Origin of the sequence: Weissella hellenica (assembly GCF_005405545.1) — a bacterium.
Classification (GTDB): domain Bacteria; phylum Bacillota; class Bacilli; order Lactobacillales; family Lactobacillaceae; genus Weissella; species Weissella hellenica.
In genome coordinates this window covers 1-40,510 of record NZ_BJEG01000015.1, presented here as the reverse complement: position 1 = coordinate 40,510, position 40,510 = coordinate 1, and the positions used below count along the sequence as shown (strand labels likewise).

The following is a 40,510-nucleotide window of genomic DNA, read 5'->3' as shown; positions in this document are numbered from 1 at the left end:
AACCTCAAATTACATCAGTTGGTTTAATTCCGACAGAATTAGAACGAGTGTTTAGAAAAAGATGTGCCATTTATTGATATAGGAACATCAGGTTGGTAAGCATTTATTGATATTATAAAAAATTTGGCTGCTTTTTTGTATTCAGAATATCTCGCCAGTGATCATATAACTGATTAACCGTTACGCCCGAATAATCTATGAGATAGTCCCATTCTTCACTCTTTAGCTTGTCAATTACAGCTTGTTAAAATTTATATTCCGCCATTTAACTATTATTCTTTTCTTTTTTTGTTGTAACTATTTACCAAAACGCCACCACTTTTCTTGATTGATTTAAGTAAAGCGTGTTGGCTTGCCTTTTTTATCATGAATAAAGGTTATGCTTGTTACAAGGCCATTTAAATGATGTTATAAAAACTAATGGACAATAAATTTGCGTTAAAAGAATTGAATTATATATAATTGATTGAGGGGGATCAGAGTATGAAAATATCAGAATATTGTTGCAATAATCTTGTACAAAAAATAACATCCAAATTGGGAATTAGATTCAAAAATTATTTCTAAATAATTTTAATTACTTAATTATTTTAGATCCTGATTTGTGATTCGATCACACAATTAAATTATTGAATAGCAAGGTGAATAATGAAACATTTTAGTAATATTATTATTGGATTTGGAAAAGCGGGTAAAACACTTGCAGGAACACTTGCAAAGCACGGTGAAGAAGTATTAATTATTGAAAAAGATCCCAACATGTATGGTGGAACTTGTATCAATGTTGCTTGTTTACCAACTAAAAACATGATTATTAATGCCCACCGGGGTATAGAATATGAAGTCGCTTTAAAAAAGAAAAATGCCCTAACAGCAATGCTACGTAATAAAAATTACCATAAAGTGGCTGATTTACAAGAAGCCACTGTTTTAACAGCTACTGCTGAATTTTTGGATGACCATACGGTACGAGTATCTGATAACTCAGGGCAGGAAACTTTAATTGCAGATCGTATTTTTATTAATACAGGAGCAACGCCAATTTGGCCTAATATTGATGGATTGCTTGCTAGTAAACATGTTTATTCGTCCACAGACTTACTTGTAAAAGATAAACAATTAAAGGAATTAGTTATTCTTGGTAGTGGACCGATTGGCTTGGAATTTGCATCAATGTATGCACAATTTGGTAGCCATGTGACCATCATTGATAAATCATCTAAGATTTTAGGACACTTTGAGCCTGAAATTGCCGAACAAGCTAAAAATGATTTAGAGGAGGATGGTGTATCCTTTTTGTTAGAAAGCAACTTAACTGGTGTAAATGATACATTAAATGGTGTTACATTAACTATAAGCACACCAAAAGGGATTAAAAATATACAGGCCGATGGGTTATTAGTTGCTACGGGACGTAAAGCTAATGTGACCGATTTGCACCTAGAAAGAACTAGTATTAAAACAGGTAGTCACGGTGAAATTTTAGTCAATGATATACTAGAAACAGATGCTAAAGATGTCTATGCTTTAGGTGATGTTACCGGCGGGCCACAATTCACGTATATTTCGTTAGATGATTGGCGTATTATGGCTAATCATCTATATGGCGATAAGACACGAAGTCGTTTAAATCGACCAGTATTTGCGAATACTATTTTTCTAAATCCGGCTATTAGTAGTGTCGGAAAAACAGAGGCACAGCTGAATGAGGCAGGCATTGATTATAAAGTACTGAAGATGCCAGCAGCTAGTGTTCCTAAGACACAAGTAATTGGTAATCCAAGAGGTAACTATAAAGCATTAATAGATCCACAGACACATCAAATTTTGGGTACAACTATTTATGCTGAGGAATCATTTGAGACGATTAATATTATTAGTCTAGCGATGCAAAATCATCTTTCAGCTGAGACTTTGCGCGATCAAATATACACGCATCCAACAATGACGGAAGCATTAAATGATTTGTTTGATCAAATTTAATAAATCATTTATAACAAATTAAAACAAAAATACTCAAGGTCTTATCTAAATGCCTAACTTTTTTATGGCACTTCAGTATACCCTAGTGTTTTTTTGTTTTGGTACATGATACATTGCACCAATGGGTCACGCCGTGACATGGCAATTTATCATTGTATGATCACCTTCAGTGAGAGCATGTCATGCAGAACGCTATCCTCTGGGGCAAGCTGGTGTGAGATTAACCACATAAAATACAACGAAAAAAGATGATCTTATACTTAAAAAATGGACAATTTATAGATAACGATTAATTAGGAGGAAAACGGTATGGCAAACCATAATCATCATAGTCATGTAGATTGTATACGTTTAGTGCCGATTTTCAATCATCTCAATGATGAACAAATGCATCTAATTGCTCAATCAGCGCATGAAGTACAATACGTAAAGAATGAGCTATTATTTAGGTTTGGTGATAAAGATGACACATTATATATCATAAACAATGGACGTGTACGTATTTATAGCCTAAGCGAGTCTGGTCGTGAGCAAACTATACGCATCCTACATCCTGGTGATTTTATGGGGGAAGTTGCTATTTTACAGACTGAAAGTTATCATTCGAATTATGCTGAAGCAATATCGGAAACAAGTATTTGTAGGATTCATAAAAAGAATTTAGATCAATATTTAGATCGCTATCCAGAAATCATGCGACGAATATTATCGGATATTACAAAACGGCTACAGTTATCAGAAAAACAGACTGTGCAAGTCAGTACTGAACCTGTTGAAGCCCGAATTATTGATTTTCTATCAGAAAATGTTGAAGATGAAAAAAACCATACTTATGTGACTTTACCCATGTCAAAAAAAGATTTGGCTACTTACCTGGGGACAACTCCAGAAACAATAAGCCGTAAGTTCTCATCATTGGAAGAGAGAGGTCTAATTAAACGGCATACCCAAAAATGTGTTGAGATATTTGATTTAGATGCATTATTATTTGTATCAAGTTAAGTCGATTTATACTTAAAAATAAGGATATCATTTTAAATGATGAACATGGCAGTACACAGTTCATCGTCACTAACCTAAGTCTTCCACAAAAATACATCGTCCGTGTTTACCGCAAGCGCGCATGTGGATCTCAGTAATTGCATCAAACTTGATGCGGTTGATGAAGAGTATTGCGTTGGACGACCAGCAACAATCGTGGACAATCAATACCTTTCGAGACCGTTTGTTAAAAATCGGTGGACGTGTGTCACTAAGCACGCCCGCAAGGTGATTTTGACGTTAGATAGCCGCATCCAAGAACAATTCGATGGTCTGTTCTGGCGATCTTGGGAATGACTAAATGCTTTGTGGCAATAAAACAACGAAGTAGATTTTCAAAAAAATAGCAAAATCTGGCTGGTTTTAGTGTTCCTATTTTTCTCAAAAAACGCTCAATCGAAAAAACACCCTGAAACTGTGCCAAGGTACTGGCAGTTTCAAGGTGTTTTATCGTATTTTACTGATTTAGCTGTGGTTAAAAATTTAGTGCATGAATAATCCGGGTTTTATTTGTTTCGTTTTTGAAACATTTTTAATCCGATGTGAAATTACCGATAATTGGTCACTTTTTTCTTATATATTGGTTTTATCACCACTGAGAGAAACTGGAGAAAATAAATGAAAAAACACGTTTCAGCCATCGTCTACGGTGGCTTAGATGGCATTATCACGACGTTCGCAGTCGTTGCTGGATCGGTCGGTGGTAACGTTTCAAACATCGTTATCATCATTTTGGGATTCTCAAACTTATTAGCCAATGGCTTTTCAATGGGGGCCGGTGCCTACCTGTCAGCAACATCGGATAACAATCAATCAAAAAGTAAAGCATTGGCAGCTGGTATCGCGACATTCATTTCGTTTAACGTCTTCGGTTTAATTCCACTAGGTGCCTACTTAATTACAAATGCGCTCATTCACGACAAAGCCATCGCCTTTCCAATCGCCTTTGTCATCGTCGGTGTCTCTTTGGCGTTGCTAGGCTGGGTGAAGGCCAACCTGTCAGAGCAGAAAGTAAGAACAGAAATTCTACGCACACTTTCTGTCGGGTACGTCGCTGCAATTGTTGCTTATGGCGTTGGTATCTTACTGAATTATTATTTGTAGACAAAAAAACACCTTGAATATTCAAGACGTTTTTCTTTTTAGATATTTAGTTATATGGTAATCAGCTATAGATTATTTAAGTCAAACAATCCTCGAAGCTTAGCTTCTTCTTTAGCTGCGTTCATTAAATCAGCAGAGTATAGCGCATCAGGGTGCTTGCCTGTTGATTCGTTAGAAATAATCCGGGTAAAATTTTAAATCATATTTTTAGAACACCTTTAATTGAGTCGACCTGTAATAGCTAACCATGTATACAAAGAAACGATATGTTATATTACGTCATCGAAAATGGTGTCTTTAGGGAGTTACTTTTAGTGGTTACCAACACGCCTGCTGACAAAAAACACTTTTTTGTAAAGAAAACCCCAAACAGGTGAGTAAATCTGTTCGGGGATATCTAGAAAGACGCTCTATGGTCGATAAAAGTGAGATGGTGTAGAACTTAATACCCGGATTATTCATCAAGACAAACAAAAACCCGCTGAAACAGCAAGTTAATACCGTTTCAGCGGGTTTTACGCTTTCACCCGTTAGGTGAAAACCATAGGAGCTCTTTGTTATGATATTTTGTTAGTGAAAAACAAACCAAATACTCAAAAATTGGAGCGTCTAAAATTATGACTCAAAAAGTATTACCTAGCAACCCTTTAGTTGCAGTTTCAGACAATGGGGCACCAATTACCTCGGATGGTGGCAACGTGTAATGATGTTGTCTAATTGTGCCTTAGTAATCCTAGTCATTTAAAATACCTCCATAGTGGCGTCAAAATGAACAAATACGTGCTAATTTAGGGAGATTAGTTGGCGTTATTACCCAAAATCAATTTGATCTAACATTGTTTCGCGACTTGCTTGATCTAACCCCAGATAAGTAAGCGTCATAGCCTCACTCGAATGATTCAATAAGTGCATGACTAAACCAATATTGTAGTTTGACTGTGTATAGACGCGGTAAGCGCCTGTTTTACGCATCGTATGTGTGCCTAGATAGTTGATACCTAATAGATCACCAACGCGTGCCATCACCTTATAAAACTGCTTATCTGTTATATGTCGATCTGGATGGGACGTTGAGGGAAATAACCAATCCGAAGTGATATTCTGTTGGACTAGCCAATCATGATATTGCAACAAGTCTTGTTGCACGGGCTTTAAATATAACGTGTTCGCTTTACCTGTCTTTTTATCATGAATAAAGGCCGTGTTTTTAACAGACCCATCGGGATTATAGACATCCGATTTCTTTAACGTCATCACATCACTCACCCGCAGTAGAGTGGCTTTGCCAACTTGAAAGATAGTGTAGTTGCGGCGACCCGCCCGAAAACTATCTAATAAGGTGTCTTGCACCATTTTTAAGACGTTGGAGTCTTTGATGGGGAGGACAATTTGTTGCACCATTAGCTACTCCTTTAAAGTTAATAATTTGATTGATGATAGCACATCTGCTATCATGTTGTTATGGAAAAATTTGAGTTTGATTATTACGATTGGGCTGAATTTGAACAGTTCTTAGATCAATTACCTGATAAAGATGCTGCTAAATTAATTGCAACCATTCAAAATATTGAAAATAATGGCCTCTTAGTGGCGGAAAGACAATTATGGGTAAAAAAGCTAGAAAATAATCTCTATGAAATTCGTTCTAAACGATCTTCAAACATTCAAAGGGCTCTTTACTTTCAAGTCAAAGGTAGTCAATACATTATTACTAACGCTTTCACGAAAAAAACGCAAAAGACACCTGAAAATGAAAAGAAAATCGCTCGGAATAGACGCAGTCAGTATTTGAATAAGGAGGAAAATCAATGAGTAAACTTGATGCATACGTTGCTGAACGTAGTAAAAAAAATCCTGAATTTGCACAAATTGTTGAGCAAGAAAATATTAATTTAGAGGTAGCAGTGAAAGTTCGTGACCTTCGTGCAAATATGGGATTGAGCCAACGTGAATTTGCCAATTTGATTGGTAAACCACAATCAACGATTGCACGCATTGAAAATGGTTCGATGAATGCTTCAACAAAAATACTATCTGAGATCGCCCAAGCAACAAACCAACGTTTGACCATCCAATTTAGCCCAGCATTTTAAGATCTATTATAACATTAAACAAAAAAACAGCCCCCATTATCTAACCGGTAGATAATGGGGGCTGTTTTAATCAGTTTTCAAAGGGGCGATTATGTAATTATAGACCCTAAATTAAGGAATGTTCTAGTGACCACCTAGGATCATAGTTAACTCATAGCAAAACTCCTGGTATTTTACTTAGAAGTCAATAAATTAATTGGACTGTTTTACTGCGGCACTATATGGCGTTTTTTTATTAATGAACGTAGTTATTCAAACTTGTAACTAATTTTTTAATTTCGTCACGAACCTTACGGAATTCTTGTAGTTGTTCTTCTAAAGTTCCTGTGGCTTGCGCTGGGTCAGATAAAGGCCAGTGTAAACTCTTGGTTTGAGGGGGAAGCATAGGACATTTATCCTTGGCATCACCACATAAAGTAATAACTAAATCTGAAGTGTTCAAATAATTTAGATCAATTAACTTAGAGTAGTGGCTACTAATATCTACTCCATCTTCAGCCATAACTTTAACAGCATTTAGATTTAACCCATGAGTTTCAATCCCTGCACTCTCGATTTGAAACTCATTTGCCGGCAATATTTTTTTTGCATATCCTTCAGCCATTTGACTGCGACAAGAATTTCCTGTACATAAAAAATAAATTTTTTTCATTCTAAACCACCTATAATTTTAATTTGTATAGCACCATAAACTTAAATGCAATGCTTCCATCAACATAGGTGTATAAGTATCAAGGTCTTCTATGTGAAAATGGGCCCTGTACGTTCTAATTATCTTTCTTCAAAGCAAGATAATCAGTTGGTTCAAAACTAAAATATTGTTCTAGATTGCCATGATACTTCTCTAATTTTGCTTCCTTATTAATATCGTAAACACGATATAGCCAATATGATGAATTATGTAATTTCATGTGTTAAAACTTAATAGGAATTTAAATTTTATTATTAGATTTTTTAATCATTCACACGAAAATTAATTTTATAAAGAGCATACTCTATACTCTTATTTTTTTCAAGAACTCAAAAAAGTGGAAACTCCCAGAATTTTAAATCTGGGAGTTTCCGCTTTTGTCATTTCAAGGATGGACTATTGTCCCAGCCTCTTCTAGTTTATTCTTAAGATATTTTTACTGTCTCTGCAGGTGCTGATACTTCTTTTTATTCTTTTCGACCTTTCAACTTATACTTCATTAATCTCATGGCATTGAAAATTACCACCAGGATACTACCTTCATGAACCAACATTCCGATAGACATATTCATCCATTCGCTGAAGAAGACGCTGGTCAACAAGACCAACACTACTCCAATTGCAATCGCGATATTTTGTTTCATATTATTTGCGGTAGCTTTTACTATTCCTAATGCGTGAGGCAAGTTGCTGAAGTTCGAGTTCATTAAAACGACATCGGATGTTTCGATCGCTACGTCCGTTCCGCTTCCCATTGCGATGCCAATGTCTGCTAAAGCTAAGGACGGACTATCGTTAACGCCATCTCCAACAAAGGCTACAATTTGACCACGTTGTTGGAGTTTTCCGATATAAGCCGATTTGTCTTCCGGCAACATGTGGCCGTGAGCTTCGGTCAAACCAAGTTCGCCTGCGACCACATCAACGGTTCCTTGGTTATCTCCTGAAAGAACGACTAGATTTTTTACGCCCAGGTCTTTTAATTCCTGCAAATTATCTTTCACACCCGGACGGACTTGGTCGCGAATGCCCATCAGTACTTTTAATTCACCGTCGACCGCTGTCAAAACGAGAGAGTTCCCTTGTTGTTCAAGCCGTTTGACATCTTTTTGCACTTTTTTGCTGAGAGTGACATTTTCTTTTTCCATCAAGGCCACATTCCCGACAGCCACTCTATGTCCAGCTACACTTGAAACGATTCCGCCGCCTTTCACGACTTCAGTTTCTTCAACAGGATAAAAGTTTGTTTCTCCAATTTGATTTAAGACCGCTTTTGCTAATGGATGATCTGATTCCCGTTCCACACTGGCCAGATAGCCAAGCGTTTCAGCAGAACCTTTTTCATACAGTTCAGTCGCTGCAACGGTTGGGTTTCCGACAGTTAAAGTACCTGTCTTATCAAATACAATTGTATCCACATTGCTGAAGTCTTGAATGACTTCACTCCCTTTTAAAAGAACACCGTTACGAGCACCATTCCCAATACCGGCAACGTTTGAGACAGGCACTCCGATAACTAATGCGCCTGGGCAACCTAGAACCAAGATGGTGATTGCTAACTCAATATTTTGACTGAACGCCCATACAACAATTGCCAGGACCAAGACAGCTGGTGTGTAGTATTTAGAAAAGCGATCAATGAACCGTTCCGCTTCGGATTTAGAATCTTGTGCTTCTTCCACGAGTTCAACAATTTTTCCAAATGTGGTGTCCTCACCAACTCGGTCAGCTCTGATTTGAATCGTTCCGTTTTCTAAAATGGTTCCTGCAAAAACTTCTGCATCAGCTAGCTTGTTGACCGGAACAGCTTCACCTGTAATGCTAGCTTCATTGATATGCCCTTCACCCGTAAGAACTGTACCATCTACTGGAACTTTCGCACCCGTTTTAACGAGCAAGATATCCCCTTCATCTACATCATCCACTTCTACTTCTTCAAATTCGCCATTATCCATTTGTTTCAAGGCGCTTTCGGGTGCCATTTCAGTCAATTCTTTGATAGCAGATCGCGTTTGGTTCAATGTTCGTTGTTCCAAGTAGTGTCCGAATAAGAATAAGAACGTAACAATAGCCGATTCTTCATAATTTTGAATAAAAAGCGCACCAATCGCTGCAATACTAACTAAGACATCAATACTGATGACTTTGACTTTCATTGCTTGAAACGCTTGAATGGCAATTGGCATAATCCCAAAGACAGAGGCGATGATCAAAGACCACTCTGAAAGTCCTACGTTTTCTAAAACAAAGTGACTGAAGAAACCGAGTGCGATTAACAATCCACTGATGACGGTGATAACATTTTTTTTGCTTAATATATATTGTTGCATGCTTTTTCCCTCCAAATTTAATTTCTCTTTTATTGATAAACAAAGTATAAGATAATTGCCTAAGTAATTAATTGACGGATATCAAGTTTAGAAAGTTCTCTTTTATCGTTTCTAAGCACCTCGAATCGGATTGCAACAAAAAAAGCAATCCTGGAAAAATAGCTTTCCTTCCAGAATTGCCTAGTTCATTTAATCTGTTAAGCGGCCTTGACTTTTGCTTTAAGGACCGGATAGCCTACGTTTTCGATAGCTTTTTGAATCTCTTCAATCGAAGTGACAGCTGAATCAAAATTGGTTTTGACTTTGCTGGAGTTGAATAATACTTTAATGCTGTCTTTATCAACACCGCTAACTGATTTTACGGCACCTTCAATTCTTTGCATACAACTTGGACAAGACAAAGTTTCTAATTGCAATATAGCTTTTTCCATAATTCCTATCTCCTTTATGTGTTTTTATTTTATCGGCAGCAGATTAATGAACACTGCCTTTTTCTCTTTACAACTGTAATATAGCTCACTTTTAGCAAACGAAAATTGACGCATATCAAGTTCGGCACTTCTTTTTATCTTTTTGCTCAATTCACCATCTTAATAGTCTTTTTCTGCCCCTTATTGCCATCAGAATAATAAGAAATTGGTGGATAATCTTGTCTGCGTATAAACCATACTACAATCGCGCCAATAAACAGGGCCAGAGACAAGGCTTGCGAAACGCGGATCCACTCGCCAATCCATAAACTGTTCGTTCGCATACCTTCAATGAAGAACCGACCCACTGAGTACCACAAAACGTAACTCAAAGCGACTTCTTCTTGACGCAAAAGCTATTTTTCGGTTCCGTATAGTGACGATGAGGACAAAGCCCAACAAACTCCACAATGACTCGTATAAGAAAGTCGGATGGTAGTAGGTATCATTTGCTCCATTTCTTCAATTTTTCGCGTCATTCTAGTCATGGTGATGCTGAACAAGATTCCGGCTAAGCTCCCCCTGGTCACTCGCTTCGTAATACGCCACTTTTCCGTGTCCGATTATTCGCTGTAAAGCAATAAATCATCTAAATTCTGAATCTTGATCCTTTTCCCAGACAGCTGTTGAATCAATCCCTCGTTCTCCAATTCTCCAAATTTGCGACTGATGGTCTCAGGTGTCGTTCCTAAATAGGAAGCAATGTCCTTTTTTGCCATCGGCAGGGTGATGGTGGGAGAGTTGCCCATTCCAGGTTCCACATTTTCTGCTAAAAACAAAACTAAACGGGTAATGACACGCTCCACGGCTACTTGTGCGGTTTGACGTGCGGATCTTTCTAACCGCTTCGACATCTCTCCTAGCAGCTTTAACGAAATTGCAGGATACTCTTTTAGAAACTCTTGTACATCATGTTGTTGAATCGTGCAGACAGACGTATCTCGAGTAGCTTCTGCGTATTCCTCGTGCACAACATCAGGATTGAACAACGCCCATTCTCTCGTAAAGTTACCCGGATTCAAAATACGCACTAGTTGCTCTTTGCCAGAATCAGACAAGCGATAGATGCGGACTTTTCCGCGATTCATAATATACAAGGCATCGTCTTTTTCTTGCGAGCGAAACAGAAACTCCCCTTTTTGATAGTGCTTCGTGTGAGCTTTTCCAGCAATGCGATCCATCGAGCCTTCCTCCAAATGATTGAATATCGGGACTAAGCGGATACAAGCTGAGTGGTCTCCTTCTGCATGTGGTTGGGTGTATTGAGTCAATTCGTTCTCCCCCTTTATCAGTTTATTGTCCTTTTTTAACTTTCCTATATTTAGTATAAAGGCCCCCTACCTCAAAAAAATTGACTCTCATCAAGAAAAGTCTTTTTAACGGCAAAAAATAGGAGCTGGAAAGAGTCCCAACCCCAAAATCTTTAATTTTTAAATGTATGTTTACGAAAAACCTAATCTTCATCCTCATCAAACGCATCGTCGTCTTCCAATGCCTCTTTGCCAATGAATGCTTGCAGCATCCAAATGTTTTTATCTAAGTCATTTTTAAAAGCAATCAGTGTATCTTCTAAAGCATCGTCACCCTCATCCTGTACTAAACGAATAGCACGAATCGTTAATTCACGGGTACTTCTGAAATCTTCGATAATATTTTCAACCATGTCTTCTGCTTTAGCGTATTTATTGATGGCATCTTCTGAAAGCATGGAATATTTTTCAAATTCAGCGGTGGTTGAAGCCGGTTTATGACCGGAAGTAATCAAGCGTTCTGCTAGTTTGTCGAACCATTCTTCGTTTTGATTATACAATTCTTCAAATTTTTCATGCAGGGTGAAGAAATTAGTACCATTTACATACCAGTGATATTGGTGCAATTTCACATGTAAAGTATGCATGTTCCCTAAAAGATGATCCGAAATGGCCGCTGCATTAATTTTTGTATGATGGACATGTTCCTTGTGTTCTTGTTCTTCTTGCAATCTTTCTTGGGGTGTTCTTTCTTGAGAAGCTTTATTTTCAGTCATGATCTATTCCTCCTATAATTTTGGTTTGTTTAAAATAGTTTCCTTTGATTCCTCCTTTTCCTTTACTGAATTTAGTATAGGATAGATTTCCGTTAAAAAAATTGACGCTCATCAAGAAAAGTATTTCTTAATAGACGCCAGGCTTCTCTATTAAATTCAACTGAAATAATCAAAGGAATGAGGTCGTTCCCTCCAAACAAAAATTTCATTAAAGTAGGGCCTAAAAAAAGAATAGCAACTATACTTTGTCAAGAGACCTGACTGCTATTTTTTTGCTTGTTATTCTTCAATTACCAAATGTCTTGCCTTGCAGTATTAATAAGATTGACCTAGACGAATAACTTTACTTTATTTATGTCATACCATAAATAAAAATTGAAAAGAATTTTTTTATTTATTTTTAGTATTTTGATATTGATTGAGAGTTTTACTTATTATGGTTTTTAAGTCATCCATAGCTTTTCTCCTTATAAATTACCCTGATGGAAATGGTGGGAATTAAAAGTCGTCTTTATTAATCTCATAAATTGGAAATTGATTGATGGTTTTTATACCAACCTTATATTTAATTATTAGTTTAGCCAATTGTTCACCGTCAATAGCTTTTATATGTAGACGTTTAGCGGATATTAAAGCATCTTGAGTGTAGGATGAAGTAGTTATAAAGACACCACTATTACTATTTCCTGCACTTCTTTCCTGAAGTGCTCCACTAAAACTTTGGATGGTTCTAGAACCTACAGAATTTGATTTAGCGTATCTTTTAACCTGGATGTATATATTTTGTAGCCCTAATGCATCTTGTTGGATAAATCCATCAATTCCACCGTCTCTAGTTGCTTGCGTAGTTATTGCCTGACCATCAGTTCCACAATACCCCATCACTTATTAATTATAGACCCTAAACAAACATCTTTTGTAAAAAGCCTTTTTTCTGTTCTTTCAACAAATCTAACTTACGTTGCTAAATCCGTAAACGTAATTTGGTTAACGACTTCATAACGTGAATGTCCACCAGCCACTTCATCACCATAGAAGATTTCAAGTTCTAGCTGCGTCCCATCATCACGATTCAACGGTACGGTCCCAACACCACCCGCACCCGCCAACATGAGTTGCGCATCATACGGCGTTTTATTCTTCGTTAGTTCCAACTTCACTTGTTCAAACTCATTATCAGATAACGGCGTATCTTCTAGTCGTTTACGATTGTTGGCATTCAGAATATCTCGCCAGTGATCATATAACCGATCAACCGTTACACCAGAATAATCTGTTAGATATTCCCAACCTTCACTCTTTAGCTTGTCAATTACAGCTTGTTCAAATTTATCTTCCGCCATTTAACTAGTCTTCTTTTCTTTTTTAGTTGTAACTATTTACCAAAACGCCACCACTTTTTAGGTTTAGGTTGTGACTTCGGAGTGCTATTTTCAGGTTCCGGTTGTTTGTCTGACGTCACTTCTTTTTCACCATCATCATGCGGTGCCATCGTTAAGGCTTTCAAGTCCTTAATTTCTGCCTTGTATTCTTCGAGCAGTTGTTTGTCCTGTAAGGCCAATCTTTGTTGTTGGTCTAATAAATTTTGCATTTGTGATATTTGTGAATCTTTATTTTCTATTTGCTTATCTTTAACAACTAATTGTTGTTCTAATATTTTAAATACATAGCTATTATCCGTTGTTTGCTTATTATCACTGGTAACATTAGCATTACCACCGTTACCACCAACGTTGCTATCTACATTTTCACTGCCGTTACTACTAGAAAAATGCTGTTTTAAAAGCCTATACCCACCAACCGTTACTACTAAGGTTTCTACTCCGTTACTATATACAGTTTTTACGTAGTTTGCTCTAAATTCATCGGTTAATCTTTTCCTAACTGCTTGCTTAGATACCTTAAATTCATCAGCAAGTTCTCGAATCGTTTTTAAATTTTCATTCATGGTCTATATCCTGCCTTTTAACGATTGGTAGATACTGTTCAATCGATTTTTTAAGATACTTAGCAATATTCTTTTTCGAATAGTCATCTTGTTTATCTCTGATATATGCTAAGTGTTCTTTCACTCCCTTTAAACCACGTAACTCTTTTAATTCGTCATAGAGTGGATAAACATTTTTCTGTAGCCCTGACAAAATAGCCGTATCCGTCAAATCAATATATGACAATAAGAAATGTTCCATCAGCAATTTTGTATATGGACTTTTCATAGCTTCATATACGAGGTCTTTTTCACTTTCTTCTTGCCTTATCTTACCGTCAATATAAGTTGGATCATCTAACTTGTAACTAATATCATCTGCCACCTGCTTTTTAGTGATATGGAAGACGATACTATCAATGCTGCGTCCTTTTTTAACTTTCTCGTGCGTCACGTTAAAAATTGTATGAGCATTGATTTCTTTTAAAGAGTTTTTCAAGATATAGCTCTCAAACCTATCAAACCTCTGATACTCATTAACAGTATCAGTCATTTCTCGCAACTCTCGAATACCGATTTTGGGATTACGATAGCTTTCTACTTGTTCTTCTCGTCGTCCACCTTTAACGCTGTAGTGATCATATTGGTTGTAATTCATTGATAACCAGCGATACAAAATAATCGCATACTTACTATTCAATTCTGCAATATCTGACAAGGCATGTTGGGTGAAATGGGTTTTGAGATTGATTAAGTAAGGCATGATTTCACGATGAAATTCAATTTTTACTTCGTCACTATAATCGGTCCATTCCACATAAGGGATTGGCACAATACTAACAAACTTAAACCCTTTATCTTGTTCTTTTTTAATCTGAAAAAAAGCTTGTTTCTGCATTTTTTCAATCGCTTGTTTAAAGCGACTGTTCTTATCATTATCATTGACTTTAAAAAAAGCAAACATTTCTTGCTTTGATAAATACACTGTTTGATCTTGAGGTGGATTGTCGGTATCAATTAAAGACACCGCTAGTTCAAACATTTTGAGGGGTGTTTTATCCATCTTGGCAATGGATGTGATTAAACTATTATGTTCGACGACTTTTCGTTTTGATAACTCATTCAAGGTGTGTACCTGCCTTGTCTTTGATTCTGGTATAATTGACATATAAATACGCTCCTTTGGGCGTGTTGTTGGATAAGCATAAAGAAAAACTTTTAGACGGGAATTTCTTTATGCTTTTATTGTATCACCATGTACCACAATTTATTTTTATCTTTGTGGGGTATACACAGTTTTTTTGTGGGGTATACACAGTTTTTTTGTGGGGTATACACAGTTTTTTTGTGGGGTATACACAGTTTTTTTGTGGGGTATTATCCTGTTAAACCTTGATAATACTGACTTTATAACTGCGCAAAAGAACAAAAGATTAAAATATAAAAGATAAACTTATAATAGGCTTCGCCTTTTTATTCAATCAATAAAAAACAACACAAAAAGAACACTGGTGCACATAAAATTTGTACGTGGTGCTCTTTTTGTGTTGAATCATTTTAAATGCCGACTACCTAGTTATATAACATAATTGCCACTTATTAAGTCAATAGAGACGTTTTAATCTGTTTAATTACTAATTATACGTTTCGTGTATAAAAACGCTTAGACGGGGGAATAAGCTGTTTTAACGTTATATACTTGGTCCCTTAAAAACAGTACGCGTTAATTCGATAATCTGATTGATTAATGCTTTAACTTGTTCAATGCCCCAATCTAACCTAGTCGGCGCTATTTTGGTGTCTGGATCTGCTCTAGCTGTCGTCAGTGTTTTTAACCATGACTGGGCTACTTTTTTATTTTTTGTGAGTTCTTCATGATCCATCTTATAAAGAACATACCGGGCCTCCACATAAGTATGTGATAGCTTGTCGACACCATAATCATTTTTAAGCATGTCTCGTAAGGGAAACTGTCTTGATAATGCGCCAATTGAAAGCTTCTTTCATCTTCTTAAAACAGAATGTCTTAATGGATTTCCACAGTGTAAAGATATTGGAGAATTCAAGGAAATCACAAAGAATTACGTCGCTTGGTTTAACAATCGACGAATATCACAGAAAACAAAAGGCATGACTCCCTGCGAATACAGGGAACATGCCTTAGCAGTTTAAAAATATTCAATTTTGTCTAACTTTTGTGTTGCACTTTAAATGAGGTGATCTTTTTGAATCTTTTAAGAAATTATAGCTGCTAATGCAGCACCAGTCCGAGAGTTTTTATCGTTTAGGCTATCTTTTGGATGACCTTCAAAACAAACTTGACCGCCGAATTTACCAGCATCGGGTCCCATATCGATTAACCAATCGGCTCGTGAAATTAATTTCAGATTATGTTCAATCAGAATTAATGTATTGCCCTTATCAACCAATCCTTCAAATAAATCGATCAATTGTTGAGTATCCTGTAAGTGCAATCCGGTTGTTGGTTCATCTAAGAAATAGATTCGGCCGGTATGATTCAATTCCATTGCTAACTTAACACGTTGCACTTCACCACCAGATAAAGTGGTCATCGACTGGCTAAGATTTAAATAACCAAGTCCAACTTGGTGGAGTAGACTAACCTTTTTGTAGATATCTGGCACATCTTTGAAAAACTCTAAAGTGTCGTTGATAGAAAGATTTAGAACCTCAGAAATATCTTTGCCATGATAAGTGTATTGTAGTGCTTCTTGGCTATAACGTTTCCCATGACACAACTCACATTCTTGAACGATTGGATCCATGAATGCCATCTCGGTGATCATCACACCTTTACCTTTGCAACGGGGACAAGCACCCTTACCGTTATAACTAAATAGTTGTGTTGAAACGCCATTGTTGGCTTTACTGAAAAGCTTTCGTAGAGGATTTAAAATGTTCAAGTAAGTTGCAGGTGTAGAACGAATATTCAAACCTACAGAATCCTGACTCAAATCAATATAGTCTTGATCAGAAACTTGTTGTTTGAAAGCTTGGACTAAAGTACTTTTTCCAGAACCTGCTGGTCCAGATATCACGGTCATTACACCTTGAGGGATTCTGGTAGATACGTCTTTTAAATTATGAGAAGTTACATGATTAACATTTAGCCAAGATTGAGGTTCACGAGGCTTTGGGAAAGTGATTTTTTCTCGTAACATTTTACCCGTAATCGTATCTGACCGTAATAGTTCGTCGTAGGTACCAGTGAAAGTTACTTGACCACCATTTTTGCCGGCTTGTGGTCCCATTTCCACGACATAATCTGCTGTCGAAATAATGGCAGGGTTGTGATCAACTAGGATAATGGTATTGCCATGTTCCTTGAGCTTTTTTAAGGATTGGGTAATTAATTTAATATCGTGAGGATGGAGTCCTACACTTGGTTCATCGAGCACGTAAACTAAATCGGATAGGGAACTCGTCAAATATTTGGCAATTTTAATTCGTTGAGCTTCTCCACCAGATAGAGTATCAGTTCCACGGCCAAGGGAAAGATAACCTAAACCGATGTCGACCAAAGCTTGAACTTTACTATGTAGTTCACGCACCATTGTTTTAGCCTTGGGGTCCGAGATATTATCCAAAAATTTTAGGACACTTACTAAATCCATATCGCTGACTTCTGCAATATTTTTGCCAGCAATTTTACCAGTTAGAGCCTTTTTGTTCAGACGTGTTCCATGACATACTGGGCAAGGTTTTCGAGTGACAATCTTTGATAAGGCAGCTTCATGATGACGACCTGAGGCACTATGAATAACAGAGCGAAGCATACGTGGAACTAGTCCTTCATATAATGCCGTACGGCCCCAATTTGCCGGTGGATTTTTTAATTTTTGTTGCGGAGCGTGCATGAATAAATCATATTCTTCATCGGTGTAGTCTTTAATTTTTTTGTCTAAATCAAATAATCCACTGTTGCCATATTCCTTCCAACGCCAAGTTCCCGGTTGAAAACCGGCAAAAGTCATTGCACCTTCATTGAGTGATTTATTAGGATCAATTAATTGACGTTCATCTATGTCGTCAACAAAGCCTAATCCCTGACATTTTGGACACATTCCCTGAGGTAGGTTAAAGGAAAACCATTCAGAATACCCAACCCAAGGCTGTCCAATTCGAGAAAACATCAAACGTAAGACGGAATAGATGCCGGTGTAGGTTGCCAGAGTAGATCGAGAATTACGACCAATAGGCTTCTGTTCAACCACAATTGCCACTGGTAAGTTGTCGATTCGGTTCACTTCAGGTTGACCGTATTTAGGCAAATATTGTTGGGTGAAACTAGGAAAAGTTTCATTCAATTCACGTCGGGAAACAGCGGCTAATGTATCAAAAACTAAAGAGGATTTACCAGACCCAGAAAGACCAGCAAATACAGTCGTTTTATGCTTAGGAATATCTAAACTGACATCCTTTAAGTTATTTTCTTGAGCTCCATGGATAGAAATAGTCCTATCTGCAAATAAATCAGTCATAAAAACCTCCAACAGTAAATTTATAATTCCATTATATATAGAAATCTCGTTTATATATAGAAATCTCGTTTAACAAAAATAATCGGGTCTAGAATTTTTGGTGTTGGAAAGTATTTCCATTCCAAAAGTACTAGGCCCTAATTTATGCTCTTATACTAAAAAAATGGACTATTTTTAGTATAAGAGCAGTTGGGATTGATTTGAGATTTTTGACCCAGCCCGTAACCGTTTGTACAGCCAAATGATATTCATTGGCCAGCGAATTAGCAGTACGACCCTCGTTGTACAAGGCACAATTGATGATTTAAATTCAGTTGAGTATCTCTTAGCTTTCATAATAAAAAAACCTATACTTGATTATCTCGGATTATGCCCTAGAAATAAAGCAATCCGGATTTTCAGTATACGAGCAAAATTTTTTTATAGGTTAACCAAAATCAATTTGATCTAACATCGTTTCGCGACTAGCTTGGTCTAATCCAAGATAAGTCAGTGTCATGGCTTCACTTGAGTGATTCAATAAATGCATGACTAAGCCAATGTTGTAGTTTGATTGTGTATAGACGCGATAAGCACCTGTTTTATGCATGGTATGTGTGCCTAGATAGTTGATACCTAATAGATCACCAACACGTGACATGACCTTATAAAACTGCTTCTCAGTGATATACCGGTCTGGATGGGCTGTCGAGGGAAATAACCACTCAGAATTGATGTTTTCTTGTACCAGCCAATCATGATATTGCAACAAGTCTTGTTGGACAGGCTTTAGATATAACGTGTTTGCTTTACCGGTCTTTTTATCATGAATAAAGGCTGTATTTTTGACAGAGCCGTCTGGATTATAGACATCTGATTTTTTTAATGTCATGACATCACTCACACGTAGTAGCGTGGCCTTACCAACTTGAAAAACGGTGTAATTTCGGCGACCAGCACGGAAACTATCGAGAAGTGTATCTTGTACCATCTTTAAGACGTTGGAGTCTTTGATGGGTAGGACAATTTGTTGCGCCATGATTTATATATACCTTTCTGAAATTAAATAATTAAATAAATAATTAATTAAATTGTTTATTTATTGATGACCAGGACCGTATTTCTAAACTTCTTTTATGGTTTATTATATCACTTAACAAAAAAACAGCCCCCATTATCTAATCACTAGATAATGAGAGTTATTTTAATAGTATTTTTGAGGGGTTATTTTAGTTAGACCCTATATATTCATAGCCCCTTTCTGTTTGGTGTTAAAGTATTAGTCATCGATGTCATGCACTATCTTGTTTAGCTCCGTTTTGATGGAACTGGGAATATTTTCTAAATTGAAATGATTATATATTTCTTTATCCTTAAGCATCTTTTTTTGTGCCTTATTTAATTTTACAATCTACCATATAACGTCTCCATCTTTTCAAAACGACTTAATTCTACGGGCTATAAATAACTTAATTTGCCAGTGTATAACGTTTCAGATTAAGCTACCACTATGTTATAATAACCATATCGAAAGGAGATCAATCTAATGAAATATACGAAAACCAAAGCAGTATTAAATCAACTCGTTGCCGATTTGAGCCAGATGTCAATGATTATCCATCAGACGCATTGGTACATGCGTGGACCCAACTTTTTGAAGTTGCACCCCTTGATGGATGAGTTCATGGAAGAAATTGACAGCCAACTCGATGTCATTTCTGAACGGCTGATTGCGCTTGATGGCAGTCCTTACTCGACTTTAAAAGAAATGGCCGAAAACACTAAGATTCAAGACTGGCCTGGTGAATGGGACAAAACAACCCCAGAACGCCTCGCACACTTAGTTGATGGCTATCGTTACTTGGAAGACCTTTACCAACACGGCATTGAAGTATCCGATGTTGAAAAAGACTTCAGTACCCAAGATATTTTCATTGGTCTCAAAACCGCAATTGAGAAGAAAATCTGGATGATTCAGGCAGAGCTTGGGTCGGCGCCGGAAATTGATGAATAAAATAATATTAAAAAATCGGTAGGCTTATGGTAGATTGTAAAATTAATCCGAACGTCCATTTGGATATTGGACAACCCTAGTTCACAAAAGGTTTCGATTTTAATTCGTTCGGAATAGGTTATACTAGACAAAAGATCAGCTCCTAAAAGATGGGTTTGTGGTAAACACCATTTTAAAGGAAGCTGATCTTTTTTGTCCGAACAGCGTTCGGATTAATTTTACAATCTACCCACCAGAATAATCTGTGGGACAGTCCCAGCCTTCACCCTTTAGCTTGGCAGCTACAGCTTGTTCAAATTTATCTTCCGCTATTTAACTAGTCTTCTTTTCTTTTTTAGTTGTAACTATTTACCAAAACGCCACCACTTTTTAGGTTTAGGTTGTGACTCCGGGGTGCTATTTTCAGGTTCCGATTGTTTGTCTGACGTCACTTCTTTTTCACCATCATCATGCGGTGCCATCGTTAAGGCTTTCAAGTCCTTAATTTCTGCCTTGTATTCTTCGAGCAGTTGTTTGTCCTGTAAGGCCAATCTTTGTTGCTGGTCTAGTAATTTATGTAACTCTTTCTTTTCAGATTGAATTTCTGATACTAAATTGCGAAGGAATTTCACTTCATCTTGATCATAAACAGCATCTTTTTCGTTGTCGTCAATATCATCTTTATGTTGATGTTCTTTGGTTGATGAACCATTTTTAAACATTGATTTAATAGTCTTTTGGCCGTCAACATTAACGTAAACGGTATTACCTTTTGTTGATGTAAATTGACGTAAATCGATTGACGTATCTCTTTTTATCTTTTGCCATATGACCTGCTTTGAAACGCCCAATTCATCAGCAAGTTCTCGAATCGTTTTTAAATTTTCACTCATGATCTATATCCTGCCTTTTAACGATTGGTAGATACTGTTCAATCGATTTTTTAAGATACTTAGCAATATTGTTTTTCGAATAGTCATCTTGTTTATCTCGAATATATGCTAAGTGTTCTTTTACACCATTTAATCCACGTAACTCTTTTAATTCGTCATAAAGTGGATAAACATTTTTCTGTAGCCCTGACAAAATAGCCGTATCCGTCAAATCAATGTATGACAACAAGAAATGTTCCATCAACAATTTTGTATATGGACTCTTCATAGCTTCATATACAAGATCTTTTTCACTTTCTTCTTGTCTTATCTTACCGTCAATATAAACGGGATCATCTAATTTGTAACTAATATCATCTGCGACTTGGTTTTTAGTGATATGAAAGACAATACTTTCAATGCTGCGTCCTTTTTTAACTTTTTCATATATAACATTAAAGCTGGTATGATTTGTGATTTCTGCTAAAGGTTCTTTCAATACCCTAGTTTCAAAGTTTGCAAATTTTTTATATTCATTAGCAGTATCAGTCATTTCTCGTAACTCACGCATCCTTATTGTGGGGTTACGATAACCTTCAACTTGTGCCTCTCGGCGTCCACCTTTAACATGATAATGCTCATACTGATTGTAATTCATTGATAACCACCGATACAAAATAATAGCGTATTTGCTATTTAATTCTGCAAGTTCTGACAAAGCATGTTGCGTAAAATTAGTTTTCAGATTAATTAAATATGGCATAATTCGGTCACTAAACTCGATAGTGACTTCATCATGATAATCCGCCCATTTAACATAAGGAATCGGTACAATACTCTCAAAATCAAAACCTTTGTCTTGTTCTTTTTTAATCTGAAAAAAGGCTTGCTTTTGCATTTTTTCAACGGCTTCTTTAAATCAACTATGTTTGTTGCTGTCATCAACTTTAAAAAATGCAAACAGCTCCCGTTTCGATAAATACACTGTCTGATCTTTGGGTGGATTATCCGTATCAATTAAAGACACGGCTAGCTCAAACATTTTGAGTGGTGGCTTATCCATTTTGGCAATGGACGTGATTAAACTATTATGTTCAACCACTTTACGTTTCGCCAAATCAGGCGCCGTATGTTCTTTCCTTGAATTCAATTTTGGTATAATAGCCATATAAATACGCTCCTTTGTGCGTGTTATTAGGAAGCATAAAGAAAAACTTCTAGCCAGGATTTTCTTTATGCTTTTATTGTACATTGAAGTAGCTACATTTAAAATTCGCTTGTAGACCTATACATAGTTTTTTGTAGACCTTTTAGTTGTAAAACCCTTGCCATTACTGGATTTATAACCACGCAAAAGAACAAAAGATTAAAATATATAAGATGAACTTATAATAGGCTGTGCCTTCTTCATCTTTAAAAAATTTTTTCAAAAGAATTTGTTCATATCACTATGATTGACAAACAATCTCAGCACATTTTATCGGAGGATCTTCATTGAAGATCCAGTGAACACATGCATGGATGTTTAAAATTGCCTATTACATCGTTATAGGTAGTTTTAAATATATATTGATATAAGCAAAAATTTAAAGTTGCTTACAATGTACATTATAGCTATTAAAAGCATTTACCGACTGGTACGACTAACTTAATATAAACATACTTAATGGTTAGAATAATAATCCAAAAATTAACCAAGGGGCAATAACTAAAATAAAAAAATTAACATATTTGACTACGCCAATAAAATATACATACAAGAAAAATAAGTAATATGAAAAATACAAGTAGAAAAGAGTTAGTCAGTTACCGTTTCACCCATATGACTCTCTATTCGCTATGTGTTGTATATAGCATTTAATGAGGTATCTTTTAAGAAATTTTTGCCACGCACTGCAAATAATTAAACACAACTTAGATGACTTTCTATGATTTTTTAATTATGTAGATATGAATTACTTGTTTCATGAAAGGGTTTGCTGTGGTAAACTGAAAACATCAATTAAATACAAATGCAAAAAAAAGCCCCAAGAATTGGTGTTCTTGGAGATTGCTTTTTATAAGAAGTACCTTGTCGGGATTGGCGTCCCACTTGGTATGACTTGATGTGCACAACCACATCAAGATTTACTTTTAAGTATAACATATCTGGTAGCGGTGTAAAGTTTTTAGACAAGATATGGTTAGAAAAAAAGACAGGAAAATTCCTGGCAAAGACGATAATAACGGACTTTGTGGATCTTGATGAGAGAACCACAAAGCCTTTTTCTTTTGCCGGGGAGTAGTGTTAACCGATATCAAACAAGCGTATAACTCACGCAGCTAAAAAGAAGCCTAGGTGGACTCTAGGACGTTAAGTGAAGGTCCTTGCTGTGCGCTCCACGGACAGTGTAAACAAAGAAATGGAGAGGAAATGCTAATTAGTCCACGTTTGGATAGCTAATTAGGATTCGGTCACGGGTTGCGCCGTGATGAAGACATAAAGCCTGCGGAGAAGCTGGTTCAGTAATGAATCGAAGTCGGTAGTCCCCGGATTGTGTAAAGGGTTAAACAGTTACCTATATGAAAAAACGTCTCTAAACCATCATTAGAGACGTTTTTTAGTTGTTAATATCTTCATGTGTTAACAATATATAAACAACGTCAAAACACAACCGAATGGGTTGTAAGGGATAGCTTGCACGTAATCTACTGTGACGAAAGTCAGTCGTTATGAGATGCACATAATGAAGCTCACCAATTGCCCCAATTAGGGGATTGTTGGTGAAATGTCGAGAGAGAGCTTTGCGAGCTGGTTATAACGATAGGATTTCAATTGGTCGTTTTGTTGTGAGGCATTGAGAGAGTTATGTGTTGTTAAAAAACAGGGCGGTATACATAAAAAATATTAGTTAGGCAAAAAAATATGTTAGAAGCCAAAATATGAACCCTGAGAGTAATCCTGTTGGTATAACAGCATACAAATAATTTTTTATTTCAAACCAGCTCATTTTTTTATGAGTTTGATTAATTTCAGTAGATAACCGACTAGCGACTTGGTCCATAGTCCCTTGAACGGTCTGGCTTAGGCTGTCGCTTAGGGTTTTCAACGTATTGTTGTTGTCCTGTTGGACGCTGTTTATCTTTTGCAGTTCGGCTATTGTCCTTTGATTGACGGTCTTTGTCTGCTCGTTGAAGTGGTTTTGCGCGTCTTTTAGCGTCGCGACTAATTGTTCTTTGTTGGTCTCGTTGTTGCTGTTTAAATCGTTCAATGTCTTCTGAAAGGCTTGATTGACGCGCTGACTGGCTTGTTTGATTTGTGTCAGTTGTTCGGTCAATTCGATTTGTTGTTTGCTTTGTAGTTGAATTTGCGTGCCCTGATAGTTCCTGATTTCTTTCATGGTCTGATTGAGTGCTATCAGGTCGGTTTGTATCTGGTTTTCGGGTCTCTGATTGGGTGTCTCTTTGGTCTCTGGTACGTCTTTCCAACTCATTGTAAATTGCCTCCTTTTGGTAAGCTGTGCCGAGTTTGTTACCACGTGCTTTATAATTCGTGCCTGTGAGCTGATAGGTAAGGCCTTTTCCTCGTTCCCATACATCTTATCGCCTTTTGCTTTAAATCGTCTCTAAACGTCTGAAAATCGCGAATAAGGGGATTAGACATGGTGCTGTCAACGGCTTGTCTGATTTGGTCCTTCCATGTGGGTTGCCCACGATCATGCATTTTAATTTCTGCCATAGAACGTTTTTCATAGCGTTCAGGGTCAACTTTCGTAACTTCAAGCCCATGTTTTTGTACGATTTCATCGGTATTATGGACTAATTTTTCGCGGTATTCTTGCCAGTTACCGTGCATTTTTTTCCCTGTTTCTAAGTCGATTGCCCCAATGACGGCATGAATGTGTAAAGCGTCCGTGTCGGCATGTTCGTATAAAGCGACTTGCTGATTAGGGTAGGTTTTTTGATACACTTCTTTGGCAATATCGAGCGCTTTTTGTTGGTCATATTCGTTTGTCGGGTCAAATTCTTTGGGACTAAACGAGATACGGCTAGCATACGCCTGCGTCTTGCCTTGATTGCCATACACTTCACGGACTTGTTTGAATTGACTTTTTGCGTAGTCAACATCAAGGTTTAGTCCGTCTTTTAAGACCGCTCGTTTTTTGGCGTAATTGACAAGGCGTGACGCGCTGGCAGACCGTTTTATGTGAGTTGTTGCCATATGTGTGCCACCTCACTTTGCAGTTCCTGCAATGCTTGGGCAGGAACATTGCCCCCTTGATTGGCGTGTTTGGCTAATTGATTGAGATTACCCCCAATTTTTGCTAATTGACGGGTTAATGCTTGGGCTTCTTCTGCGCCAATCAAGGGGGCAACGATCCGTGCCCCTTGTGCCTTCTTTTTGACAAAAGCAGGCACGGACATATTTAAAGCTTTCGCAGTCAGCGAAAGCTTTAAATAGTCCTGCTCGCTCACTCTAAAATTGATTTGCCGACTGTCTTTCCGATTGGGTTGTTTATCGGATAGATAGCTAGCCATATTGTGTTGTTCGCTCACAAACCCCACCCCCTTTGTTTTGCCTTTCAGGCAAGTGAATTGATTGATTAAGCTCGTGAAACCCTAATGGTTTATACTCACATAATAAATCAATTCACGTGGTTTGGAAATCAATTCACGGGGTTTGGCAAGCAACCCACATGATAGCCACTTACGTGTCTAATGTGGTGCTTGCAAAGGGGACGCTAGCGCTCGCCCCTTGAACCCCTAGCTACGCTACTTCATGGCGAAATTTCTAGCTGTATGCTAGCCACTTTTTGCCAATCTTACGCGTATGCCATTTGCTGATTTATTCCGCAAATGGCGCCTACCCGACAGGGGGCTGTCTGCCAAATTATTTTGCATAATAAGCATGATTTCATCAAGACAATTTTTGTACTTGACGCATACTTTCAGTAGGAGCATTTCATGCAGAGTTCTACCCGAACAGGGCAAGCTAAACTAGCTTGCCCGCCATCATTGTCTGTCAGCAAAAGTACAACTCTGCTATACTAATAAACGGCAACTTGCCCTGAAAGGGGGTGTTGTAATGCTTTTTCAAATCTTTTTGTTGATTGTCACGCCTATCATTGTAGGCATAGTGAATTCACTATTTTCTTATTGGTTAAAGAAGAATAACAAAGACGACAACCGTTAGCAAGTCACTCTTTTAACCGCACATGTTTGTAATCGCAGCAAACATAAAAAAAGCCCAACCTATTCGCAGTAGGCTGGGCTTTTGTGCTGTAATGCACTCAAATCTTTTTGTTTCGCAAGCTCATTGTAGCATATTCTTTTAAAATGGTGCAATTAAGGTAGATTAATTGCACCTAGTAATCATTGAAACGGAGACTAAATTTAAGCATTCCAATTATCAGGACGTAAGAGGTAAACTCTTTCTTTGTCTTGTCGAATTAAATTATAGTTAGCTAATTTTTTGTAAAATGGTGTAACTGGCTCATTTAATGAATCTTCTATTTCATCATTGTTTGGAATAATATAACTAACATCATTTTCATCGACCAGTTCTTTATTGTTTATAAAATTTTCAAGTAATTGATTTAGTAAAACTGAATACAATATTATACTGCCACTGCCATGATTACCTTTTACGTTTGGGAGTAACCATCTTGGTACTAACATGTTTTCTGGCGTTCTTTCTTTAAGCATTTCATATAAATCGTCTGTATTGTAATAATTTAACATTCAATTTCCTCCACATATAACTTCAAAACGGTGTAACTAAGGTTGGTTGGTCAAAACTATTTTATTAGATAGTAAAATACTGCTCACTAATCACATCACGTTGCCGTTTGTCTAAAACGTAAATAAATAAAGTGTCGTATAGCTTACGTTTATCAGGGTCAGGGTTATGTGAAGAGTATTCCCAAAGTTCCTGTAAGTCAACCATTGGCGGTTCAAAAAATATTCGCGTCCTAAATTGACCTCACCTATTCCCTGGTGTAAATCGCTAGTAACTAAGGGATCTTCGGCAGCCACTACTTTGTTAATTTGCTTTTCCATTGTCAACATTGAGGCCCCAGTTTGGGTCGTCACATAGTGCCTATCTCTCTTCCAACTAAACATCTTTAATGGGAACACCCGCAACACTCATGGCTTCCTTTCTTTTTAGCCGTTCAAGTTAAATTCTTTTTTTAACAGTTGTTCTAAATATCTAGAAGCTGTTAGCTCTTTTTCTTTAGCACGTCTAGCTAGTTTATTAGCAATGTTTTGTTTTAAAGTGTAAGACTTTGAAATTCTAGGTGCAGGGGTTTCATTTGTTACTGGTTTACTGTTCAGACTATCTTTTAATTGGTCCATTTTATCTGCCTCCTTTCTATCACATATTTTTGATTAGTTCATTAAGAAACTTAGAAGCAGATTTAAAATTATGTTCTTTTGCTAAAGTGTCAAGTCTCTTTCTGACACTTGGTTGAAGTGAAAATGTATAATTTTTTGTTCGTTCATCTTCATCTGCATCATTAAATACAGGAATTACTAATTTATCTTTGGGTTCAATTTGTTCTGTTTTTTGTAGAGCTTGTTTTATTTGTTTATTCTCTGGGTTAAATGCCATATCCAATTCTCCTTTATACTTAATATGCATACGTACTAAGTATACATATGGTTAATAAATATATCTATTGTCTATAATCTATTAGTAATTTCTTGGAATGTTTTATCAATATTATCAAAAAATTCACGTTGATTAATATATGTCTTATGATCTAGAGCCATTGTTGATAACGACGTTTTATCAAGTGTAGAACGATTGAATAATTCTTTTTCTGGAACTGTTGCAAGGATGTTAGGGTCATCTTTTAATGCTTCTAGCAGTTCGTGGGAAGATTTAGTATTATGTTTAATCATGTTAGCGATAAAAAATAACTTAGCAGTTACATAAGATTGTCTACTAGAATAATCTATTGCTTCTTTTTGTAATTCGTTTATGCGTTCTTCTAAATTAAATTTTGCATTGTAGCCATGTTCACTAGGTGTAATTGGGCTAAGTATAGCATTACTAATAATCACTGCATTTTTGGTTGCCGTAGAAAAATCAGGGTGACTATCCAAAATAATATAATCAAAGCGTTCTAAATTCAAACGATTATAGTTATCTGATAACCACATGTATAGCAACATATTTTTATTTGTTTTATTTTCAAGATCTCTTTCAATATCATCTAAGTGCATATCTCCAGCAATTAAACTAATATTGTCTTTGATTTCATGTATTTTCACTTTACCTCTTCCTAAAAAGATATTTCCGACAGTTTCTGCACTATCATAAATTCCATAGGTTTGAGTTAAATTACTTTGATGATCTAAGTCGACAAACAAGACGTTATTGTTGTGGGAAGCTAACCACTCACCGTAATTAAAGGTAAGTGTTGTTTTGCCAACGCCCCCCTTTATGGCTGAAAACGTAATAATCTTCATTATTAATCCTCCTCATACGCATTAAGTATGTTTAATATTTATCCTTATAAGCATAATAGCATAGCATAATAATGTTTACAATTAATACACATAAGTTATATTTATACGTATAATTATAAGGGATAAATATCTTTGAATCGCCTTTGTTGTGTACGTTCGCTAATGCCTGTCTTTCTAGCAATCATTTTGTAAGTCATGCCTTGTTGGCGCAACTCATAAGCTAAACGTATTTGTTCATCTGTGTAGGTTTGTGGGCGTCCCTCATGAAAATAGGGGTCATGTGTTTTAGCGTATATTTTACCCTCTTGGGTTCGTGTCACAATCATGTCTCGTTCAAATTGGGCAAAGGCACTAAAAATAGTAAAAATTAATTGCCCTGTGGGCGTGTTATCAATTAGTCCCATGTTCAGAATATTAACTTTGATGTTACGTTTAAATAGGATTTGGATGATATCAAGGGCTTCTCTAGTATTGCGTGCGAAGCGATCTAATTTTGTCACAATCAATGTATCATTTGCTTTTAGTTCATTCAGCAATTTATTAAATTCAGGGCGTTCAGTAGTTGTACCAGTAAATTTTTCTTGATAGATTATTTCAGCGCCTGAATTTTTTAAGCGCTCAATTTGATTTTCTAGTTTTTGATCTGTGGTACTCACTCTGGCGTAACCATATTTCATCTTATGTCTCCAATCTGATTTATATAGCAATTTTGGTATTTCTGCAGTAAAAAAGGCATGCACTTATGTCATTAAGTTATGACGAATTCTAACGCCTTTAATTATAAGGTACAAAAAAATGCGACACAACTGTTGAGTTATGTCGCTTTTTAGTGTAAATCTTTATTTATATATAATAGTCAGGCAGTGACACCAGTCTTAATTCGTTTTTTCAAGGGATCAAAAATGCCAAGTCAATCACTGTTGATTGTGGGCGAGAATTTGCAAAATATAACGAAATCGAGCAAAAACTAGGCATTCCAGTCTATTTTGTGCACCCATATTCACCAGAAGAACGTGGGAGTAATGAGATATTAAATCGATACATCCGTCGTTTTATACCGAAAGAACGCAAAATTGAAACAGTTAGCACCAAAGAATTAGATCAATTAATCATTGGATCAATGCGAGACCAATGAAAACACTTAACTGGCAATCACCACGAAAGGTTTTTCAGCAGTTCGCAGTGTTCGGTTAATTCTTGCAATCTACCTTATAAAATAATTATTCATTATGATATAAACTCATGGTATTATATAAGGGTAATCAAAGGTCAACTTATTATTTGGAGGATAGGAATATGAAGGCAGGATATAATTATCGACGCCTGACGAGGGTGCTCGTAGTAACGCTAGTGGGTGCCTTCTCAATCTTAATTGCCGGTGGGTTAGCAATTTTTAAAAATGAGGCACCCCGGCCAAGTCAGATTGTTAACCAGAATGGAACTGAACTTATTTCAAAAAAATCATTATTATCTGGGCAAGCAGTCTACGAAAAGTACGGTTTAGCTGATTACGGTACCTATTTGGGGAATGGGTCATACTTAGGACCGGATTATACGGCCCAATCATTGCATATCTACTTGAAGGGAATGGACCAGTATTATGCAAAGACGTTGTATCATAAGGACTTTACAACGTTGAGTGACCTTGAGCAGGGTGGCATTAAGGCTAAAGTTAGGAAGGAAATTAGAGTCAACCGTTATAACAAGGCCAAACAAACTTTAAGGTTGACCGATGCACAAGCCGCAGGACTTAAAACGCTTCAAAGCTATTATCGAAAAGAATTTATTAATAATCCACAACAGGCTGGACTCCCGGCATCGATGATCAACCAAAAGAAAACCGATGCTTTCATGTATAAAGGCAATAAAGTGGATCAGTTAACGAGCTTCTTCTTCTGGGGTGCATGGTTATCTTCCACAAACCGACCAGATCGAAGTTTCACTTACACAAACAATTGGCCTTATGATCAGGATGCTGGCAACGTGATGCCCGCCGAGGCAATGGTTTGGACGGCTATTTCGGTTGCATTGTTAGTCGTTGGGATTGGCGTAATTATTTACTTCCAGCGTCGTTATCAGTTTGATATGGAATCACGGTATCTGCCAGATTCGCCGATTGACATTGATCCGGATCTGCCGATTACAACCAGCCAGAAGAAAGTAGCCAAATTTTTCGTAATCGTGATGCTGATGTTCTTATTGCAGATTTTGATGGGAGAACTAATGGCCCATTACTATGTTGAGAACTCGTTCTTCGGTTTGCCACTGCAAAACATTTGGCCGTTTAACGTTGCGAAAGCCTGGCATCTCCAATTGGTTATTTTCTGGGTCGCAACCACTTGGTTGGCAACCGGAATCTACATTGTTCCTCGGGTACTTAGACGAGAGCCCAGAAATCAAGGAAAATTGGTTGATCTGTTATTTTGGGGATTAATTATTTGTGTCGGCGGATCCATGCTTGGTGAATGGGGATCAACCCTTGGCATTATCAATAAAAATTGGTGGTTATTTGGTAATTTCGGCTGGGAATATCTTGAACTGGGCAAATTTTGGCAGATCGTCTTTATTTTGGCGATGGTCCTCTGGCTTATTATTTTGATGAGAGGATTTATACCTGCCTTGAAACGCAAGGCGGATTATGATCGAACAAGACTGACGACCTTACTGTTCTCTGGAGCCATTGCGATTCCTGCTTTCTACTTAGCATCACTATTCATCCTGCCAAATTCACACGTTACTTTTGCTGACTATTGGCGTTGGTGGATTGTCCATCTTTGGGTAGAGGGGATCTTTGAATCATTTGCGGTGATCCTTATTGGTTGGTTAATGGTTGATATGAAGTTGACGACGGTTCGCTCAACAGTTCGAGCACTTTATTTCCAAGTGATTCTTCTTTTAGGTTCTGGCGTTGTCGGAATGGGACACCATTATTTTTGGGAAGGCGATCATTCAGTTTGGCTCGCTTTGGGGGCAAGTTTTTCTGCGCTGGAAATTGTCCCACTCTGCTTGCTGGTTTGGGAAGCCTACACACATTACCGTGTCTACCGAGATACACAGAAGGTATTTCCTTACAAAGGGACTTTTATCTTCTTGATGTGGACGGGAATTTGGAATGCAGTTGGTGCCGGCGCACTTGGTTTCTTGATTAACGCGCCTGCAATCAATTATTTTGAACATGGTACGCAATGGACTGCCGCCCACGCCCATGCCTCGATGGCTGGTGTTTATGGCATGTTCTCGATCGCAATTATGCTCTATACATTGCGAAATGTGACTAAGAAACAATTTTGGACTAAAAAAATGGAAAAGGCCGTTAGCTGGGTCGCCTGGCTGACCAACATTGGTCTTGCCGGAATGGTGTTCATTACGTTATTACCAATGGGCCAAATCCAATTAATCGATGCGCTAAAACACGGTTATTGGCACGCTCGGCTGCTCAGTTTCTATCACCAACCAGTCGTGGCGGGTCTGCTGTGGGCACGACTGGTACCGGATTTAATCTTTACGGCTGGTGTGGTGGTTCTACTGGTTATTGTCGTCAGGGCCTTCTTTAACCTGAAAAAAGATGATAATCGGGCTGCCACTAAAGCGCTAGAAAAATTGGCTGCAGAAGATGAACGTGAAGACGCAGCTGAATTAAAGAACGACTATTAAGAGACGGCGACAGGCAATTTGATCTCAGAACAAAAAGAAACGCAGTTATTCGATTGAATAGCTGCGCTTCTTTTTGTTAGCCGGCAAAATCAGCCATTTGTTCCAAGTTTTATCAATCTGAACGGTGTATTAAAACTGTCATTAACCAGATTAAAAGAAGAAATCACTACTTTGAAATAGCTACCGCTTGAACTAAGGCCTAGCGTACTGATTACCTCTTTGAGCCCGAGTTGCCCCGCTGGCACTTTCTTGAGAAGCACTTTCATATTGATAGTTATTTGGGTTCTTGACTTCGGAATAGTATTTATCACTATCAGAGACAAATACCATGCCGCTGGCGGCCACCGTCCAGGAGCCATTTGCTGTCATCGTACCAGTTGTTGGGCCGGTACTTTGATGTGAGTTGGAAGCCTCAGTGGTATTTGATGAGGTCGATTGCCGCGATGAAGCGGAACTTGAATTGCGGTGTCGATATGGCTTGGCGTTATTACGACCATCGCTGTGATCAATCTTAATCCCTTCAGCATCATTAATGACCACAATTTGCGTATTTAAAACTTTATCTGAGGAACGGACGTCAACCACTGAACCCCGGGGCATTGTTTCACTTTTTTGGTAGAGTGGGGTGGTTTGATAATAAATGACGTGGCGGGTATTGGGATTATCTTTCCAGTAGCTCTCTGCGGCTTCCTCTGCCGCCCGCATGCCACCATTTTGGTCGGCACCGACATTTTGTGGTCGGGTTCCGGTTGTGAAGTTGTTCGTCGATGTATACGATTTGGCGCCCAGCAAACTTGCTCAGAAGTCAATAAATTGGACTATTTTTATTCAGTTACTTAGGCAACATTTGAGATACTATTGCGATTATAAAAATTGATATACCAACCAATGGCTGCTTGGACTTGCGTTAATGTTTCGTATGTCTTAAAATACACCTCTTCACATTTCAATATTGAATGAAATACTTCCATACGGCCATTATCGTATGGATGTCCTTTGAGTGAATATGAATGTTTCAAGCCATAATTTTGACATTTAATATTAAATTCAGCACTCGTGTATTGTGACCCCATATCTGAATGAATAATTACTGGCTTTCGATGCTTATCTAAAGCCATCTGTAAGGCACTTGTGGCTAGCTCGGCTCATTATATCGCCAAATTTTATAGCCCAATACTTTTCTCTTCTCAGGATCCAAAACGTCGCTAAATAGACCCATCTGTGATTAGTCAACTGAATATAAGTGATATCTGTTTGCCAAACACCGCTCAAATCATGCAAGTGTCTAATCAGATTGGGTTTTTGATCAACCGTCACAACAGTTTTGGGTTTGCGATAATGTTTTTGCATGCGGGATTTAATCCCTAATTCACGCATCAATTTGAGTGTCATATACTCAGATACTTTCGGACCGTCGGTTTGTTAACTATAAGCAGCAATACGACGATAACCATAAAATTTAAAGGTTTTCCAAACGTCTAAAATATAAGGTTTCAGGGATTTTCTACGCTTTTCTTGTCGACTGGGCTGCCAATGGCGCCAGTTGTAATAGGTACTAGGTTTGATTTTAAGTGCACTTAAAATACGCACAAGCGCGTAGCCCTGCGCTAAAAATTGATTAACGAGCGGCAATCCCACATTACGGACTATTTTTGTATACTAAGATGGCCGCTCGCTTTAAAATCTTGTGAATAACGAATTGACATAAAAATACTCCTATACTTTCATTTTACGGACTGAATAAAAATAGTCCATTTTTTAGTATAAGAGCAGTGATCATCGATTGGACAGAATTAACCCAATTAGCACGTCCTATTTTAGCACCTGTGCAGTAAAAATTTACACAGATGGATGAATTAGCTATTACGGCTCTCGTTGATCACATACAACACCGCATACCGTAACCTTTACCGATATCACACTCAAGCAGGGCAATACGGTGGCAAATGTTAATTAAGACAACAAAAGAGTGTCAGTGTTTTTATACACTGACACTCTTTTTAGTTCTCTATTGCATTTTAGCTTCAATATTTGCTAAGGTCACTTCTGAAGTAGACTCAAAATTCAAGTCCGCTCCAGACAAAACATCGGCATTACCAATGGCTAGTGATGTCTCACCTGCCCCATTGATTGAGACAATACCAGCAGCTGAATCTTCCAATCCAATAACATTTTCTGGATTTAAATGTAAGACTTCCGCAGCACGAACGAAGATTTCAGGATCAGGTTTTCCCTTTGTCAAAGTGGCGGGATCAACAATGCCAACAAAATACTTGGTTAATCCCAAATGATCTAGAATCATTGGTGCGTTTTTAGAAGCTGATGCCACCGACATTGTATAGCCGGCCGCCTTAGCTGATTGAATGAAATCTTTCATGCCAGGTAAAATATCATCTTCAGTCAATGTTGAAATGAGTTGTTGATAATTATGATTTTTCTTTTCTGCTAATGCTTCTTTATCTGCTTGAGAAAAATCATCGGCATGATCCCCAGCATCCAAAATCATTTGTAAGGAAGCCATGCGACTGATGCCCTTCAAACCTTCAGCCAATTCTGGTGTCCAAGTTGTGCCAACCTCATCAGCCGTTTGATGCCAAGCTTCACCATGAAAGCGCGCCGTGTCAGCAATAACCCCATCTAAATCAAAGGCAAAACCTTTAATATCTGAAAATTTAGCCATTTTTATTTATCCTCGCTTTTTTTAATTTGGTAAGTTACAGTATATGTTTTTGTTTCATTTGCTGGCAAAACAATATCACCAAAGCCTTCATGATTAACCGCATCAGGCAAGGTCTGCATCTCAATAGCAAGCGCTGTTTTAATGTCACTGCTATCATCAGGATTGGCAGTGAATACAACCACACCATTGTGATCTGAATCCACTGTCAAGGTCAAACTTTCATCGGGTGAAGTTAGTCCTACTCCCTCCCCTTGACGGCTGGGATCTAATACCCAAGCATCATCGTAATGCTCTTGTCCCAAGGCATGCAAATGCGCAAAATCAAATTTTGTATTTTGATTATCAATCACGTTACCGGTTGGAATCGCGTGATTATCAACTTCAAGATGTTGATGTGATGCAATTTGTAATTTATGCTGACTGATATCTTGATCCTTACCAACTAAATTAAAGTAGACATGCGTCATTGGATTGAACAATGTATTCTCGGTTGAAACGCCACTAAATATAATGTCTAAACGATCTTCATCGTCCAATCGATAGGTCACTTGGGCAGCTAATTGTCCGGCGAATTCATCATCAAAAGTACGTGTGAAATTAATTTCCGCCGCTGTACCCAAATTTCTTGCTTCACCGTGCCAATTAACCACATCAAAGCCATTGATGCCAGAGTGTAAAACATTGCCATGATCATTTGGCGTTAATGTAAAATGTGCCCCATTAATATCATAATCAGTTTTTGATAGACGACCACCAACACGACCAATTGTATTTCCAAAATGGAATGGATTATCTAAATACGCGGCTAAATCATCAAATTGGACTAACAATTCTTGTTTGACACCATCACGTTCAACGTAAAACGATTGCCAAGTTGCTCCGTACGAAATCGCAGTAATCTGTGTGTGTTTAATATTTTCTAGGGTAAACGCCGTCACGATTTTTCCGTCAGGTAATTGTCCAAAATCCTTCTCTACTACTTTCATGATATCCTTTCCCGCTATACAGCAAATGAGCGATTTCTCGCTCATCATCAGGCTTATTACTTTGTCAATTCGACATCTTTTCCTAATAGGTCAATCACTAATGGTTCACCTGAAATCAAGTCAACATGTGCACCTTGACCATCAACTGACACTTCCAAAACATGACCTCGGAATACCAAACGGAAAGCATATTTTGTCCAATTCTTTGGCAAGAATGGCCTCAAGTGGAGTTTACCATCACGCACACGCATGCCGGCAAATCCTTGCACAATCGCTAACCATGAACCTGTCATAGCGGTTATATGCAAACCATCTGACGTATCATTATTATAATTATCTAAGTCCAAACGGGCCGCACGTTCGTACATTTCAACTGCTTTATCTTCCATTTGTAAGTCAGCAGCCAAAATTGAGTGAACAGATGGCGACAATGATGACTCATGCACTGTCAATGGTTCATAGAATTCAAAGTTGTTACGCTTTTCTTCTTCAGTAAACGCATCTGGGAAATAGAACATGGCATGTAATGTATCAGATTGCTTAATATATGGCGAGCGCAAAATGCGATCCCATGACCAGTTTTGGTTAATTGGACGAATGTCTTGTGGCATATCAGCGATTGGTGTCAAATCTTTATCCAAAAATGTATCATGTTGAACAAAGATATGCTTTTTACCTATCTTGGTATCAACATTAGCCTCTGGTAAATACATCTTATCAACAATTTCTTGCCACTTTGCTAATTCTTCATCTGTCAAAGCCAACTTAGCTTTTTCGTCAGCATGAATTTCATCGTAGTGTTCAAGGGAGTATTGCAAAACCCATTTTGCCATCCAATTTGTATAGAAATTGTTATTAACATTGTTTTCATACTCGTTGGGACCCGTGACACCATGAATCATGTACTTATCGTTTCGGGCAGAATAGTGGACACGATCTGCCCAGAAGCGTGCGATATTATACAAAACTTGTGCGCCGTCGCCGTCAAGCCATGAGTGATCTCCCGTGATGTTTGTATAATTATAAATCGCATAAGCAATTGTCGAATTACGGTGAATTTCTTCAAAAGTAATTTCCCACTCGTTGTGTGACTCAATACCATCAAAGGTCACCATTGGGTACAAAGCACCTTTTAAGCCTTGTTCTTTGGCATTGTGGAATGCACCATCCAACTGATCAAAACGATATTGTAGCAATGAACGGGTCACAGACGGATCAGCAACACCAAGGTAAACAGGAATAGCAAATGCTTCGGTGTCCCAATACGTGGCACCACCGTACTTCTCGCCAGTGAAACCTTTTGGTCCGATATTCAAACGTGGATCATTACCATAGTAAGTTGAGAATAACTGGAATAGGTTGAAGCGAATACCCTGCTGCGCCGCATCATCTCCTTCAATTTGAACATCAGCTTTTTCCCAACGATTAGCCCATTCTTGCGCGTGTGCTGTATAGATATCGTCGTATGTTTGTGTGGCAAGATTCGCAGTTAGTGTCTCGCCTGTTTTAATCGCTTGAGCTAGGCTATCATAATCACGCGAAGTTGTCACAATCACGCGCTTTTCAAAACTAACTGAACTTTTGGCTGGTACTTCGATGTCAAAGTTATCAGTCACTTCTTTTTCAGAGCGGTTCACACCATGCTTTTCACCGCCAACAAAGCTCTGACGGGCAACAACTGTAAATTGTGGCACACCAAACAGATTTTCAATCGTTTGCGTAGCGATAAACGATGAATTAGTCTCATTACCTGCATCCAAAACTTGCCAAAACTTTTCATCATAATTTGAATCTTCATTGACGACGTCAGCATCAATACTAGCATCAAAACGAATTTTGTGCGCTTGTCCATCAGCAGATGACAAGTCATAGTGAATATCTGCCAATTCCTTAACTGCTGCTGAAACTAAGCGCGTGATTTTAAACGTTACGCCAAACACAGTAAACGTTCGATTCAAAACACCATTTTTCATATCCAATGATACTTCAAAATCAGTCACATCATTCTTAGCTAGATCAACTTGATTGCCATCAACGTAAATGTCTGCTTTGACATAGTTTAGCGCATTGATAGCTTTTCCAAAGTAAAGCGGATAACCATTTTTCCACCAACCAACACGTGTTTTATCTGGGAACCAAACACCACCAACGTAAATTCCTTGATGTGTGTCACCGGAATAGACTTCTTCAAACATGCCACGCATGCCCATGTATTCGTTGCCCAAACTCGTCATAGATTCTTGGAGACGTTTATCTTCGGGATTTAAATCATGTGACGTAACTGTCCAAGGATCAACTTCAAAAATTCGTTTCATAAAGATTTCTACCTCTTCAATTTTTCTAATGCTTAGCTTCAGCGCTAATATCTACGACGACCGGTCGCACATATTAACGCCGAAGCGTTAGCCATTATTGTGCATCTACTGGATTACTGTGAATTTCATTGATAAATCCAACACTAACAGCACCAATTAACATTAAGATTCCGGATACTAAGATCATTGATGGGAAATGTGAACCAAGTGCTGGGAATAGTGCAAAACTAGCAACTGAGGCTACAATTTGCGGCAAGCAAATTGAACCGTTAAACAATCCTAGATAAGTCCCCATGTGATCACCGGGCAATGCGTTGGTTACCATAATGAATGGGTATGTCATCATACCTGCCCATGAAATACCGATTAAAATAAATGAGCCAATCAACAAATACTGTGAATGAATAAAGAACACTGATATGAACCCAATTGCCCCCAAAAATAGCGACAAAGCATAACCTGTTTTGTTTTTGTTTGCTGGAATCTTTGATAATACTAGCGACCACACAACGGCTGCAATAGCATAAACCGCTGACACGATACCAAACCAGTTTCCACCATTTTGGTAGCCAGCCGTTGTTGGATCAGTTGCATGGAAAATATTGCCTGCCACAGCACCAGTACCGTAGGTCCACAAATATTGGAATGCCATCCAGCAGAAGAACTGAGTCAAAGTAACCATCCAGAATGTTTTTGGTGCATGCTTTAACAAAGTTAAGAAACCACCTTCACCATCATTTGGTGTGTTCAAAGCATAGCCATGATATAACTCATAAGTGGCATCATCATATTCTTTTACGTTAAAGACCGCAATCAGTGAAAAGACAACTAAGATGATTGCACCAACATAGAATGAAATAATTACAGATGCTGGCACTTGACCCTTAGGCGCTGTGTTAGAAACACCAATCACTGTCAGCAAGAATGGGAAAATAGTTGCCAACACAGATCCTGTATTAGATAAGAAACTTTGAATTGAGTATGCGTATGACTTTTGGTCTTCATTAACCATATCACCAACAACCATCTTGAAGGGCTGCATCGCAACGTTAGAGCTCAAATCCATGAACAAAATTGTGGTAGCCCCAAACCATAACCCAGCAGTAGTTGAAAAACCAAAACTACCTGAGTTAGGCAACAAGAACATTACGATAACTGACACAAGAGCGCCAGCCAATAAATAAGGCATACGACGACCAAAATGTTTTGTCCATGTGCGATCTGAAAAATAACCAACTAGTGGTTGAACAAACAACCCTGCCAATGGTGGTAGGATGAAGAAAAAACCTAACTTAGTGGGATCAGCACCCAAAGTCTGAAAAATACGTCCCATTTGGGAACTCTGCAATGAAAATGCCATCTGCACACCCAAAAATCCAAAACTCAGCATCCAAATGGTGCTTAGCGGCAGGTTTGGCAACCCCTGCCCTTTTTTCTTATCTACCATCATTACTTCCTCCAAAATTTTTTTGAAACATAACTGATTTGCTCTAATCATGCCCATCTATATGAACAATTCGTGATGAAACTGTTTTTTTAGAAATCAGGAACATGGTCTGAACACCAATATACGCAACCGTTTATAGCATAGAACATTTGGATAATTAATGGAAGCGTTTGCACAATGTTAACGATAACATTATGCAAATTTATTGTTTATCGAACAGCTATAGCTGCTGAAATGCCGGTATTTCCTAATTCTATCGTTTTTTGATTCAATTTAAGAAATAATTTGTGCGACAATTTTTTCAACAATTAAGACAAACGCTTGTCTTATGGGTGTTTAATTTCGGCTGAACCGCACTTAGCACAACAAGTGCAATCTAATCGCTCGCACGGATAATCGTAGTCGGCAATTAGAAATTGTGCATTAAGTTCAATACTAATCTAACGATAAAACAATATAATAAATATCACGATATCCCTGCCAGCACATATATTCAGTCGTTTATTCAATGCCTGCTCGATTATTCACGTCAATAGATTGTGTCTCTGTCGTAATATCTAAGCTAATTTTCAGTGTCTAATCTTTTTGTTGTAAATTATAGCTAATCGAATCAATAATTCGGTTCAACTGTTGTAACATCTTCTAAAAGTAGGAAACGAATGGCATAATAGCGTTGGTTGACTAATGACCGTACGACTTGATTTGGCAGATAGTCAACGGTCTTTTTTTTTATTGCATGTTGTACTCGCACCATCAGTTCAGGTGATACTTGATCTGGATGATTAATTACATGGCTAAGTGTCATTTTTGAGACATACGCCTTTTGCTCCTATCCTAGTATTTGGTACATAAATTTCTGAACAGTTGTGCCATAATTAATAAAATAAGATAGGAGCATTCCAATGAAACGATATCAAGATGATTTTAAAGCCAGCATTGTGAAGATGCATCGTGAAGAGAAA

The 40,510-nt window shown here is 37.7% G+C and carries 36 protein-coding genes and 8 pseudogenes; 11 read left to right on the top strand and 33 right to left on the bottom strand.

What is annotated here, in order from left to right:
- The first annotated feature begins 648 nt into the window (after positions 1 to 648).
- From FFM61_RS07910 to FFM61_RS07895, 4 genes are all read left to right on the top strand, one after another.
- Complete coding sequence (locus tag FFM61_RS07910) at positions 649 to 1,983, top strand: FAD-dependent oxidoreductase (RefSeq protein WP_071952424.1); 1,335 nt, start codon at positions 649 to 651, stop codon at positions 1,981 to 1,983.
- A 309-nt stretch (positions 1,984 to 2,292) separates the two neighbouring features.
- Positions 2,293 to 2,985: a Crp/Fnr family transcriptional regulator gene (locus FFM61_RS07905; RefSeq protein ID WP_074428101.1), complete on the top strand. Its 693-nt coding sequence runs from the start codon at positions 2,293 to 2,295 to the stop codon at positions 2,983 to 2,985.
- Between the two features lie 91 nt (positions 2,986 to 3,076).
- Positions 3,077 to 3,256 (top strand): transposase, encoded by a 180-nt coding sequence (locus FFM61_RS09270; protein WP_371258048.1) that lies wholly within the window; start codon positions 3,077 to 3,079, stop codon positions 3,254 to 3,256.
- A 386-nt stretch (positions 3,257 to 3,642) separates the two neighbouring features.
- A complete protein-coding gene (locus tag FFM61_RS07895; protein ID WP_074428100.1) occupies positions 3,643 to 4,128 on the top strand; it encodes a VIT1/CCC1 transporter family protein in 486 nt (161 codons plus the stop codon).
- 810 nt (positions 4,129 to 4,938) lie between these two features.
- Here the strand turns inward: FFM61_RS07895 and FFM61_RS07890 are convergent.
- Entirely contained in the window at positions 4,939 to 5,529 is a 591-nt protein-coding gene (locus FFM61_RS07890) for a site-specific integrase (protein ID WP_004912641.1), read from the bottom strand.
- 60 nt (positions 5,530 to 5,589) lie between these two features.
- Between FFM61_RS07890 and FFM61_RS07885 the strand changes: the two genes are divergently transcribed.
- Both FFM61_RS07885 and FFM61_RS07880 read left to right on the top strand, forming a co-directional pair.
- Positions 5,590 to 5,940, top strand: coding sequence for a type II toxin-antitoxin system RelE/ParE family toxin (locus FFM61_RS07885; RefSeq protein WP_004912644.1), 351 nt, complete (start codon positions 5,590 to 5,592; stop codon positions 5,938 to 5,940).
- A complete protein-coding gene (locus tag FFM61_RS07880) occupies positions 5,937 to 6,221 on the top strand; it encodes a helix-turn-helix domain-containing protein (RefSeq protein ID WP_004903734.1) in 285 nt (94 codons plus the stop codon). Before FFM61_RS07885 ends, FFM61_RS07880 begins: the two co-directional genes overlap by 4 nt.
- Positions 6,222 to 6,456: 235 nt before the next feature.
- On the opposite strand, the gene arsC is transcribed toward FFM61_RS07880, so the two are convergent.
- From arsC to FFM61_RS07810, 12 genes and pseudogenes are all read right to left on the bottom strand, one after another.
- Positions 6,457 to 6,873 (bottom strand): arsenate reductase (thioredoxin), encoded by a 417-nt coding sequence (arsC, locus tag FFM61_RS07875; RefSeq protein ID WP_010276791.1) that lies wholly within the window; start codon positions 6,871 to 6,873, stop codon positions 6,457 to 6,459.
- A 115-nt stretch (positions 6,874 to 6,988) separates the two neighbouring features.
- Complete coding sequence (locus FFM61_RS08995; protein ID WP_006845387.1) at positions 6,989 to 7,132, bottom strand: hypothetical protein; 144 nt, start codon at positions 7,130 to 7,132, stop codon at positions 6,989 to 6,991.
- A gap of 247 nt (positions 7,133 to 7,379) precedes the next feature.
- Positions 7,380 to 9,242: a heavy metal translocating P-type ATPase gene (locus FFM61_RS07870; protein ID WP_074428099.1), complete on the bottom strand. Its 1,863-nt coding sequence runs from the start codon at positions 9,240 to 9,242 to the stop codon at positions 7,380 to 7,382.
- Between the two features lie 197 nt (positions 9,243 to 9,439).
- The gene (locus FFM61_RS07860) at positions 9,440 to 9,673 is read right to left on the bottom strand and encodes a heavy-metal-associated domain-containing protein (RefSeq protein WP_074428098.1); all 234 of its coding nucleotides are present in this window, start codon (positions 9,671 to 9,673) and stop codon (positions 9,440 to 9,442) included.
- A 146-nt stretch (positions 9,674 to 9,819) separates the two neighbouring features.
- Positions 9,820 to 10,162: pseudogene (locus FFM61_RS07855) on the bottom strand (prolipoprotein diacylglyceryl transferase family protein); the annotation flags it as partial.
- Between the two features lie 113 nt (positions 10,163 to 10,275).
- Positions 10,276 to 10,983, bottom strand: coding sequence for a Crp/Fnr family transcriptional regulator (locus FFM61_RS07845; RefSeq protein WP_137604623.1), 708 nt, complete (start codon positions 10,981 to 10,983; stop codon positions 10,276 to 10,278).
- Between the two features lie 182 nt (positions 10,984 to 11,165).
- Positions 11,166 to 11,738, bottom strand: a complete 573-nt coding sequence (locus tag FFM61_RS07840; RefSeq protein WP_074428096.1) for a Dps family protein — start codon at positions 11,736 to 11,738, stop codon at positions 11,166 to 11,168.
- Positions 11,739 to 12,236: 498 nt separating this feature from the next.
- Positions 12,237 to 12,620: a restriction endonuclease gene (locus FFM61_RS07835; protein ID WP_072614527.1), complete on the bottom strand. Its 384-nt coding sequence runs from the start codon at positions 12,618 to 12,620 to the stop codon at positions 12,237 to 12,239.
- An 83-nt stretch (positions 12,621 to 12,703) separates the two neighbouring features.
- Positions 12,704 to 13,081: pseudogene (locus FFM61_RS07825) on the bottom strand (type I restriction endonuclease subunit R); the annotation flags it as partial.
- A 32-nt stretch (positions 13,082 to 13,113) separates the two neighbouring features.
- Positions 13,114 to 13,686 carry a DNA-binding protein gene (locus FFM61_RS07820; RefSeq protein WP_137604621.1) on the bottom strand — a complete coding sequence of 191 codons (573 nt, stop codon included), beginning with the start codon at positions 13,684 to 13,686 and terminating at the stop codon, positions 13,114 to 13,116.
- A complete protein-coding gene (locus FFM61_RS07815) occupies positions 13,679 to 14,833 on the bottom strand; it encodes a RepB family plasmid replication initiator protein (RefSeq protein ID WP_074428126.1) in 1,155 nt (384 codons plus the stop codon). Before FFM61_RS07815 ends, FFM61_RS07820 begins: the two co-directional genes overlap by 8 nt.
- Positions 14,834 to 15,356: 523 nt before the next feature.
- On the bottom strand, positions 15,357 to 15,620 hold the full coding sequence (locus tag FFM61_RS07810; protein ID WP_240005998.1) for a hypothetical protein: 264 nt from the start codon (positions 15,618 to 15,620) through the stop codon (positions 15,357 to 15,359).
- Here FFM61_RS07810 and FFM61_RS07805 point away from each other — a divergent pair.
- Positions 15,610 to 15,837: pseudogene (locus FFM61_RS07805) on the top strand (IS3 family transposase); the annotation flags it as partial. The gene FFM61_RS07810 and the pseudogene FFM61_RS07805 sit on opposite strands and share 11 nt — an antisense overlap.
- 62 nt (positions 15,838 to 15,899) lie before the next feature.
- Here FFM61_RS07805 and FFM61_RS07800 read toward each other — a convergent pair.
- Positions 15,900 to 18,167 (bottom strand): ATP-binding cassette domain-containing protein, encoded by a 2,268-nt coding sequence (locus FFM61_RS07800; RefSeq protein ID WP_074428116.1) that lies wholly within the window; start codon positions 18,165 to 18,167, stop codon positions 15,900 to 15,902.
- A 427-nt stretch (positions 18,168 to 18,594) separates the two neighbouring features.
- Positions 18,595 to 19,185, bottom strand: coding sequence for a site-specific integrase (locus FFM61_RS07790; protein WP_074428117.1), 591 nt, complete (start codon positions 19,183 to 19,185; stop codon positions 18,595 to 18,597).
- Between the two features lie 507 nt (positions 19,186 to 19,692).
- Between FFM61_RS07790 and FFM61_RS07785 the strand changes: the two genes are divergently transcribed.
- Complete coding sequence (locus FFM61_RS07785) at positions 19,693 to 20,160, top strand: Dps family protein (RefSeq protein WP_003587210.1); 468 nt, start codon at positions 19,693 to 19,695, stop codon at positions 20,158 to 20,160.
- 41 nt (positions 20,161 to 20,201) lie between these two features.
- Here FFM61_RS07785 and FFM61_RS07780 read toward each other — a convergent pair.
- From FFM61_RS07780 to FFM61_RS07755, 6 genes and pseudogenes are all read right to left on the bottom strand, one after another.
- A pseudogene (locus FFM61_RS07780) lies at positions 20,202 to 20,291 on the bottom strand (IS30 family transposase); the annotation flags it as partial.
- A gap of 213 nt (positions 20,292 to 20,504) precedes the next feature.
- Entirely contained in the window at positions 20,505 to 21,032 is a 528-nt protein-coding gene (locus tag FFM61_RS07770; protein WP_137604620.1) for a helix-turn-helix domain-containing protein, read from the bottom strand.
- Positions 21,025 to 22,179: pseudogene (locus FFM61_RS07765) on the bottom strand (RepB family plasmid replication initiator protein). The gene FFM61_RS07770 and the pseudogene FFM61_RS07765 overlap by 8 nt, the downstream one beginning before the upstream one ends.
- A gap of 1,723 nt (positions 22,180 to 23,902) precedes the next feature.
- Positions 23,903 to 24,484 (bottom strand): Mobilization protein MobB, encoded by a 582-nt coding sequence (locus FFM61_RS09160; RefSeq protein WP_240005996.1) that lies wholly within the window; start codon positions 24,482 to 24,484, stop codon positions 23,903 to 23,905.
- A 50-nt stretch (positions 24,485 to 24,534) separates the two neighbouring features.
- Entirely contained in the window at positions 24,535 to 25,212 is a 678-nt protein-coding gene (locus FFM61_RS09155; RefSeq protein ID WP_240005995.1) for a relaxase/mobilization nuclease domain-containing protein, read from the bottom strand.
- Complete coding sequence (locus FFM61_RS07755; protein WP_074428071.1) at positions 25,194 to 25,547, bottom strand: MobC family plasmid mobilization relaxosome protein; 354 nt, start codon at positions 25,545 to 25,547, stop codon at positions 25,194 to 25,196. The genes FFM61_RS09155 and FFM61_RS07755 overlap by 19 nt, the downstream gene beginning before the upstream one ends.
- 529 nt (positions 25,548 to 26,076) lie before the next feature.
- Here FFM61_RS07755 and FFM61_RS09220 point away from each other — a divergent pair.
- Positions 26,077 to 26,184, top strand: coding sequence for a type I toxin-antitoxin system Fst family toxin (locus FFM61_RS09220; RefSeq protein ID WP_137604619.1), 108 nt, complete (start codon positions 26,077 to 26,079; stop codon positions 26,182 to 26,184).
- Between the two features lie 200 nt (positions 26,185 to 26,384).
- Here the strand turns inward: FFM61_RS09220 and FFM61_RS07745 are convergent, their stop codons facing one another.
- The 5 genes from FFM61_RS07745 to FFM61_RS07725 all read right to left on the bottom strand — a co-directional run bounded on the left by FFM61_RS07745 (position 26,385) and on the right by FFM61_RS07725 (position 29,143).
- The gene (locus tag FFM61_RS07745) at positions 26,385 to 26,732 is read right to left on the bottom strand and encodes a hypothetical protein (protein ID WP_074428072.1); all 348 of its coding nucleotides are present in this window, start codon (positions 26,730 to 26,732) and stop codon (positions 26,385 to 26,387) included.
- A 423-nt stretch (positions 26,733 to 27,155) separates the two neighbouring features.
- Positions 27,156 to 27,347, bottom strand: a complete 192-nt coding sequence (locus tag FFM61_RS07740) for a hypothetical protein (protein WP_074428073.1) — start codon at positions 27,345 to 27,347, stop codon at positions 27,156 to 27,158.
- 19 nt (positions 27,348 to 27,366) lie between these two features.
- Positions 27,367 to 27,603 (bottom strand): ribbon-helix-helix domain-containing protein, encoded by a 237-nt coding sequence (locus FFM61_RS07735; protein WP_074428074.1) that lies wholly within the window; start codon positions 27,601 to 27,603, stop codon positions 27,367 to 27,369.
- Positions 27,604 to 27,674: 71 nt separating this feature from the next.
- Entirely contained in the window at positions 27,675 to 28,466 is a 792-nt protein-coding gene (locus tag FFM61_RS07730) for a ParA family protein (protein ID WP_074428075.1), read from the bottom strand.
- A 113-nt stretch (positions 28,467 to 28,579) separates the two neighbouring features.
- Positions 28,580 to 29,143 (bottom strand): recombinase family protein, encoded by a 564-nt coding sequence (locus tag FFM61_RS07725; RefSeq protein WP_074428076.1) that lies wholly within the window; start codon positions 29,141 to 29,143, stop codon positions 28,580 to 28,582.
- A 174-nt stretch (positions 29,144 to 29,317) separates the two neighbouring features.
- Here FFM61_RS07725 and FFM61_RS07720 point away from each other — a divergent pair.
- Positions 29,318 to 29,660: pseudogene (locus FFM61_RS07720) on the top strand (IS30 family transposase); the annotation flags it as partial.
- A 102-nt stretch (positions 29,661 to 29,762) separates the two neighbouring features.
- Positions 29,763 to 32,120 (top strand): nitric-oxide reductase large subunit, encoded by a 2,358-nt coding sequence (locus FFM61_RS07715; protein ID WP_074428077.1) that lies wholly within the window; start codon positions 29,763 to 29,765, stop codon positions 32,118 to 32,120.
- Between the two features lie 192 nt (positions 32,121 to 32,312).
- On the opposite strand, the pseudogene FFM61_RS07710 reads toward FFM61_RS07715, so the two are convergent.
- The 7 genes and pseudogenes from FFM61_RS07710 to FFM61_RS09150 form a co-directional block, all read right to left on the bottom strand.
- Positions 32,313 to 32,915: pseudogene (locus FFM61_RS07710) on the bottom strand (DNA/RNA non-specific endonuclease); the annotation flags it as partial.
- A gap of 41 nt (positions 32,916 to 32,956) precedes the next feature.
- A pseudogene (locus tag FFM61_RS07705) lies at positions 32,957 to 33,250 on the bottom strand (transposase); the annotation flags it as partial.
- Positions 33,251 to 34,128: 878 nt separating this feature from the next.
- Complete coding sequence (gene pgmB, locus FFM61_RS07700) at positions 34,129 to 34,800, bottom strand: beta-phosphoglucomutase (protein WP_074428078.1); 672 nt, start codon at positions 34,798 to 34,800, stop codon at positions 34,129 to 34,131.
- A 2-nt stretch (positions 34,801 to 34,802) separates the two neighbouring features.
- The gene (locus FFM61_RS07695; RefSeq protein WP_074428079.1) at positions 34,803 to 35,786 is read right to left on the bottom strand and encodes an aldose epimerase family protein; all 984 of its coding nucleotides are present in this window, start codon (positions 35,784 to 35,786) and stop codon (positions 34,803 to 34,805) included.
- 56 nt (positions 35,787 to 35,842) lie between these two features.
- Positions 35,843 to 38,101 (bottom strand): glycoside hydrolase family 65 protein, encoded by a 2,259-nt coding sequence (locus FFM61_RS07690; RefSeq protein WP_074428080.1) that lies wholly within the window; start codon positions 38,099 to 38,101, stop codon positions 35,843 to 35,845.
- 94 nt (positions 38,102 to 38,195) lie between these two features.
- On the bottom strand, positions 38,196 to 39,548 hold the full coding sequence (locus FFM61_RS07685) for an SLC45 family MFS transporter (protein ID WP_074428081.1): 1,353 nt from the start codon (positions 39,546 to 39,548) through the stop codon (positions 38,196 to 38,198).
- A 610-nt stretch (positions 39,549 to 40,158) separates the two neighbouring features.
- Positions 40,159 to 40,353, bottom strand: a complete 195-nt coding sequence (locus FFM61_RS09150) for a helix-turn-helix domain-containing protein (RefSeq protein ID WP_240005993.1) — start codon at positions 40,351 to 40,353, stop codon at positions 40,159 to 40,161.
- Between the last annotated feature and the right edge of the window lie 157 nt (positions 40,354 to 40,510).

What these genes read in the sequence shown, in the direction of transcription:
- FFM61_RS07910 (WP_071952424.1), top strand. Translation starts at nt 649, where the DNA reads ATGAAACATTTTAGTAATATTATTATTGGATTTGGAAAAGCGGGTAAA.
- FFM61_RS07905 (WP_074428101.1), top strand. Translation starts at nt 2,293, where the DNA reads ATGGCAAACCATAATCATCATAGTCATGTAGATTGTATACGTTTAGTG.
- FFM61_RS07895 (WP_074428100.1), top strand. Translation starts at nt 3,643, where the DNA reads ATGAAAAAACACGTTTCAGCCATCGTCTACGGTGGCTTAGATGGCATT.
- FFM61_RS07890 (WP_004912641.1), bottom strand. Translation starts at nt 5,529, where the DNA reads ATGGTGCAACAAATTGTCCTCCCCATCAAAGACTCCAACGTCTTAAAA.
- FFM61_RS07885 (WP_004912644.1), top strand. Translation starts at nt 5,590, where the DNA reads ATGGAAAAATTTGAGTTTGATTATTACGATTGGGCTGAATTTGAACAG.
- FFM61_RS07880 (WP_004903734.1), top strand. Translation starts at nt 5,937, where the DNA reads ATGAGTAAACTTGATGCATACGTTGCTGAACGTAGTAAAAAAAATCCT.
- arsC (WP_010276791.1), bottom strand. Translation starts at nt 6,873, where the DNA reads ATGAAAAAAATTTATTTTTTATGTACAGGAAATTCTTGTCGCAGTCAA.
- FFM61_RS08995 (WP_006845387.1), bottom strand. Translation starts at nt 7,132, where the DNA reads ATGAAATTACATAATTCATCATATTGGCTATATCGTGTTTACGATATT.
- FFM61_RS07870 (WP_074428099.1), bottom strand. Translation starts at nt 9,242, where the DNA reads ATGCAACAATATATATTAAGCAAAAAAAATGTTATCACCGTCATCAGT.
- FFM61_RS07860 (WP_074428098.1), bottom strand. Translation starts at nt 9,673, where the DNA reads ATGGAAAAAGCTATATTGCAATTAGAAACTTTGTCTTGTCCAAGTTGT.
- FFM61_RS07840 (WP_074428096.1), bottom strand. Translation starts at nt 11,738, where the DNA reads ATGACTGAAAATAAAGCTTCTCAAGAAAGAACACCCCAAGAAAGATTG.
- FFM61_RS07835 (WP_072614527.1), bottom strand. Translation starts at nt 12,620, where the DNA reads ATGGGGTATTGTGGAACTGATGGTCAGGCAATAACTACGCAAGCAACT.
- FFM61_RS07820 (WP_137604621.1), bottom strand. Translation starts at nt 13,686, where the DNA reads ATGAATGAAAATTTAAAAACGATTCGAGAACTTGCTGATGAATTTAAG.
- FFM61_RS07815 (WP_074428126.1), bottom strand. Translation starts at nt 14,833, where the DNA reads ATGTCAATTATACCAGAATCAAAGACAAGGCAGGTACACACCTTGAAT.
- FFM61_RS07810 (WP_240005998.1), bottom strand. Translation starts at nt 15,620, where the DNA reads ATGCTTAAAAATGATTATGGTGTCGACAAGCTATCACATACTTATGTG.
- FFM61_RS07800 (WP_074428116.1), bottom strand. Translation starts at nt 18,167, where the DNA reads ATGACTGATTTATTTGCAGATAGGACTATTTCTATCCATGGAGCTCAA.
- FFM61_RS07790 (WP_074428117.1), bottom strand. Translation starts at nt 19,185, where the DNA reads ATGGCGCAACAAATTGTCCTACCCATCAAAGACTCCAACGTCTTAAAG.
- FFM61_RS07785 (WP_003587210.1), top strand. Translation starts at nt 19,693, where the DNA reads ATGAAATATACGAAAACCAAAGCAGTATTAAATCAACTCGTTGCCGAT.
- FFM61_RS07770 (WP_137604620.1), bottom strand. Translation starts at nt 21,032, where the DNA reads ATGAGTGAAAATTTAAAAACGATTCGAGAACTTGCTGATGAATTGGGC.
- FFM61_RS09160 (WP_240005996.1), bottom strand. Translation starts at nt 24,484, where the DNA reads ATGAGTTGGAAAGACGTACCAGAGACCAAAGAGACACCCAATCAGAGA.
- FFM61_RS09155 (WP_240005995.1), bottom strand. Translation starts at nt 25,212, where the DNA reads ATGGCAACAACTCACATAAAACGGTCTGCCAGCGCGTCACGCCTTGTC.
- FFM61_RS09220 (WP_137604619.1), top strand. Translation starts at nt 26,077, where the DNA reads ATGCTTTTTCAAATCTTTTTGTTGATTGTCACGCCTATCATTGTAGGC.
- FFM61_RS07745 (WP_074428072.1), bottom strand. Translation starts at nt 26,732, where the DNA reads ATGTTAAATTATTACAATACAGACGATTTATATGAAATGCTTAAAGAA.
- FFM61_RS07740 (WP_074428073.1), bottom strand. Translation starts at nt 27,347, where the DNA reads ATGGACCAATTAAAAGATAGTCTGAACAGTAAACCAGTAACAAATGAA.
- FFM61_RS07735 (WP_074428074.1), bottom strand. Translation starts at nt 27,603, where the DNA reads ATGGCATTTAACCCAGAGAATAAACAAATAAAACAAGCTCTACAAAAA.
- FFM61_RS07730 (WP_074428075.1), bottom strand. Translation starts at nt 28,466, where the DNA reads ATGAAGATTATTACGTTTTCAGCCATAAAGGGGGGCGTTGGCAAAACA.
- FFM61_RS07725 (WP_074428076.1), bottom strand. Translation starts at nt 29,143, where the DNA reads ATGAAATATGGTTACGCCAGAGTGAGTACCACAGATCAAAAACTAGAA.
- FFM61_RS07715 (WP_074428077.1), top strand. Translation starts at nt 29,763, where the DNA reads ATGAAGGCAGGATATAATTATCGACGCCTGACGAGGGTGCTCGTAGTA.
- pgmB (WP_074428078.1), bottom strand. Translation starts at nt 34,800, where the DNA reads ATGGCTAAATTTTCAGATATTAAAGGTTTTGCCTTTGATTTAGATGGG.
- FFM61_RS07695 (WP_074428079.1), bottom strand. Translation starts at nt 35,786, where the DNA reads ATGAAAGTAGTAGAGAAGGATTTTGGACAATTACCTGACGGAAAAATC.
- FFM61_RS07690 (WP_074428080.1), bottom strand. Translation starts at nt 38,101, where the DNA reads ATGAAACGAATTTTTGAAGTTGATCCTTGGACAGTTACGTCACATGAT.
- FFM61_RS07685 (WP_074428081.1), bottom strand. Translation starts at nt 39,548, where the DNA reads ATGGTAGATAAGAAAAAAGGGCAGGGGTTGCCAAACCTGCCGCTAAGC.
- FFM61_RS09150 (WP_240005993.1), bottom strand. Translation starts at nt 40,353, where the DNA reads ATGACACTTAGCCATGTAATTAATCATCCAGATCAAGTATCACCTGAA.